General features: G+C 63.8%; 58 protein-coding genes (1 of these 58 only partly in view). 22 read left to right on the forward strand and 36 right to left on the reverse strand.

Annotated elements, in window-relative coordinates; all coding sequences use genetic code 11:
• From BFL28_RS04910 to BFL28_RS04950, 9 genes are all read left to right on the forward strand, one after another.
• Positions 1–593: phosphoribosyltransferase-like protein (locus BFL28_RS04910; RefSeq protein ID WP_206599081.1), on the forward strand; the 593-nt coding region annotated here is incomplete at its 5' end.
• Between the two features lie 14 nt (positions 594–607).
• On the forward strand, positions 608–2,470 hold the full coding sequence (locus tag BFL28_RS04915) for an ORC-CDC6 family AAA ATPase (RefSeq protein ID WP_069319502.1): 1,863 nt from the start codon (positions 608–610) through the stop codon (positions 2,468–2,470).
• Positions 2,454–3,410, forward strand: a complete 957-nt coding sequence (locus BFL28_RS04920) for a hypothetical protein (RefSeq protein ID WP_069319503.1) — start codon at positions 2,454–2,456, stop codon at positions 3,408–3,410. The genes BFL28_RS04915 and BFL28_RS04920 overlap by 17 nt, the downstream gene beginning before the upstream one ends.
• Positions 3,410–4,552, forward strand: a complete 1,143-nt coding sequence (locus tag BFL28_RS04925) for a methyltransferase (protein ID WP_069319504.1) — start codon at positions 3,410–3,412, stop codon at positions 4,550–4,552. The genes BFL28_RS04920 and BFL28_RS04925 overlap by 1 nt, the downstream gene beginning before the upstream one ends.
• A 143-nt stretch (positions 4,553–4,695) precedes the next feature.
• The gene (locus BFL28_RS04930) at positions 4,696–5,472 is read left to right on the forward strand and encodes a dCTP deaminase domain-containing protein (RefSeq protein WP_069319505.1); all 777 of its coding nucleotides are present in this window, start codon (positions 4,696–4,698) and stop codon (positions 5,470–5,472) included.
• Positions 5,472–5,825, forward strand: a complete 354-nt coding sequence (locus tag BFL28_RS04935) for a nucleoside triphosphate pyrophosphohydrolase family protein (protein ID WP_069319506.1) — start codon at positions 5,472–5,474, stop codon at positions 5,823–5,825. Before BFL28_RS04930 ends, BFL28_RS04935 begins: the two co-directional genes overlap by 1 nt.
• Positions 5,797–6,792 (forward strand): beta/alpha barrel domain-containing protein, encoded by a 996-nt coding sequence (locus BFL28_RS04940; protein ID WP_119184546.1) that lies wholly within the window; start codon positions 5,797–5,799, stop codon positions 6,790–6,792. The genes BFL28_RS04935 and BFL28_RS04940 overlap by 29 nt, the downstream gene beginning before the upstream one ends.
• A gap of 226 nt (positions 6,793–7,018) precedes the next feature.
• Entirely contained in the window at positions 7,019–7,945 is a 927-nt protein-coding gene (locus BFL28_RS04945) for a HEPN domain-containing protein (RefSeq protein ID WP_069319508.1), read from the forward strand.
• Between the two features lie 48 nt (positions 7,946–7,993).
• Complete coding sequence (locus tag BFL28_RS04950) at positions 7,994–8,404, forward strand: hypothetical protein (RefSeq protein ID WP_069319509.1); 411 nt, start codon at positions 7,994–7,996, stop codon at positions 8,402–8,404.
• Between the two features lie 5 nt (positions 8,405–8,409).
• Here the strand turns inward: BFL28_RS04950 and BFL28_RS04955 are convergent, their stop codons facing one another.
• The 4 genes from BFL28_RS04955 to BFL28_RS04970 are packed head-to-tail and all read right to left on the reverse strand — an operon-like array spanning position 8,410 to position 15,313.
• The gene (locus BFL28_RS04955) at positions 8,410–12,153 is read right to left on the reverse strand and encodes a conjugal transfer protein TraG N-terminal domain-containing protein (protein WP_069319563.1); all 3,744 of its coding nucleotides are present in this window, start codon (positions 12,151–12,153) and stop codon (positions 8,410–8,412) included.
• 10 nt (positions 12,154–12,163) lie between these two features.
• On the reverse strand, positions 12,164–13,585 hold the full coding sequence (locus BFL28_RS04960) for a conjugal transfer protein TraH (protein ID WP_069319510.1): 1,422 nt from the start codon (positions 13,583–13,585) through the stop codon (positions 12,164–12,166).
• Between the two features lie 49 nt (positions 13,586–13,634).
• On the reverse strand, positions 13,635–14,423 hold the full coding sequence (locus BFL28_RS04965) for a hypothetical protein (protein WP_338152238.1): 789 nt from the start codon (positions 14,421–14,423) through the stop codon (positions 13,635–13,637).
• Positions 14,420–15,313 (reverse strand): conjugal transfer protein TraF, encoded by an 894-nt coding sequence (locus tag BFL28_RS04970; RefSeq protein WP_079246941.1) that lies wholly within the window; start codon positions 15,311–15,313, stop codon positions 14,420–14,422. The genes BFL28_RS04965 and BFL28_RS04970 overlap by 4 nt, the downstream gene beginning before the upstream one ends.
• Before the next feature lie 229 nt (positions 15,314–15,542).
• On the opposite strand from BFL28_RS04970, the gene BFL28_RS04975 reads away from it, so the two are divergent.
• Together BFL28_RS04975 and BFL28_RS04980 are read left to right on the forward strand one after the other, a co-directional pair.
• Positions 15,543–15,956: an MbcA/ParS/Xre antitoxin family protein gene (locus BFL28_RS04975; protein WP_069319512.1), complete on the forward strand. Its 414-nt coding sequence runs from the start codon at positions 15,543–15,545 to the stop codon at positions 15,954–15,956.
• Entirely contained in the window at positions 15,953–16,687 is a 735-nt protein-coding gene (locus BFL28_RS04980; protein WP_069319513.1) for an RES family NAD+ phosphorylase, read from the forward strand. The genes BFL28_RS04975 and BFL28_RS04980 overlap by 4 nt, the downstream gene beginning before the upstream one ends.
• A gap of 181 nt (positions 16,688–16,868) precedes the next feature.
• Here the strand turns inward: BFL28_RS04980 and BFL28_RS04985 are convergent, their stop codons facing one another.
• The 9 genes from BFL28_RS04985 to BFL28_RS05025 all read right to left on the reverse strand — a co-directional run bounded on the left by BFL28_RS04985 (position 16,869) and on the right by BFL28_RS05025 (position 25,771).
• Positions 16,869–19,754, reverse strand: coding sequence for a hybrid sensor histidine kinase/response regulator (locus BFL28_RS04985; protein ID WP_079246948.1), 2,886 nt, complete (start codon positions 19,752–19,754; stop codon positions 16,869–16,871).
• Between the two features lie 53 nt (positions 19,755–19,807).
• Positions 19,808–20,965: a PAS domain-containing sensor histidine kinase gene (locus tag BFL28_RS04990; protein ID WP_069319514.1), complete on the reverse strand. Its 1,158-nt coding sequence runs from the start codon at positions 20,963–20,965 to the stop codon at positions 19,808–19,810.
• Positions 20,958–21,743 (reverse strand): alpha/beta fold hydrolase, encoded by a 786-nt coding sequence (locus tag BFL28_RS04995; protein WP_069319515.1) that lies wholly within the window; start codon positions 21,741–21,743, stop codon positions 20,958–20,960. Before BFL28_RS04995 ends, BFL28_RS04990 begins: the two co-directional genes overlap by 8 nt.
• 213 nt (positions 21,744–21,956) lie before the next feature.
• On the reverse strand, positions 21,957–22,703 hold the full coding sequence (gene arsH, locus BFL28_RS05000) for an arsenical resistance protein ArsH (RefSeq protein ID WP_069319516.1): 747 nt from the start codon (positions 22,701–22,703) through the stop codon (positions 21,957–21,959).
• The gene (gene arsB, locus BFL28_RS05005; RefSeq protein WP_069319517.1) at positions 22,700–23,728 is read right to left on the reverse strand and encodes an ACR3 family arsenite efflux transporter; all 1,029 of its coding nucleotides are present in this window, start codon (positions 23,726–23,728) and stop codon (positions 22,700–22,702) included. The genes arsH and arsB overlap by 4 nt, the downstream gene beginning before the upstream one ends.
• Positions 23,728–24,156 carry an arsenate reductase (glutaredoxin) gene (gene arsC / locus BFL28_RS05010; RefSeq protein ID WP_069319518.1) on the reverse strand — a complete coding sequence of 143 codons (429 nt, stop codon included), beginning with the start codon at positions 24,154–24,156 and terminating at the stop codon, positions 23,728–23,730. The genes arsB and arsC overlap by 1 nt, the downstream gene beginning before the upstream one ends.
• A 10-nt stretch (positions 24,157–24,166) precedes the next feature.
• Complete coding sequence (locus tag BFL28_RS05015; protein ID WP_069319519.1) at positions 24,167–24,499, reverse strand: ArsR/SmtB family transcription factor; 333 nt, start codon at positions 24,497–24,499, stop codon at positions 24,167–24,169.
• A gap of 100 nt (positions 24,500–24,599) precedes the next feature.
• On the reverse strand, positions 24,600–25,292 hold the full coding sequence (locus BFL28_RS05020) for an anti-sigma factor family protein (protein WP_069319520.1): 693 nt from the start codon (positions 25,290–25,292) through the stop codon (positions 24,600–24,602).
• Positions 25,289–25,771, reverse strand: a complete 483-nt coding sequence (locus tag BFL28_RS05025; RefSeq protein WP_069319566.1) for an RNA polymerase sigma factor — start codon at positions 25,769–25,771, stop codon at positions 25,289–25,291. Before BFL28_RS05025 ends, BFL28_RS05020 begins: the two co-directional genes overlap by 4 nt.
• Positions 25,772–25,865: 94 nt before the next feature.
• Here BFL28_RS05025 and BFL28_RS05030 point away from each other — a divergent pair, with 94 nt between their 5' ends.
• Together BFL28_RS05030 and BFL28_RS05035 are read left to right on the forward strand one after the other, a co-directional pair.
• Positions 25,866–27,098, forward strand: a complete 1,233-nt coding sequence (locus BFL28_RS05030) for a S8 family serine peptidase (protein ID WP_241527221.1) — start codon at positions 25,866–25,868, stop codon at positions 27,096–27,098.
• Positions 27,099–27,183: 85 nt separating this feature from the next.
• Positions 27,184–28,128, forward strand: a complete 945-nt coding sequence (locus BFL28_RS05035) for a hypothetical protein (RefSeq protein ID WP_069319521.1) — start codon at positions 27,184–27,186, stop codon at positions 28,126–28,128.
• A 176-nt stretch (positions 28,129–28,304) separates the two neighbouring features.
• Here BFL28_RS05035 and BFL28_RS05040 read toward each other — a convergent pair whose 3' ends face one another.
• The gene (locus BFL28_RS05040) at positions 28,305–28,496 is read right to left on the reverse strand and encodes a hypothetical protein (RefSeq protein ID WP_069319522.1); all 192 of its coding nucleotides are present in this window, start codon (positions 28,494–28,496) and stop codon (positions 28,305–28,307) included.
• 315 nt (positions 28,497–28,811) lie between these two features.
• On the opposite strand from BFL28_RS05040, the gene BFL28_RS05045 reads away from it, so the two are divergent.
• On the forward strand, positions 28,812–29,582 hold the full coding sequence (locus BFL28_RS05045) for a hypothetical protein (protein WP_131818603.1): 771 nt from the start codon (positions 28,812–28,814) through the stop codon (positions 29,580–29,582).
• 356 nt (positions 29,583–29,938) lie between these two features.
• On the opposite strand, the gene BFL28_RS05050 is transcribed toward BFL28_RS05045, so the two are convergent.
• The gene (locus BFL28_RS05050) at positions 29,939–30,799 is read right to left on the reverse strand and encodes an endonuclease/exonuclease/phosphatase family protein (RefSeq protein ID WP_119184547.1); all 861 of its coding nucleotides are present in this window, start codon (positions 30,797–30,799) and stop codon (positions 29,939–29,941) included.
• A 212-nt stretch (positions 30,800–31,011) separates the two neighbouring features.
• On the opposite strand from BFL28_RS05050, the gene BFL28_RS05055 reads away from it, so the two are divergent.
• Both BFL28_RS05055 and dinB read left to right on the forward strand, forming a co-directional pair.
• Positions 31,012–31,242: a hypothetical protein gene (locus BFL28_RS05055; protein ID WP_069319525.1), complete on the forward strand. Its 231-nt coding sequence runs from the start codon at positions 31,012–31,014 to the stop codon at positions 31,240–31,242.
• Between the two features lie 80 nt (positions 31,243–31,322).
• Complete coding sequence (gene dinB, locus BFL28_RS05060) at positions 31,323–32,402, forward strand: DNA polymerase IV (RefSeq protein WP_079246942.1); 1,080 nt, start codon at positions 31,323–31,325, stop codon at positions 32,400–32,402.
• Between the two features lie 149 nt (positions 32,403–32,551).
• Here dinB and BFL28_RS05065 read toward each other — a convergent pair whose 3' ends face one another.
• The 21 genes from BFL28_RS05065 to BFL28_RS21060 all read right to left on the reverse strand — a co-directional run bounded on the left by BFL28_RS05065 (position 32,552) and on the right by BFL28_RS21060 (position 52,343).
• Positions 32,552–34,192, reverse strand: coding sequence for an MFS transporter (locus tag BFL28_RS05065; RefSeq protein WP_241527222.1), 1,641 nt, complete (start codon positions 34,190–34,192; stop codon positions 32,552–32,554).
• Positions 34,193–34,606: 414 nt separating this feature from the next.
• Positions 34,607–35,521 carry a nucleotidyl transferase AbiEii/AbiGii toxin family protein gene (locus BFL28_RS05070; RefSeq protein WP_069319527.1) on the reverse strand — a complete coding sequence of 305 codons (915 nt, stop codon included), beginning with the start codon at positions 35,519–35,521 and terminating at the stop codon, positions 34,607–34,609.
• A complete protein-coding gene (locus tag BFL28_RS05075; protein ID WP_206599082.1) occupies positions 35,514–36,491 on the reverse strand; it encodes a type IV toxin-antitoxin system AbiEi family antitoxin domain-containing protein in 978 nt (325 codons plus the stop codon). The genes BFL28_RS05070 and BFL28_RS05075 overlap by 8 nt, the downstream gene beginning before the upstream one ends.
• Before the next feature lie 273 nt (positions 36,492–36,764).
• Positions 36,765–37,370: a S26 family signal peptidase gene (locus BFL28_RS05080; protein ID WP_069319529.1), complete on the reverse strand. Its 606-nt coding sequence runs from the start codon at positions 37,368–37,370 to the stop codon at positions 36,765–36,767.
• Positions 37,342–38,196: a type-F conjugative transfer system pilin assembly protein TrbC gene (locus BFL28_RS05085; protein ID WP_069319530.1), complete on the reverse strand. Its 855-nt coding sequence runs from the start codon at positions 38,194–38,196 to the stop codon at positions 37,342–37,344. The genes BFL28_RS05080 and BFL28_RS05085 overlap by 29 nt, the downstream gene beginning before the upstream one ends.
• Positions 38,168–39,250, reverse strand: a complete 1,083-nt coding sequence (gene traN / locus BFL28_RS05090) for a conjugal transfer protein TraN (protein ID WP_069319569.1) — start codon at positions 39,248–39,250, stop codon at positions 38,168–38,170. Before traN ends, BFL28_RS05085 begins: the two co-directional genes overlap by 29 nt.
• 263 nt (positions 39,251–39,513) lie before the next feature.
• Positions 39,514–41,376 (reverse strand): hypothetical protein, encoded by a 1,863-nt coding sequence (locus tag BFL28_RS05095; RefSeq protein ID WP_069319531.1) that lies wholly within the window; start codon positions 41,374–41,376, stop codon positions 39,514–39,516.
• Positions 41,377–41,624: 248 nt separating this feature from the next.
• The gene (locus tag BFL28_RS05100; protein ID WP_069319532.1) at positions 41,625–42,641 is read right to left on the reverse strand and encodes a TraU family protein; all 1,017 of its coding nucleotides are present in this window, start codon (positions 42,639–42,641) and stop codon (positions 41,625–41,627) included.
• Positions 42,638–43,324 (reverse strand): conjugal transfer protein TraW, encoded by a 687-nt coding sequence (locus BFL28_RS05105; protein ID WP_241527223.1) that lies wholly within the window; start codon positions 43,322–43,324, stop codon positions 42,638–42,640. Before BFL28_RS05105 ends, BFL28_RS05100 begins: the two co-directional genes overlap by 4 nt.
• On the reverse strand, positions 43,314–43,541 hold the full coding sequence (locus BFL28_RS05110; RefSeq protein WP_069319533.1) for a hypothetical protein: 228 nt from the start codon (positions 43,539–43,541) through the stop codon (positions 43,314–43,316). Before BFL28_RS05110 ends, BFL28_RS05105 begins: the two co-directional genes overlap by 11 nt.
• Complete coding sequence (locus tag BFL28_RS05115; protein WP_131818605.1) at positions 43,538–43,876, reverse strand: hypothetical protein; 339 nt, start codon at positions 43,874–43,876, stop codon at positions 43,538–43,540. The genes BFL28_RS05110 and BFL28_RS05115 overlap by 4 nt, the downstream gene beginning before the upstream one ends.
• Positions 43,873–46,386 (reverse strand): TraC family protein, encoded by a 2,514-nt coding sequence (locus BFL28_RS05120; RefSeq protein WP_069319535.1) that lies wholly within the window; start codon positions 46,384–46,386, stop codon positions 43,873–43,875. Before BFL28_RS05120 ends, BFL28_RS05115 begins: the two co-directional genes overlap by 4 nt.
• Positions 46,383–46,976: a TraV family lipoprotein gene (locus BFL28_RS05125; protein WP_069319536.1), complete on the reverse strand. Its 594-nt coding sequence runs from the start codon at positions 46,974–46,976 to the stop codon at positions 46,383–46,385. Before BFL28_RS05125 ends, BFL28_RS05120 begins: the two co-directional genes overlap by 4 nt.
• A 35-nt stretch (positions 46,977–47,011) precedes the next feature.
• Positions 47,012–48,250, reverse strand: a complete 1,239-nt coding sequence (locus tag BFL28_RS05130; protein WP_069319571.1) for a TraB/VirB10 family protein — start codon at positions 48,248–48,250, stop codon at positions 47,012–47,014.
• Positions 48,251–48,291: 41 nt separating this feature from the next.
• Complete coding sequence (locus BFL28_RS05135; RefSeq protein ID WP_069319537.1) at positions 48,292–49,059, reverse strand: type-F conjugative transfer system secretin TraK; 768 nt, start codon at positions 49,057–49,059, stop codon at positions 48,292–48,294.
• Positions 49,043–49,642 carry a TraE/TraK family type IV conjugative transfer system protein gene (locus BFL28_RS05140; RefSeq protein WP_079246949.1) on the reverse strand — a complete coding sequence of 200 codons (600 nt, stop codon included), beginning with the start codon at positions 49,640–49,642 and terminating at the stop codon, positions 49,043–49,045. The genes BFL28_RS05135 and BFL28_RS05140 overlap by 17 nt, the downstream gene beginning before the upstream one ends.
• A gap of 41 nt (positions 49,643–49,683) precedes the next feature.
• Positions 49,684–49,950, reverse strand: coding sequence for a type IV conjugative transfer system protein TraL (locus BFL28_RS05145; protein WP_069319539.1), 267 nt, complete (start codon positions 49,948–49,950; stop codon positions 49,684–49,686).
• A gap of 98 nt (positions 49,951–50,048) precedes the next feature.
• Positions 50,049–50,366: a hypothetical protein gene (locus BFL28_RS05150; protein ID WP_069319540.1), complete on the reverse strand. Its 318-nt coding sequence runs from the start codon at positions 50,364–50,366 to the stop codon at positions 50,049–50,051.
• Positions 50,367–50,576: 210 nt separating this feature from the next.
• Positions 50,577–51,350 (reverse strand): DsbC family protein, encoded by a 774-nt coding sequence (locus BFL28_RS05155; RefSeq protein WP_069319541.1) that lies wholly within the window; start codon positions 51,348–51,350, stop codon positions 50,577–50,579.
• Positions 51,334–51,645 carry a hypothetical protein gene (locus BFL28_RS05160; RefSeq protein ID WP_069319542.1) on the reverse strand — a complete coding sequence of 104 codons (312 nt, stop codon included), beginning with the start codon at positions 51,643–51,645 and terminating at the stop codon, positions 51,334–51,336. The genes BFL28_RS05155 and BFL28_RS05160 overlap by 17 nt, the downstream gene beginning before the upstream one ends.
• A gap of 413 nt (positions 51,646–52,058) precedes the next feature.
• Positions 52,059–52,343, reverse strand: a complete 285-nt coding sequence (locus BFL28_RS21060) for a hypothetical protein (protein ID WP_069319544.1) — start codon at positions 52,341–52,343, stop codon at positions 52,059–52,061.
• Between the two features lie 88 nt (positions 52,344–52,431).
• Between BFL28_RS21060 and BFL28_RS05175 the strand changes: the two genes are divergently transcribed.
• The 6 genes from BFL28_RS05175 to BFL28_RS05195 form a co-directional block, all read left to right on the forward strand.
• Entirely contained in the window at positions 52,432–52,680 is a 249-nt protein-coding gene (locus tag BFL28_RS05175; RefSeq protein ID WP_069319545.1) for a hypothetical protein, read from the forward strand.
• Positions 52,677–53,111 (forward strand): type II toxin-antitoxin system VapC family toxin, encoded by a 435-nt coding sequence (locus BFL28_RS05180; RefSeq protein WP_069319546.1) that lies wholly within the window; start codon positions 52,677–52,679, stop codon positions 53,109–53,111. The genes BFL28_RS05175 and BFL28_RS05180 overlap by 4 nt, the downstream gene beginning before the upstream one ends.
• Before the next feature lie 330 nt (positions 53,112–53,441).
• A complete protein-coding gene (locus BFL28_RS05185; RefSeq protein WP_079246943.1) occupies positions 53,442–53,852 on the forward strand; it encodes a helix-turn-helix domain-containing protein in 411 nt (136 codons plus the stop codon).
• Position 53,853: 1 nt separating this feature from the next.
• Positions 53,854–54,480 (forward strand): GntR family transcriptional regulator, encoded by a 627-nt coding sequence (locus BFL28_RS05190; RefSeq protein WP_069319547.1) that lies wholly within the window; start codon positions 53,854–53,856, stop codon positions 54,478–54,480.
• A gap of 150 nt (positions 54,481–54,630) precedes the next feature.
• Complete coding sequence (locus BFL28_RS20445; protein WP_119184548.1) at positions 54,631–54,750, forward strand: benenodin family lasso peptide; 120 nt, start codon at positions 54,631–54,633, stop codon at positions 54,748–54,750.
• 52 nt (positions 54,751–54,802) lie between these two features.
• Positions 54,803–55,380, forward strand: partial view of a lasso peptide biosynthesis B2 protein gene (locus BFL28_RS05195; RefSeq protein WP_069319548.1) — the 5' portion only. The gene runs 67 nt beyond the window's last position; only the first 578 of its 645 coding nucleotides appear in the window; its start codon is at positions 54,803–54,805; its stop codon lies beyond the right edge, outside the window.

The raw sequence follows: 55,380 nt of genomic DNA on the forward strand, positions 1-55,380 counted from the left end.
TCGTACGAGCGCTCGTACGACCAGTCTCAGAACCGAAAACTTCCCGCACCGCCCGCGCCCTCGTCAAAGACGATAAGCATCCCGGCTACGGCCAAACGAGCAAGGCGGCCCTCATGCCACGCTTACTATTCGTCGACGACTTCGTTGGTTCGGGCGAGCAGTTCGTGAGGACTTGGCAGCGCGAATATGATCTTCCTGGCGGAGCTAGGAACTCGTTCGAGGCGCTGGCCGAACTGTCGCCCGCAACCTTCTTCTACTGCAACGCAATGACCACTGATTACGGTCTCAAGCGCATCAACCGTTTCATCCCCGAGGTCACGGTCTCGGCCGGCAACATCATACCGGACCGCTACTCACTGGCCGATCCCGCCTCGCTGCTGTGGCCCAAGGCCATAAGGGCCGACGGCATCGCACTCGTGGAAGCAATCGGCCGCAGGCTTGGATACGGCGCAGACGACGGCAGCGAGCAGGACTGGCGCGGCTTCCACAAGCTCGGGCTCGCGCTCGCATTCCAGCATTCGGTTCCGGACGCTAACCTGCCCATCTTCTTTACCGACCGGAATGGCTGGCGACCGCTGGTGCAGCGCCTGTGACAGAAGATCCCGCCATGATCGATGACGACGAGGCGATCACCGATCCGTTCGGTATCTATCGGGCCGAATGGCTGAAGGACGCGCTGTTCAAGGTCTTCACGAAGCCAACATACTATCCTGAGCTCGAAACCGCACGCCCTTGCGTTCTAGTCGGCGGTCGAGGTTCGGGCAAGACCACCGTACTCCGCTGTCTCTCATATGATGGGAAGTTCGAACTCGAGAAGCACGACGCGTCGACGATCTCTACATGGCCTTACTACGGCTTCTACTATCGGGTGAACACGAACCGCACGACGGCCTTTCGGGGGGACGAACTCAGCGCGCGCCAGTGGGAGCGCGTGTTCGCGCACTATCTCAACCTCGTATTCTGCGGCCAGGTGGTAGAATTCCTCAACTGGCATGCTGCGCATGCGGCCGATCCAGCAGCGCTCCCGATGGACGTCTGTCGGGACACCGCGGACGCGCTTTACCTCGATCCCGCCAGCGACCAGACCGAACTTCTGCAGAGCATGAGCAGGGGCCGCCGCCGGTTCGAGGCCTTCCTCAACAACCTCGATCCGAACGCTCTGCCGCCGCTGTCTCTTCAAGGTCAGGCGATCGACGACTTGTGCCAGGCATTACTCGAGCTGCCTCAGTTCGTTGGCAAGAACCTGTTCTTCATCGTGGACGAGTTCGAGAACCTGCTCGATTATCAGCAGGTGGTGCTTAACACGCTGATCAAGCACTGCGGACCGCATTACACCTTCAAGGTCGGTGTGAGGGACCTCGGCTGGCGTAAGCGCAGCACGCTCAACGAGAACGAGCAGCTCGTCAGCCCAGCGGACTATGAGCGAATCGACATCGAGCAGCGGCTTGAAGGCGAGCAGTTCGTCACCTTCGCCACCGAGGTCTGCAACCTCCGCGCCCATGCGTCCAAGGGCTTTCCGTCAGGGCTAGACTTCCCGCGCATACTCCCCGGCCTGTCGGCCGAGGAGGAGGCCGAACTGCTGGGCGTTCGGGATCATGCCGCGCGCATCCTGAACGACGTCGCCGCCCAATGTCCGGAATGGCTGGACGAGGCGAGGGCGATGTCGCCCCTCGATCTGTCCGTTGTCGACTTCTGGGCTCGCTCGCAGCAGAGTCCGATCGGAGACGTTTTCGCGGATCGCGCGCGCGAACCGAAGTCGTGGGATGACCGGCTCGGCAACTACCGGTTTGCGGTACTGTTCACCCTCAGGCGTCGACGGCCGGGCATTCGGAAGTATTACGCCGGCTGGCGAACCTACACGCTCATGGCGGGCAGCAACATCCGTTACCTCCTGGAGCTTGTCGGCCAGGCCCTCCTCCTGCAGCGGCGTGACGAGGGCAGCGTGATTGGTGACCCGATACGCCCGGAGCTGCAGACGCAGGCCGCCACTCAGGTCGGGCGCAAGAACCTATCCGAATTGGAAGGGCTTTCAGTCCACGGGGCGCAGCTGACCAAGCTGCTGCTTGGCCTGGGGCGAGTGTTCGAAGTACTTGCCAGCGAACCCGAGGGGCACACCCCCGAAGTCACGCAGTTTTCGCTGCCCGATGACGCCCCGCTAGGCGATGCGGAACAGCTCCTTTCGGCAGCGGTCATGCACCTCGCCCTCGTCCGGAGCGTGGCTAACAAGCGCATGGAGCTGGATCTCAAGGGTTACGACTATTCCGTCCACCCAATCTATTCGGCGTTCTTCGTCTTCAGCTATCGCCGGAAACGCAAGCTCAAGCTCACGCCCAATCAGCTGATGGCGCTGGTCCGCGAACCAAAGATCGGCATCAGGCAGATCCTCCGTCAGAACAATCGCGGTGAGGGCGACTATCCCCTGCCAGACCAGCTCCGGCTTTTCGAAGGCTTCTATGAAGCCGATCGGTGAGCGCCCTCTCTTCACGCGTGACTATGCCGATCCGGCGCGGTTCGAACCCGCGCCGGGGTCGAGCTACATCTATGGCGTCACGTCCGAGCCCCGCAGCGAGTTCGCGCTGTCACTACCGCGTCGCTTTGGAAGCGTGAGGTTCGTCGAAGTCAGGGAGGGCGAGCCCGGAACCTTCGAGACCAATGTGGTCGGGCACGAACGAGTCCCGACGCGACGCCGCGTGCCGCTCGAGAAGTTCGTGGGCGCGCTAGGCGATGGCATGGTCTATCTCGACATCACGGGACTGGGGCACGCGACTTGGGCACCGATCGTCAGGGTTTGTATTGAGATCGGCCGGCCGCTGCGGGTCATATATTTGGAGCCTGACACCTACAGCGAGTCGCCCGCGCCGGACGCCGGCCAGATCTTCGACCTCAGCGAGCGCATCGACGGCATCGCACCGATTCCGCTTTTCGCGTCGCTCGACGACCGGGTAGAGGACGAATTTTGCTTCGTGCCGCTGCTCGGTTTCGAGGGGGTGCGGCTTTCGCACATGCTCAACGAGGTGCAGCCGCTGGCGAAGAAGGTGTATCCTGTAATCGGGGTGCCAGGATTCCGGCCGCACTATCCGCTGGATGCCTATCTAGGGAACGCTACGCCCCTCGAGAAATACAAGGCCGCGCGAAACCTGCGGTTCGCCCGGTCGAACTGTCCCTTCAGCCTGTTCTACGCGCTGGAGGACATCCGCGAGCGACATCCCGGGCAGCAGATCAAGGTCGGGCTTATCGGGACGAAACCCCATGCGTTGGGCGCCATCCTTTTCGCCCTGGCGCACGCGGACGAGGTGGAAATCGTATATGACAACGTGAAGCGGAAGGTGGGCCGAACCGCAGGCACCGCCCGATGCCTCGTTTACGGAGTGTCGGACTTCCTCCAGCCCGTTAGGAAGGCGGCCGCCTGATGGATGCGATTTACACCCCGCCAGACCTAGCGGACTATCTGACGGCTTCGGCTTCGCTGACCAATCCGGCATCGGTCGCGGATTTCGCCGCAGGCGATGGCGCATTGCTTCGAGCGGCAGCGGCGCGGTGGCCGGCAGCGAGCCTGTTCGGATCGGACGTTGACCAGGAAGCGGTGGCCGCGATTTCGTCGCTGCTGCCTGGCTGTGACAGTGTGCAGCACGACTTCCTTGTTAATCAGGACGAGGATGGACCATTCTGCGGCCACACGTACGACCTCATCCTGTTGAACCCGCCATTCTCCTGCCGCGGTAACACGCGCTACCCCGTGGACATCGAGGGGGTGACCCATCACGCCAGTAAGGCGCTGGCGTTCGTGGCGCGGGCGATCCGCTTTCTTGCGCCGGGCGGCGAGATCATCGCAATCGTGCCCGCGTCGGTGCTGGTTGCCGAGCGGGACGCATCGCTGCTGGCGGCGCTTGAAGCTTGGGGAACGGTCGAGCAGGTCGGAGAAGTGCGGGCTGCGGAATTCAAGTCCCACGCTGTTGCCGTGGCCGTTCTTCGGATTGCGCAACGGCTTGGCGCCGTAACTCCGAAGGAAAAGCCGCTTCTTGTCTCGCTCCGGCCATTCTCGGTCGAGATTTCCCGCGGGTCAGTGTCTATGCACGAGTTCGTTCCAAGTCCTGCCGGTTTGGATTTTGTCCACACGACCGACATGAGACAGGGCCATATTTGGCCTTCCGATCGAAAAGCTTCGCCGGAGCTGCGGCGCGTTCGCGGGCCAGCGGTGCTCGTTCCGCGCGTTGGACGCCCAATGCAGGAGAAGATCGTCGTGCTAGGCGACAAGGAAGTCGTGCTTTCCGACTGCGTGATGGCACTTCGCACTTCGCCTCCCGGCAACGAGCAGGCTCTGGCTGCCCTGCTCACGGAAAACTGGTCCACGTTATCTTCAGCATACGGCGGAAGCTGCGCGCCCTACACCACTCTGAGGCGGCTGGCGAATACACTTTTTCGGCTCGGCGTCGCCAATTCAATTATCCGAGCCGATCGCCCTGCGGAAGCCGTTCGCCCCACGGTTGAAGTCCGGCGCCCCGGCGACCGTGCTTCCAGGCGAGCCAAGCCGCGCCGCCGCGTGGTCGGTTGAAGTTACTGCTCAAAGCAAATGGACTATCGATCGCGCTTCACACGGCGATGAATAGGTTCATGAACCACAGAACCATGTAGAACTTCAACGGCAGTGAGGCTGCACCCAATTGCGAGACTGCGACCCCAAAGTTGAGAGGCGCCATGACAGTTCTGAATGACAATGACATCGAAGCCGAAATCGTAGCGGGACGGTTAGTCAAAAACGCTGACCTCAAACGCTTAAACGGTGCCTGCTACGAGCTTAGGCTAGGCGATATTTACTACGATCTTACGGAAGATGGCGCGCGCATCGAGCTTCAGCCAGGGCAGCGTGCTTTAATTAAGCCAGGGCACCGGGTCGTGCTGATCACTACTGAAGAGCTCGAGACCCCGGACAATGTCTCGGTTCGGATTGTGAGCAAGGGGTCTCTCTTCAGTGTGGGCCTAAGCGCGGTGGCGACCTATGCTGACCCGGGATTTAGCGGTAACCTCGGAATCGTCACCCAGAATATCAGCGACAAATACATTGAGCTACCGCAAGGTGAGCCAATCGCTAAGGCGGAGTTTTCGGTCATAAGCGGCGCGGCAACGCGGCTCTACTCAGGGCAGCATGGCTTTCAGCTGGGTATCTGGCCGATCAAAACGCATCTTCAGAAAACTCATGCACAGGTCGCGGACGATGCACGCGTGCAGTCTGAGAAAGACGAGAGCCTGGCGCTGTTGCCCGAAGCAACCCGATCCGTCATCCGGCGCCTCGAGATCAATCAACAATGGACCAACATCGGTCTCGTGATCGCTATCATCATCAACTCGCTGGCGATCTTCCTTGTGCAAAATAAGCTGATCGAGGGTCTTACTGGTGTCGCTACCAGTCTCGTCGCAGCAGCCATCATCGCGATAGGATCGTTGATTTTAAATTTCGTGAGGAGGAACGGGTAGTGGAACTCTCCACCATAGTGAAACGACAGATCACAGCCGATGAGCGGCGAGGCTTTAGCGTTCGCTTCTCATCCGATGCTGAGCGCCATGATCAGCTGTCGCGGGAACTGGTCGGCTTGGTTGGCGAAATTGGCGAGTTTGCTAATGAGCTGAAGAAGGTGGGGTTAGGTTTTACCAATCCGCGGTACAACGGCCCTCGGCTGGACGAGGTCGAGTCTCATCTGCGTGAAGAATTGGCCGACGTTGCCATCTATCTATTCCGCCTCTCCACCATCCTCGGCGGAGACCTGGAGCAGGACATCTTAGCCAAGATGGCCCAGAACGATGAGCGGTATGGCGACCTTGAGCGATAAGCTGATCTTCTTTCTGGGGGTCAACACCGGCTTTGTGGCCAACGGCGAACCTGATCGCCGCTTTCTCGATTTCTACAGGGAGCGAAGTTCGCCCGCTCTTCACTGCGCCATTGTCGGTAACGTTGTTGTGCCCGGTGGATACGGTAGCAATTCATCCAGCCCGACGATCAGCAGCAGCCAAGTCTGGAGGCACTTAGCCGCTGCAATCTGCGATGCCGGGTCAATTCCGGGTGTGCAGCTGGCTACCGCCTGGAAGGGCTATGAGGGCGCACGCAAGTTCTTGGCTGCCGATGGAGATATAGTCCTCGAGCAGGCTCGGCAACTGATCCAGCAATATAGCCGTGCCGACCTAGCCCGTCTCATGGGGGCGTTCCGCAAAGGCGCAGCCATGGCAATCGGGCACGGGTTCCGCCACGTCCAAACGCATGCCGCTCATGGCTACCTGCTCAGCTTGCTGGTCGATGATCGGCTCTATCCGCTCGCCGCATACGTGCGTGATGAATTAAATAGCTTGGCTGACTGGTTGAGAACCCAGAGCATCGAGAGCTCGCTTCGCATCTCGCTGCGGACAGGCAACAACGCATTCGACGAAGAGGGCGCCGAGCGCGCGCAGGATTTTCTGTGCCAACTGGCCTTCGACTTCATCGACTTGTCCTCCGGTTTCTATAATATCAACAAGCGCCTCATCTATCCTGCCAGGCCTGACATCCTTGTCGCGAGGCACCAGGAGAGCTTAGCAGTCGCTCTCCGCCATCCGCAGCGGTGCTTCATCGTATCAGGCCGGGTTAGCCCCAAGGCCGCGCATCATCCTGCAAACTCCCACATTGGCATCTGCCGCGACCTTATCGCCAACCCCGCCTTCCTTGCTCAACCACATGACGGTTGCCGCAACGCCAATAAATGCCACTATTACTCACGTGGCGAAGATCATATCTCTTGCGTTAGGTGGTCGGGTCAGACCAGCTGATGCTCAAGCGTGTTCTCAGGCCTGATGCGCGTCTCATTTGAGGGCCAGCCTTTCTAAAAGCCGACCGTCTGCAGTCGGCCCAGGTCCGGAAATAGCGCTGTCGTTCCTAATTCTGCCGTGACCGGCTCAGTTCGAACGGAGGGGAGGAGGCGCGCTGCCGTAGAACCGGTCGATATTGCCGCAGTTTTGCTGGGCAATTGCCTGGCCAGGTTGTTAGGAGGAGACGATGCGCAGCGATCTCGATCATCTTCCTCCCGCCAAACAACGCGATCTCGATCGGGTGCTACGGATCCTGTTCGAGGAATTCGATGACGCCCGCGGCAATCCCACTGGCGAGAAGAAGCTCGGGCGAATTTTGAAGGTCATTCTTTACGGCAGCTATGCGCGCGGCGGTTGGGTTGATGAACCGCATACGGCGAAGGGATATCAATCCGATTTCGACCTGCTGGTGATCGTCAATCAGAAGGAACTGACTGACCGGGTGGCCTACTGGCAGCGCGCCGACGAGCGGCTGATACGAGAGCTGTCGATCACGAAAACCATTCGTACGCCAGTGAACTTCATCGTGCATTCGCTCCAAGAGGTGAATGATGGCCTGGCGCATGGACGGTACTTCTTCATGGACATCGCCCGCGACGGTATCGCGCTCTACGAGAGCGAGGATAGCGAGTTGCATCAGCCCAAGCCCAAGACGGCAGCGCAAGCCCTGGAGCTTGCGCGAGAGTATTTCGAGGAGTGGTTTCCAGCTGCTGCAGGCGTTCTGGAGACAGCAAAGTTCAGCGCCGAAAAGGGACGTCTGAGGGACGCGGCTTTTCTGATGCATCAAGCGACGGAACGTCTCTACCATTGCGTTCTATTGGTGCTTACCTTCTACACCCCGCACGTCCACAATCTGGGCTTCTTGCGCTCGCAAGCAGAGCGGCTGGATCGAAGACTATATGGCATCTGGCCTTCATCTAATCGGCGAGAGCGTGCGATGTTCGAGAAGCTCAAGGATGCTTATGTGAAGGCGCGGTACTCAAAGCATTATCGGATAAGCTCGGAAGAGCTGGACTGGCTTGCGGCACAGATCGAGGAACTGGGGCGGGTCGTCCACAGAGTTTGCGGCGACCGCATCGCGGAACTCGATGGCGCGGACGTTGCTACCAATTAGCGACGGTTGGCCGTTTGATCTTCACGGGAAAGGGATGGAGATGATGACATGGACCCCGCTCCGAACTCAGATCCTTCGATCAAGGTGAAGCCGCTTCCCCCATTGGCCCCGCCGTTGCGGGCCGGTGACTATCTTTGGCGTCCTTGGTACGCAAAAGCGTGGTGGATCGCCATCCCGCTGTACTGGCTCCCTGCGGGTACGTCACTAGGGCCGATGCTCGAACCATACTACAAGAGTGGATACGGTGCAGTGACCAACATCCTCTTCATGCCGCTCACAGCCGCAGTCATTCTCGGCGTCGGATATGTACGTACGGCGTTGGCCCGTGGGGAGGTGGTTACCTACTGGTACAATGAGGAATTAGATGCCTACCGACTGGGGAAGTTGCCACGGTCAACGAACGAGACCGACCCAAAGTCAGAGTATTTCTGGATGAACAGGCGCAATCACGATTGGTGAGGTCGCTAATCCTTGCGCGTCCGATATTTCGGATCGCCGTCTTCCGAGCTTCGATCAAGGTCAGTCGTATGCCGGCCGTTGCTCAAGATCGAGGATTGCTCCCACGAGGTCATGGGCGAAGTGTAATCCCATGTTCCTCGGCCAGACGCCGCGTTTTCCAGATAGCGATTGCGTAATCCATCCGTTCCAAGAATCTGGCGCGATAATTCCCGCGAAAAGCTCAGTGCCGGGTTGCTTGACCTGGCTGCCGATGCTTCAGCGGCCGCGATTGCAGTGCGAACGTCATAGTTCCCGATGTCGAGAGAAGAACTTGCGTTCGAAGAGCTTGAACCAGTTTCCCTACTATCGAACGCCATCTGGCCTCCCGCGAGTCCGCGCGCTGCTTTCGGGTGGCGCGGACGGTGTGCTGCACGCCGGGCAGTCGCATCGGCGCTTTCACTAGCCGTAGCCCCGCCACCCATGCTCACGCCGAACCCGGTGCTCATCGAGGAACGCTCCTCCGCACCGCGCGTGAGCGACCGCTGCCAGCCGGTTTGTGCGATGATAGCGCCGATATCGCGCTGAAGTGTGTCTGAGACCTGCGGGGTGAGGCGCCATTCGCCCTTGCGGTCCATTTCGAACCCGCCCTTGAGCCAATTGGCCATGGCAGCTTGCCCGGCTTCGCCGTTGCCGAGGAAATGCTCGATCGTGTCGGGACCGGCCTGCTTGCCGGCCTCGAACCTCGTGCTGGTGTCGTTGCGGGCGGACTGCTGGAACGATGTGCCTGTCGAGACGAGCAGGTCGTTATTGGCGAGGCTGAAACGCGCCTGTCCCCCTTGAGCGATCGCGCCATACTGGCTGTCGTTGATGAGGCCGGCGCGGTGGAGCTGCTCGGCCTGTTGTGGGCTGAGGTTGAGGCTGAGGTCGCCATTCTGGCCGAGGGCGAGGTCGCGCTTGGACATGGCAATGCCATTGGCACGCAGCAGGCCCTGCATGCGGCTGAGGCGCTCGCTCTCGACGATCTTGGTGGTGCGGTCGTTGCGGGCCCGATCGGCAATGCCGGCTGCACCGCCCGAGGCCATATCGACCTGGTTGCCGGCGGTCTGGCTGAGCGTCCTGATGAAACTGTCGAGGCGAGCAGCTTCTCTGGTCGATGTGCCTGCGGCGGCGGCGCCATCCGCGAACCCGAAATTGTCCGCTTGGCGGCGTTGTTCGCCGATGCGCGCGGCGGCTCTGGTGCCCTCTGTGCCGACCTCGCGCTGCGCATCCAGCTTGCCCGAGCGTTCGGCGAAATCGTAACCGGCGGCTTCTCGGGTTCTTGCATAGACGCTGGTGCCTTCTCTGCCGGCTTCCGCGGTCGCGCCATCCGCCGTTCCGAGACTGGTTGCGGCGTTGAAGGTCTCGATCGCTCTCAAGACCTGACTCTCGTTGCGGCCAGTGGCGCGGGAGAGCTGGGAGATGGCGGTCGAGCGGGCTTCGCCGGAGAGGGCATTGATGAAGCCGATGCGGCGGGCGGTCTCCTGCGGGGTGATGCCGAGTTGCGCGGCCGCTTCGCGCTGGCCTTGGTTGGTGCCGGTGCGGGTCGCTTGTTCGGTCGCGACATTGGCGCGTTCGATCTGGGCGACCTGGTCGCCGGCGAAGTCGCGGCGGCCTTCCATTGCGCCAACCTGTACCTGGGCCTGGGTCAGGTCGTTTCTGAGCATCTGCTCCTGGTCGTAGCCATTGGCGATCAGCTTGGCGAAGGTCGGGTCGCTCTGCGCCTCGCCGATTACCTCTGACGCCTTGAGCGCGGCATCCTTGGGGCTGTAGCCCTGCCGTTCGAAGTGCCGCTGCGCGCCTTGCAGCATCATGTCATACGCGCGCTGGTCGCCGAAGGCGCGCCATTGGACGAGGTTCTGTGAGAAGGCGGCGAAGGCGCGCTCGCCGGTGTGGCCGCCGCCGAAATAGCTGGTTCCCAGATTCCGCAACGCGTCCTTCTCGGCGAACTGGTGGATCGCAGTGGTGGCGGCATTGGCCTGGACCTCGCGCGCGACCTGCGGGTCGGCGAGGTCGCGGCCCTTGAGCGCCGGGGCGAGCGCGCCCATCTGGCGCGAGGCTTCGATGCCACCGAGCGCGAATGCAGTGCCGCCAAGCGTGCCGGGGCGCTCACCGATGATGTGGCCGGCCTCGCCATAGCTGCGGTTGGCGCTGAAACTGCTGCGCTCCCCGAAATCGCCGAAGCTCGACGCGGCGGCCGCGCGGCTGCGCGTGCCCATGGCCGTCGCCTGGCTCTCGAGCGCGGAGGCATAGCCTTCGCTGGTCGCGATCGGCGCGGCGGCGACGCTGGCTTGGCTGGTGATGCCTTGCGCACTGCCAGTGAAGGAGCTGAACACATTGCCGCTGAACCGGAACACGGTGAACACGAATGCACCGGCGAGGCCGGCGGCGGCGGTGCGGAAGCTGCCGAACACGGCGAGCGCCTTGGTCGCCGAGGACGGTGCGAGCAGCCAGCTATTGGCGGCAACGCCGTTCGACTGCAGCTCGGCCATGACCGCTGCGGCGCGGCCGAGGGTGAGCTGATAGATGCCCGCGTCTATCACCCCCCACAGCGCCACGAACACGAACAGGCCGAGCGCGAAGCTCGCGACGCGCAGGTTGAGCGGGGTGAGGATGAACAGCAACGCGACCGGCACCATGAACAGCATGATCGCGAACACGGTGGCGCGGATCGTCGGGACCCATTCATTGGCGACCGACATGGTGGCGAGGCCGTTGGAGACGACCGCGCGGTTGGCCATCACCCGCGCGGCGCTTGCCGGGCTGTCCTCGAACAATACGTCGCCCACGGTCTGGCCGAGCAGGATGTGGGTCATGAGGCTATGGGCGCTGAGCGGGCGGCCGACCATCACCTGGCCCATCGCGCCGAGCTGCTCGCGGCAGCGCGCGAGCTGCGGCGCGCTCTCGATATTGAAGCCGCTCTGGCGGCAGACCTGGCGGCTGTAGCTTTCAAAGAGGTTCGGGTCGGAAAGCCGGCCTGCGATATGCGTCCAGGCTTCCTCGCAGCTCACTGTGGTGCCGCCTTTGTCGGTCTGGGTGAAGACGGTCGAGAAAGTGGCGGGCCCAGCCATGGCGGCGAAGGCCGCGGGCAGGTCGGTGGCGGTACGGAACAGCTTGTCGTCGTCGATGCCATAGGCCGGCGAGACGCGCGCGACCGGGTAGCATTGCCGGACATAATCCTTGATCGTCGCGTCGAGGAAGCTGTCGGTCATCGGCGCGCGCGGGGAGGTGGCGTTGAGGAACAGGTCGAACGCATGGCCGCCGCCGCCGAACGAGAATTTGGTGGTCGGATCGGCGCTGTTGTCGTCGATCGTCTCGACCATCGCGCGTTCGATCATATTGGTGGTGCCGGCGACCAGCACGAGCAGCACGGGGACGTCGCCCACCGCCTTGTAGGCGTTCTTGACGCGGTCATAGACATGGACCGTGCCGGTCGTTGCGACGAGGCCGACGAGCAGCCCGACCCCGACCAGGATCTGGAACCCGAACGCGATGAGGCCGATGCCGGAGCCCCGCGCGCTCGCGAGCAGCGCGCCAAGGCCGATACCGACCGTCGCGATGATCAGCACCAGCGTCTCGTAGCGCGGGTCCGCGAAGATCAGCGAGACCATGCGGAACGCGTCCACCGTCTCCTGGAAGCCGTTATAGGTGTGGAAGCTCGTATCGAACGCCAGCGCCGGGGAGGCGGCGAGCAGGGAGGGGAGGGCGGCGAGCGCCCGCACGGCGTGACGCATGGCGTGTTCCTCAGCGCTGGCTTGCCGCGGCGGCGCCGGCGGCATTGCGCGCATCGCGGTCACGCTCGCGCAGCAGTCCGGCGAACGAGGTCGAGAGGTTCGCGGTGCCGAGCGCGGCGAGATAGGATTGACGCATCTGCGCGCGCTGGCGCAGCACCTCCTCACGCAGGTCGCGCAGCTGTTCGATTCCCTTGGCGAGAATGCGGGTCTGGCAGACATTCTTGTTCGCGCCGTCCGCCGCCCCGGCCGCACTCGCACCGCGCTCGGCATTGCCGACCGCGAAGTCGATCGTTCGCGTGAGATCGTTGAGCATCTGATAGGCGAGGCTCAGCGCCACCAGTTCGTCGGTGTCGCCGATGACCGAGTCTACCATGCCCTGGCGTACGCCCCATTCGAGCATGCGGTAGACGGGCAGGGTACGCACATTGGCGACGAACTGCCGCTCCTCTGGACTGAGCGCGACACGCGTGCGGATCTTGGTGGCGATCGACTGCATCCGCTCGCGCGTCAGCACCAGCGCGCCGCGGCCATTGCCGTCCTGCGTGCAATCCGCCCCGCTTGGCGGGATCGAAAGGCCGCGCCGCTGGACGCGACCGGTCAGGAAATCATGCGGGCTCTCGCTATCCTGTGCCGAGCATGCGGGGATCGCCGAGAAGAGCGGCACCTTGTCGGCCGCGTTCCAGCGCATGTAGACGTCGCCGACCCTGGCGCGCATGACGGAGGCCCAGCTGCTCGCCCCGACCCGCGCCGCGGCGTTGGCGAGCAGCGAGCCGGTGCGGAAGATCTCGGTCACTTCGGGCGGGCAGTTCTCGAGCGCCTCCTTGAGATCCTCGGTCGGATTGTTGTTGTTGGCCTCGATCTTCTCGCGCGACTGCTGGAAGCTCTTGGCGAAGCCCTGCTTGACCGAGCGGTAGCCGGTCATCTCCTCGATGATGCCCGACATGTTCTCGTCGCCCTTGACGATCTGAACCATGCGGTTGCCGAGGCGGCAGTCATTCACCTGGATCGAATTGAGGAAGTTGGTCGCGGCTTCCATCTTCGAGATGATGTTGCCCATCTTCTCGTCGAGCGTCTCGAGCAGATACTGGAAGGCCACTGCAGGCGCGGCCTGCAGGATGCTCTCGAGCTTCTGCACAAGATAATCGGGGTCGAGGAATGACATGCCGCCCAGAAACATGTCGATGCCGCCGCAGCCGGCCCGCACCTTGGGCAGCGTCACCGATATGGGATAATCGTTATGGACATCGACCCGGCCCGACATGCCGCCGGCTGTCACATAGCCGCGCGTCTGGTCCTCGAAGCTGCCCGGGTTGGTGTAGGTGACATTGTCGAACCAGCTCTCGGCCCAGCTCTGTGCCTGCGCTGGCGACGCGCTCAGCAGCGCGGCTGGGGCGATGCCGAGCGCGAGGGACGAGCGGATGGCGAGGCGCATGGCGGGTTCCTTTGGCCAGAGAGGTCGAGGCGCGCCGAGCCCGCCATGCTCAGCGCTTGCGGCTTGCCGGCGCCGGCGCGCCGACGATCCCGGTGAATTTGGACATGGCGCGTACTGCGACCGCCGGGCGCACACCGGTCAGCATCTTGGCCGCGAGATAGAGGTTGCGCGTGAGATTGGGCGCATGATCGGTGCCGATCGCGATCGGGATCATCCGATCTGGATCCCCGCGCGGCCGCAGCCAGGCGACGGGATGACCGACCCATGGCAGGCCAAGCTTTCCCGAACGAAGCAGCGCGTCCTGGTCTGAGATCGTTCGCAGCTCGATGCCGAAGCGCGCGCGCAGTTGTTGCAGCCGCGCCCAAAGGTCGGCGCACGGCACGCAGCCGGGCGCGGTCGTCATTTCGATCAGGTAGAGCGTCGCCTGCGAACGCAAGGTGGCATCAAGATCCGGTGGAAAATCGCGAGTCCGCGGCACGCGGCCCAGCCAGTGATGCATCGCGGCGGAATCCGGGACCGGGTGAATTGCGGCTGCCAGGGCGCGGCCGCGCGAGACCGGCTGGGCATCTGCCTTGAAGGTGACGCACAGGATCGCCGCGCCGCTGGCCAATGCGCCAAGCGCGGCGGCAAAGCGCGATGTGCGCCCGCCGGGGCGGTAGGCGCCGGACGAAGCTCGTTCCAGCCCGGGTTGCGGCTGCCAGTCATCGGCGGGATACCCAGGTCCGGTAACCTGCCAGCTTGGCTGCGGGAGTTCATCGGCTGGCTCCACCAGCATGCGGGCGAGTTGGCGGAGCCGCATCGGGTGCGTGGGCGGCAAGGGTGGCGGGATATTGCTCATGGCCGCGGCTCCAGCGCTGAGCCGACCAAGTCGCCGCCCAGAGCGCGCGGATCGGTCGCTGAAACCGGGCCGTTAGCGAGCGCGTCGAAGAAGCCGTCTTCCTCGCCCGGGCCGGTCATGAACTGCTCGGGCCGGATGTCGCCGCTGAGCAGCCGGGTCGCCTGGTACGCCATCTGGGCGAGATTGGGGTAGGTCTCCACGCCGCTGGCGATCACCATGCGCTGCGCGCTGTTGCGCCGGATGAGCATCGTGGTCGGCGTGATCTCGACGCCGTAGCGAACTGCAAGTTCGGGCCGCCGGTCGATATCCATCAGCGTGACCTGCCAGCCCATCTCTTCCTGGAAACGCTGCAGGATCGGCCACTGGACGCGGCAATAGCCGCAGGTCGAGCGGGAGAACATGACCAGCGCGAACTCGCCGGATTTGGCGCGGAGATATCCGCGCCGCAGCCCGTCCTTCTGGGCGTTGAGTTCGGCTCGAGCGTCGCCAACCATCGGGTTGGCGGATTTGGAGTTGAGTTCGGGATGCTGGAGCATGGCGAGCTGGGTGACGCCGGCGAACGCCCGGGCTTTGCGCCGCGCGAAGTCCTGCAGGCGCCAGAAGTCGGCAACCGCCTCGACAGTGAGCACCGTTGCCGCATAGTCGCGTTGCTGCTCGATCAGCTTGCGAATGCGCGGTGGCGTCCAGGTGGCGAGTTGCGCCATCGGCGGGATGGCTGGTTTGACGAGCTCGTCCGCGGGTTCAAGCGGCTTGGGCGGCGGCGGGATCTCGTACCACCAATAGCCATGCTTGAGCTGCGCTGCGGCGGCATTTTGCGTGGGCTGCGCCTGCCCCGCGATTGGCGCGAGCATCAAGGTCGTCGAGACAAGTCTAGCGATCGCCCGCCGCATCTTGTGGCCACTTCCATCGTGGCGCATTGCTGCGGCCTTTCGGATTTTATCGGACGGGGGCAGGGTGGTAGGCACCAGTTGGATGTCTGGCAGTCCGGATACGCAAGCAACGGTCGGGGCATTAAGCTGCCGCGAAGGCGCGTCGCTGCCGCACCGGCGATTAGCGGCAATTCAATAGCGTTGCCAGATGGCAGCTTGTATGCTACGTAATGCCATATGGAGAACTGCCATGTTGTCGCTGCGCCCAATTGAGACGGCTCCACAGGCGTTTCGGCCCGACCCCGTCACGCAGGAGGAAGCGGCTGCCATGTTCCGCGCCGCCCTCAACCTGTTCGGTCGATGGGAACTGACCGACGAACAGGCGGCGACGCTGCTCGACATGCCAGTGCGCTCCTATCGCCGCTGGAAGGCCGAAGGGGCAGGGCGGATCTCACGCGACGGACGTGCGCGCCTGTCGAACCTCATGGGCATCCACAAGGCGCTGCGGCTGATCTTCACCGAGCCGCAGCGCGGCTACGTGTGGATCAACGCGGCCAATGACGCCTTCGATGGCGCGAGCGCGCTCACTGTGATGCTTGGGGGCGAGCTAACCGATATCATGCGCGTGCGGCGCTATCTCGACGCCGAGCGCGGCGGCTGGTGATCGCTCACGATCAGATTCCTGTCATACGCGTTGAGTGGAAGAACGCTGTACGGATCATTCGCAGCGCTTTTCCGCCAATCGATCTGTTCGAAGACATTGCCGATCCAGCGGACTGGCCGCTCCTGATCTCAGCCGAGCAAAAGTCGAACCCCCGCATCATGGCGACCATCGGCAATATCGATCTGGTGCCGACTGACCGCAGGGTTGGCGGGAGCGGCGCATCCTATCTGATGGCGCCGTTCACCCATGTCAGTCCGGATCGACCGAGCCGGTTCACCGATGGCAACTTCGGCGTGCTGTATGCCGGTGACACGTTCGAAACCGCGCTGTTCGAGACCATCCATCATCATGCGCGGTTCATGGCCGGCACGGCGCAGGCGCCTGGCTGGACGTCGCAGTTCCGGGAAGTCGTCCTCTCGGTGATGGCAGACCTTCACGATCTGCGGGGTGCCGAACCAAGTCTTGATCCGGTTCTCGATTGCGATAGCCACAACGCCTCCCAGAAAATGGCAATGGCTTTGAAGGCAAGCGGGTCGGACGGCGTGGTCTATCCCAGCGTGCGGCACGCTGGCGGCGAATGCGTCGCACTCTTCTATCCGGATTGCGCATCCGATCCGGTTCAGGGTCGCCATCTAGACTATCATTGGGACGGCGTTCGGGTCGATCTGATTCGCGACGCAGGATCGGGCAAGGTCTTCCGTGTCGTTGAAACGCCGGCACGCGGTGAATGAGGCGGGACCTTGCGAAGGACATCGAATGGCGGCTGTCCGCAGAGCGCCCTAATGTTGCTCATTGAAACAGAATTCCAGGGCTCCCAGAAGCGGACGCACTTCCAGGTGAGATAGGCGCTGCAGATCGCCGTCACTCGATTTCAAAGATATGGCGATCGACTGAAACCTTGCCAGGCTCCCCTTAGTCTTCGATCAATCCGCGGATGCGGGTCGCCAGCACGTCCATTGCAAAAGGCTTGGTGAGAACATGCATGCCTGGATCGAGATGGCCATGACTCAAAACGGCATTCTCCGCATAGCCCGTAATAAAGAGTACCTTCAGGTCAGGCCTGACACTTCGCGCGGCATCTGCCACCTGTCGGCCGTTCATCCCGCCGGGTAGGCCGACGTCGGTAACCAGCAGGTCGATGCGGACATCCGCGTTGATGATCGCCAAGCCTGCGGCACCATCAGCCGCCTCGAGTGCGGTGTAGCCGAGGTCGGTCAGCACTTCCGTCACGAGCATTCGCACGGTGGGCTCGTCATCCACCACCAGCACGGTCTCGCCGACTTCGGCTCGGGGGACATGTCGGCCTGCCTCATCCGCCTGCTCGATCTCGGTCTCGCCAAGATAGCGGGGGAGGTAGATGCATACCATCGTACCTTCCCCCACCTCGGAGTAGATCGCGACCGATCCCCCCGACTGCTTGGCGAAGCCGTAGATCATCGACAGCCCGAGCCCAGTGCCCTCGCCGATCGGCTTGGTCGTGAAAAAGGGATCGAATGCCTTTTCTATCACGGCGGCACTCATGCCGGTTCCGGTGTCGGAGACGCAGAGCGATATGTACTGCCCTGGCTCCAGTCTGCGCTGCTTGGCAGAACGCTCATCCATCCAGCGATTGCCGGATTCGATCGTGATCTTTCCACCGTCCGGCATCGCGTCGCGCGCGTTTATACACAAGTTCAGGATCGCGTTCTCGAGTTGGCTCGGATCGATCAGACTCGGCCAGAGGCCTGCGGCATTCACGGTCTCTATTCCGATGGCCGGGCCAACGGTCCGCCCGATCAGATCCTCCATCCCGGCCACAAGTTGCTTGATGTCCGTCGGCTTGGGGGTGAGCGTCTGCCGGCGTGAGAATGCGAGTAGCCGGTGGGTCAGCGCTGCGGCCCGCCTCGACGCACCCTGGGCGGCGCTCACATAACGTTCGACGTCAGCGATACGCCCCTGGGCGATGCGGATCTGCATCATCTCCAGGCTGCCCGATATGCCGGTCAACAGATTGTTGAAGTCATGCGCGAGTCCGCCGGTGAGCTGCCCGACCGCCTCCATCTTCTGCGATTGCCGGAGCGCGTCCTGCGCCGCCATCAGTTCAGCGGTGCGCTCCGCCACACGAGCTTCGAGGGTTTCGTTGGCTTCGCGCAGCGCCGCCTCCGCGCGTTTGCGCTCGGTCAGGTCGAGCATGGCGCCGATCATGCGCACCGCGCGTCCGTTCTCGTCGCGAAAGACGTGGCCTCGATCGAACACGTCGGCGAACGTGCCGTCGGCGCGGTGGAACCGGTATTCCGAGGCCCACTGATCGCCTTCGCCATCGATCACGGCATGGATGGCGCCATCCACTCGGTCGCGGTCGTCGGGGTGGATGTTCGAGATCCACCACTCTCCGGTCGGCACGACTTGATCAAGGTCATATCCGAACAGAACGCTTACCGCCTCGTTCCATTCGACATGGTTGGTGGCCAGATCCCAATCCCAGATCGCGTCGTTGGTTGCTTTTGCCGCCAGCCGGTATCGCTGCTCAGTCTCGCGCAGCGCCGACTCCGCTGCCCGGCGTTCGGTCTCGTCGCGAGCGATCTTGATGAAGCCTGCGATGACGCCCCGGGCGTCGTGCAGTGGACGGACCGATCCGTTGGCGAAGATGCGCGTGCCATCTCGTCGTATGTGCCATCGCTCGTCATTGGCGCATCCTTCGGCGCTCGCGATCACCAGCTCCTGAACCGGCACCCCTGCGGCGCGGTCTTCTTCCGTAAACAGCACGTCACTGGATCGACCGATGATTTCACTCGCCGTCCAGCCGAACACGGATTGTGCGCCGGGTGTCCAATCCACGACCATTCCATCCCGATCCGTCGTGAAGATAGCGTGGTCCCTCACGCCCTCCACGATGCGGCGGCCGCGCTCCTCGCTCTCGCGCAGCTCGGCCTGTGCCCGATGTCCCTCAGTGACGTCATGCCCTTCCACGAAGATGCCGGTGACCTCGCCGCCTTCGTTCAGGATGGGCTCGTAGATGAAGTCGAGATAGCGCTGCTCCGACTGACCATTCGCGCGGTCGAGGCTGATTGGCGTGTCATGAGCGACGAAGCGCTTGCCGCTGCGATAGACTTGATCGAGCAACTCGAAGAAGCCTTGGCCCGCGACCTCGGGGAGCGCGTCACGTGCGGTCCTTCCGACATAGTCCCGTTCCCCTGCCAGGTGGCGATAGGCCGCGTTCGCAAACTCGAAGACGTGATCGGGGCCATTGAGAATGGCGATGAAACCGGGCGCCTGCTCGAAGAGCCTGCGCTGACGCTCCATGTCCGCCAGTCGTCGCCGCTCTGCAAGCACCTGCTCGGTGATCTCGACGCACGGGCACAGGAACCCGGCGACCAGCCCGGCCTCGTCCCGCACCGGCGTGTAGGAGAATGCGAAATGCGTCTCCTCGAGATAGCCCTTTCGCTGCATCAGGAGCTCGATATCGTCCATCTGCACCGGCGTGCCAGCGTAAGCCTGGTCAACGATCGGGATAAGGTCGGCCTTGATCTCTGACCAGACTTCCAGAAAGTCGCGGCCTATCGCGGCGGGATGCTTGCTCGCGAGGATCTCGGCATAGCCGTCATTGTAGAGCAAGGTACGCTGCGAGCCCCACACGACGAACATCGCCTGATTGGCGGTGAGCAATACGCCCACCAACGTCCTCAATGGCTGAGGCCAGCGCTCCGGCGTGCCCAGCGGCGAACCAGACCAGTCATGACTGCGCAGGAGCGCCCCGGTCGCGCCACCATCTCTGAGAAAGTAGGGCGGCTCGTTTTGATCGTCGGAATTGAGAAACATCGAGGCGAAACGCACGTCCCTTGAAAAGGGACCATACTTGATCCGGAACGCGATCAGCCCGCCGCGAAGGGTTCGGAGGCTTCAGGATCACGCTGCGCTGATCCTGACAGCGGCATCGTAAAGGTAAACCGGGTTGCTTCGTCCGTCGAGCTGACCTTCATCTCGCCGCCATGTGCCTTCGCGATTTCGTTTACAATGAACAGTCCAAGGCCCAGCCCCTGTTGGCTACGCCTAACCGCGCCCCTGAAAAATGGCTGGAACAGCCGAGCCTGTGCATCAAGTGGGATCGCCACGCCGCCATTTGTCACTGACAATGTCAGCTGACCGTCGCAGCATTCCGCCTCGACGTCGATCGGCATGCCCGCGGCGCCATGGGTCACCGCGTTCGAGATCAGGTTCGACGCGAGCTGAGCCATGCGACCGCGATCACAATTCACGGGTCGATCGAGCGCGAAGCGCGTGATGATCTGCCGGTCGGGAACGACCGCTCTGATTTCATTGACGACCTGCTCGAGTACCGGAGCGAGCGGCTCATCAGCATCACGGACAAGCGTCAGGCCCTCGCCGAGGCGGCCTCGCGCGAAATCGAGCACATTTTCGATCAACGCGGTCGCGCGAGATATGCTTGCGCCCATCTCCTTGGCGATGATCTGACCCCGGTCGGAAAATGTCTCCTTACTGCGTAGCATGCTTAGACCCGCAGCAAGCGCGGCCAGCGGGTTGCGAAGGTCATGGCCCAGAACGGCGATGAACTGCTCGCGAAGCATGGAGATGTCGTGCTCGGCGTTGGCTGTGGCTTGGGCCCGATCCCGCGCCTCGACCAGCTCTCTTTCATAGGCCCGCCGATCGACAGCTTTAAAAATTGTCATGCGCGTGAAGAGGTGCGCGTCATCCGGTCCTCGCTTCTCGGCCGCATTGACGATCACTGGTACTTTGCCGCCGTTTGCACCGACGAGATCCAGGGCGAGTTCGTTAACGGTGCCTTGGAGCCGCAGGGTCGGAGCGAGGTGTGTCTCGAAAGCGATCCGCCCTCCGAACGAGAGCAAGGCGTGGACCGATTGTCCCACCAGCGCATGGGCAGATGTGTCGAGCCAAACAGCCAGCGTCGTGTTCAGCTTCACGATGCGGCCGGCAGGCGATAGCGACAAATAGCCGCAAGGCGCGTTCTCGTAGAGGTCCTGCAGATCCTCCGTGGGCGCGGCTTCAGACAAAGGCGCGGATCGCCGCCGTCACTTCCGCCGGCGCGCTGAGATTCGGGCAGTGTCCGGTGGCATTCAGCAAGCGATATTCGCTGTTCGGGATCTGCTGGTGAACATATTCGCCGACGCAGGTCGGCGCGATGATGTCCTCGCTACATTGCAGAACGAGCGTTCGAGCCTCGATCCGCGAGAGATCGGCACGATTGTCCGAGAAGAAGGTTACGCGGGCAAACTGGCGGGCAATCTCCGGATCGGTTGCGCAAAAGCTGTCGGCGAGCGTCTCGCCGAGTTCCGGACGATCCGCATTGCCCATGATCGCCGGCGCCATTGCAGCCGACCATCCCAGATGGTTGGCCGCCAGGAACTCGAGTAGCTCGTCCACTTGCCCATGCGAGAAGCCACCTACGTAATCGCCGTCGTCGACATAACGCGGCGAGGGGCCGACCATCACCAGCTCGGAGAACATGTCCGGCGCCTTGAGGCTGGCCAATGCGCCGATCATCGCGCTCACCGAATGCCCGACGAACACGGCGTTCGACAGCTGCAATGCACGGCCGATTTCGACTACATCATCGGCGTAGCCGCCCAGGCTGGAATATTTCTCGGGATCGTAAGCATTTAAATCCGACCGGCCGGCGCCGACATGATCGAACAGGACGACGCGGAAGTCGGCTTCAAACTCTTTCGCCACCAGCCCCCACATATGCTGATCGCAGCCGAAGCCATGCGAGAACATCATGGTGCGGGAGCCCGCGCCAGAGACTTTCACATTGTTTCGTGCCTGGTTCATGCGCGCGACACTATCAGCTTCCAGTAGGCGGCGCCACGGAGCTGTCCTCGCGATTCAGCTCAGCGGCGCCACGTCAGCTATACGCCGCATTTTCGGTCGTACCGCCAAGCCGTCGGATACCCAAATGCTGCCGTTGAATCAGGCTATTGTCGGACGATTGCCATTGGTGCGCAGCTACGTGCCTGCTCGATGGAACATCCTGTGGTTCACACGTCAGGCGCGCGCGACAGCAATGGCCGAATGGTCGGCGGTCGGCTCAGCCGCCAAGCAGGCGGCCTTGCGTTCCGAGTAGCGATCGACCAGCTGCACGGCGTGCGGCCGTAACAGGATCGTTAGACGCACCAACTCCTCCATCACATCGACGATGCGATCGTAATAGCTCGATGGCTTCATCCGGCCTACTTCGTCGAACTCCTTGTAGGCCATCGCGACTGACGACTGGTTCGGGATCGTGAACATGCGCATCCAGCGGCCGAGCAGGAGAAGCGTGTTGACGGCGTTGAACGACTGCGAGCCGCCAGACACCTGCATCACGGCCAGCGTGCGTCCCTGTGTCGGGCGGCGGCCCTTCAGTTCGAGCGGAAGGTGGTCAATCTGCGCCTTCATGATGCCAGTGATCTGGCCGTGCCGCTCTGGACTGCACCAGACCATGCCTTCCGACCAGAAGGCCAGCTCTCGCAGTTCATGCACCGCCGGATGATCGTCGCCCGCAACTTGATCCGGCAATGGCAGGTCGGATGGATCAAATATCCGTGTATCGGCACCGAAGAACTGCAGCAAGCGCGCCGCCTCTTCGACCGCCAGACGCGAGAACGAGCGCTCGCGTAGCGACCCATAAAGCAGCAAGATGCGGGGCGGCGGTTGATCGTCGCCCAGCCCCATCGCTGGCCGGCGAATGGCATAGGCTGCGTCCAGGGCGGGCAAGCTCAACGGATCGGACAGGACACGGACGCGGCTCATGCTGTTCTACCTTCATACCACCCGCGCGTTCGCTTCACGACCGCGACGACCGAAAGCATGACGGGGACTTCGACAAGAACGCCAACGACGGTTGCCAGCGCCGCTCCGCTTTTCAAACCAAACAGCGAAATGGCGGCTGCCACGGCAAGCTCGAAGAAGTTGGAAGCGCCGATCAATGCTGACGGCGCGGCAACGCACCATGCCACGCCGAGCTTGCGCGATAGCCAGTATGCAATGCCGGCGTTGAAATAGACCTGGATGAGGATAGGCACCGCGATCAGCGCGATGACAATCGGCTGCGCGATGATCTGCTCGCCTTGGAAGCCGAATAGCAGCACCAGCGTTGCGAGCAGCGCCATGAGCGACACCGGCCCAATCAGTGCGAGCACGCGATCGAGCTCGGCAGGTCCGCCGGATGAAATCAGCGCGCGCCGTATCAACTGAGCCGCGATCACCGGCATCAAGATGTAGAGCACTACGGAAAGCAGCAGCGTGTCCCAGGGCACTGTGATCGATGCGACGCCAAGCAGAAGCGCAACCAGCGGTGCGAACAGAAACACCATCAGCACGTCGTTTAGCGCGACCTGGCTGAGCGTGAAGGTCGGCTCGCCTTCGCAAAGGTTCGACCAGACGAACACCATGGCCGTGCATGGCGCAGCCGCGAGCAAGATCAGCCCGGCGATGTAGGACTGAATCTCGGCAGCTGGCAGAAGCGGCGCGAACAGCCAGCCCAGGAAGAACGTGCCCAGCGCCGCCATTGAGAAGGGCTTCACGGCCCAATTGACGAATAGGGTGACGCCGACACCTTTCCAGTGCTGGCGGACCGAGCCGAGCGCACTCAGATCGATCTTCAACAGCATGGGGATGATCATCAGCCAAATCAGCGCGGCGACGACGAGGTTGACCTTCGCAATCTCAGCGGAAGCGATGATCGCAAAGAAGCCGGGCACCGCGTACCCAAGCGCAATGCCGACCACAATGCACAGTGCGACCCAGATCGACAGATAGCGTTCGAACCGGCTCATCAGCCGATCCGCCTGCCGGCGCTATCGATCACCTGCTCGCCGTCCTCTTTGGCGAAAGCGCCTTTCTGGCTGTCCGGTAGAATGTCGAGCACCGCCTCTGACGGGCGGCAAAGCTTAACGCCCAGCGGCGACACGACCAGCGGGCGATTGATCAGGATCGGGTGCGCCACCATCGCATCGAGCAACGCGTCGTCGACGAGCGACATGTCATCTAGTCCAAGCTCAGCGTAGGGCGTGCCCTTCTCGCGCAACAAATCGCGCGGGGTAATGGCGGCGCGATCGACAAGCTCGACGAGCAACGCGCGTGAAGGCGGGGTCTTCACATACTCGACCACGTGCGGCTCAATGCCAGCATTGCGGATCAATCCCAAGACGTTGCGAGACGTCCCGCACTCGGGGTTGTGATAGATGACGATATCGAAAGCCACGGCGATCCTCTCAGCAACAGGGAGCAAGTTCGGCGACAAGGGGCGCGCACAACTCAGCGCTGCCCGCACAGCAATCCTTGACGAGGAACAGTGTCAGCGCTCGCAAACCGTCCAGGTCAGCGCGATAAATGATCGAGCGGCTTTTGCGCTCGGCGCGAACCAGCCTGGCTCGGTACAGAATGCCAAGATGCGCTGACATCGTATTCTGCGGAACATCAAGTTGCCGAGCAATCTCGCCTGCTGCCATGCCGGTCGGTTCATGCCGAACCAGCAGGCGGAACACATCGAGCCGAGTTGCTTGTGCGAGCGCGCCGAGCGCGCCGATGGCCGAATCACTTTCCATATATCCAGCATAGCGGATATATCACGGTAGACTAGTTCGTCGTGCTTCCCGCATTGCATCACCCGGGATGATGGGCAGGCGTCCCAGCCGGCCTTGGCAGCTAACGCAACCGCTCGGCAATGGCGGCCGCTTCGTCGGTCGTATTGAGCGCTTCACCCGACATTATGGCCTGCGCATGCGCCATCAATTGCGCGGCTGGGGACCCGGCCTGTCGATATTCGGCACCCGGTGCCGCCATGCCGCCATAAAGCCGCTCGACCTGCCATTGCTTGCCTGATGCACACGCAATCCCGCCGGTCTCGGCGTGCTCGAAGCTGCGGCAAAGGCGCTGGTTGCGGTCGCGGAAGGTGACGCCGATGCGGGTTGCGGCATCGTCGGCCTGGGTCGAGGCAAGCTGCGTATCGAGTGCGCGGGCGAGGTCGCCGCGAGCCAGCGTGCGGCCATTCTCAATCGCCAGATCGCCACGGGGCATGACGAGCGGCGCCGCGAAAAGGCCGGCGACGAGGCTCGCGGCGACCGCGCCGATCCAGAACGGGCGCTCGCTGCGAGCTGGCCGGGACATGAGCGGCACGACCTTGGCTGACTCACGCAACATCGCTTCGACACCGTCCGGAAGGGGCGCACGTTCAACCGGGGCGAACGCATCGCGCAGCGAGGCGGCAACCGCACGATGACGCTGGACCTGGTCGGCCAGCGCCGGATCGGCGGCGATGGCCTGCTCGACGCGCTTGGCCTCGATCGGGCCAAGCTCGCCATCGGCATAGGCCATCAGCTGTTCGGGATCGATCGTCATGCCGCTTCTCCTAGCCGGGCCATCAGCGCCTCGCGCCCGCGCACCAGCCGCGAGGTGAGCGTTCCCATCGGAATGTCGAGGATTTCCGCAGCTTCCTTGTAGCCAAACCCTTCGATCACGACGAGCGCCACCGCCTCGCGCTGCTGGGGCGGCAGCTGGCGCAGCGCGACGCCAACCTTGCCTAGTTCGACCACCGCTTCCTGATTGCCCGCCGTGCCGAGCAATTCGCCCGCGTCGGGCGGCACGAAGGTCTCGCCGCGCCTCGTCTCGGCGCGAACGGTGTCGATCCACAGATTGCGCATCAGGCGATACATCCAGCTGTCCAGTCGCGTGCCCGGCTCCCATTGCTCGCGCCGAAGCAGCGCCCGCTCGACCGATGCCTGCAGCAGGTCGTCCGCATCCGCCGCATTGCGCGCCAGCGCATGAGCGAAACGGCGTAGCCGCGGCAGGTGATCGAGCAGTTGCTCTTGGAAGCGCAACCAACGGGTTCCTTCAAGTTCGCGGATGAAACGGACGCGGCGATCCGTTTCATCCAGCATGACGCAGAATTTTTCCAGCGCTAGGATCGCGCGCATGAAGTGGACAGGCTTGATCGCTGCGGCGCTGTGCGCGGTTGGACCAGCGCAGGGGCAATTGCTGCCGCAACTGCCGCGCGTGGGCGGCGTGGTCGATCGCGTAACCGACGTTCTGCCCGATGTCAGCCACACGCTGGGCGACGCGCAGGCGTTGGTGCGCGCGCAGGCTCAGCGCGCTCGCGACCTGGTGCGGCGGCATCCCGACCGGATCGTGCTGGACCGTGATGGCAATGCCGTGCGCGCCGGCGAACTGATCATGGTCGATGCCGATGACGCCGTCGCACAGGCGGCGGCGGCCCGTGGTTTTCGCCTGATCGAGCGTGTCGAGCTGGACGGGCTGGGCGTCGGCTATGCGCGTTTCGCGACGCCGCGCGGGATCACGCTGTCGCGTGCGATAAAACAGCTCGAGGCGCTGGCCGGCGGGCGAGAAGTCAGCGCCGATCCGCTCTATTTCCCCAGCGGAACGATCGGCCCGGTCGCCCCCGCCGGCCCCGCGGTGCAGCGGCGGGGCGGCAAGGCTGGCCGCATCGGGATCATCGACGGCGGCGTGCCGGTGGGCACGCCGGGGCTCTCGCGGCAGCTGGGGTTCGCGCAAGGAAGCCCGCGCGCGAGCGATCATGCCAGCGGGATCGCCTCGCTGCTGACCGGCGGCGGCGGCGTGCGCGCCAGCGCGCCGGGCGCGCAGCTGGTGGTGGCTGACGTCTATGGCAGCGATCCAGCGGGCGGCAACGCCGCCGCGATCGGCCAGGCGCTGGCCTGGATGGCGCGCGAGCGTGTGCCAGTGGTGGTGGTGAGCCTGACCGGGCCGAGCAATCCGCTGCTCGCCCGCATCGTGACGGCGGCGCGGCGGCTTGGCACGGTGGTCGTCGCCGCGGTCGGCAATGATGGCCCCGCGGCCAGGCCGGCCTATCCCGCCTCTTATCGCGAGGCGATCGCCGTGACGGGCGTCGACGCGCGCGGGCGCGTGCTGATCGAGGCCGGCCGCGCAACGAAGCTGGACTATGCAGCGCCGGGCGCTGACCTGCTGGCGGTCGGTACGGACGGCAGAGCGCGCCAGGTGCGCGGCACATCCTTTGCCGTGCCGTTCGTCGCCGCCCGGCTGTCGGCGCATCTTGGCGAGGGCGGTGTCGATGCGGCGTTGGTGGCGCTCGACCGGGAGGCGCAGGGGCGCGGCAGGCGCGGGCTGGGCCGCGGACTGGTTTGCGCTGATTGCGCCACTCGATCGCGCTGAACTTTTTTCGGATTAAAGCGCGCGCGGCATCCGTTCCCCTCCTGACACCGCCGCGTGACGCGGCGCCTGACCAAGGAGGATGACGATGAAGACGCTGTTCCTTTCCGCTGCCGCCATTGCGGCGCTGACGATCGCCGCGCCGGCTGCGGCGCAGTTGCTGGGCGGTAGCGGCCTTGGCGGTCAGCTTGGTGGCGGGCTTGGCGGCCAGCTCGGCGGCACGCTGGGCGGCGGACGCCTGGGCGGATCGCTCGATCGGCCGATCGGCCGCACGATCGAGCGGACTCGCGAGCCCATCACCACCACGACGCGTGCGAGCAAGTCGGCGCACGGCGTGGTCGAAGCTGACAAGCGCGTCGATCGTCGCAGCGGCCGTGTCGATGCTAGCGGCAGTGCCGATGGCGGCATTGCGGGCGCAGTCGACAATGGCACGAGCGCGCTGGGCCGCAGTGTAGGCACGTCGGGCAGCGGCAGTGCGTCCGGCCGTGCCTCGGGCAGCGCCTCGGCTGATCTGATCGGCACCGACGATGTGCGCAGCACCGTGCAGGGCGCGCGCGAGCGCACCAGTGGCGCGGTGGATCGTGTGCGTGGCGTCACTGGCGCGGCGCGAGATCGGGCGACCGACGCCACGGGCCAGGCCGTGGGCCGCGCGCAGGGCGTCGCCGGCGGCCTGGGCGGGACGCTCGGCGCATCGGGCTCGGGTAGCGGTTCGGCGAGTGGATCGGCCGGGAACGGTGGCGCGTCCGGCTCGGCCTCCGGCACTGGCGAGGGCATGCTCGCTTTGAGTGGCGGCTCGACGCCTGCGATCAACCCCGGCATGCGGATCGAGGACGCCCGTGGGCGGCTCGTCGGCCGGGTTCAAGAGGTAAACCGCAACGCGCGCGGCCGGATCGAATCGCTGGCGGTGCGCGTCGGCGACCGTGTCGCGACGCTGCCCGCCGGCAACTTCAGTGCCGATGGCGACGTGCTCGTCTCGGCGATGGGCAAGGGAGAGGTGAAGAACACCGCCAAGTCCCAGGAGTCGGCGGATTGAACTATAGACGCGAGCGCTCCCCAGCGAACTGGGGAGCGTTCAAGCACTGAACCGCGCTGGATTTGCCGGAGGCTCTAAGTCCAGAGAAGGCGGAGCCTGTAAGGGCCGACGACGAATAAGTTTGCGCCGGAGGTGCGCGAACATGCGATGCGGATGGTGGCCAGTCACAAGCGCGATTAGCGGCCTTCGAAAACGCTGCTGTCGCGTCCTCCATGGGCGCGAACTCGTGGGCTGTCCTTGGGCGACTGCGCATGGAGCGACGCACTGCTGTCGCTCGGCCATGACAAAAATGCCATCGTGATGTTGTTCACGATCGCGTCGAACTGGCGCGAGGCCTCATCGAGCGGCTTCGCCGTCTCTGTGTTCATCGCAACTTTTCCCCCAGCTACGGCAACGCCGCGGCACCCAACACTACGCGGGTCAGTTCGAACGGTTCAGAACGATCTCGTTCCGGCACCGTTTGCCCGGCGAGGGAGCAATGCATTTGCCCCCGGACACGCTGAAGCAGGCAACAGATGATTCTATTTCGAGCACACGCTTCATTGACTGCGCCGGCAACGATGAGTGCCGGTTACCGGCGCAACGTTGAACCTTACCCCATCGAAACGCGTTGAGCCTGTCTAACCGTGATCCCCAGTGAACTTTCACTGTTGATCATGTCCCGAGCGTGCAGGAGAGCAGATATGAGCGATAACAACAAAGGCGCTTTTGGCTTCGACGACCCTAATCGTGGGCCGCTGGATCGGGCACAGAACGCACTTGAAGGACGCGACGATCCTAATCGCGGTCCAATAGATCGGATGGAGAACGCGTTGGGAGGCCAAGATGACCCCAACCGTGGCCCGCTTGATCGCGCCGCGAATGCAGTCATGGGCGGCACGGGAGGTGTATCGGCCGCCATGGGCGGAGAGGCCAGCATGAGTCACTCTGGCGGTGGCGTGATTTCCGCAGTCTTCGACAGCAACGACGAGGCGCAACGTGCCGTTTCCGAACTGCGCCGCGCTGGTGTCAACGACAGTTCACTTTCGCTCATTGCTCAGTCCAAGGGAACGATGACCACGCGCGAGGGTGGCGGCGAGATCACCGACGAAGAACATACCAACATGCTTCGCGGGATTCTCGGCGGCGGTGCACTTGGTGCAGGGCTGGGCGTTGCCGCGCTCGCAATACCTGGTGTCGGCCCACTGGCAGCGCTCGGCGCAATCGCTGCCTCGGTGGTCCCCGAAGCGATGGCGATCGGCGCGGTTGCCGGCGCTGCCGCAGGTAGTTTCAACGAAGCGCTGAAAAAGCATGGCGTCAGCGACGAAGATGCGAGCTACTACGGAGATCAACTCAAGCGCGGCGGCGTCCTGGTGACTGTCCACGCCTCGGGTGTCGATGCTGACGAGGCACGTGAAATCCTCTACCGCAATGGCGGTCATTCGTCCTCCCGCGCCAGGGCAGCCGCTATCTAACGATGAGAAGCTCCGCGCGATCGGGGACTTTGAGTATCAATCCATGCCTCGCTTCGGGAGTGCCGAAGCGAGGCAGCTACGCCACCGGGCTGCGGGCGACGATGTGCACGTCTGGTCAGAAGAGCTTACTCTTCGCAACAGCTTCCAGCATCTTTAGGCTTGCAACACCCTGCTGGGCAGCTTCGCACGGGTGCAACAGCGGCGTCGCTAGAGCGATTAACATTGGTGTGCCCGGCCGGACGGCTGCTATTCAATCACCGCGATCTGAAACCTACCAGTCAGCAACCAGTCCAGTTCACGCCGTTCCGCACGGGACATTGTCGGCGAGCCTCCGCGAAAGGCGCAGCGAGATGTTCTCACGGCCAGCCGAGCCTTACTGACACCGGGCAATGGTCGGAAGGGTGCTCAGCCTCCTGTACGTCGCCGTACCGATACTCCTCGAATGAATTCGGGACGAGCCGCTGAGCGGCGCGGGCGCCGAGTACAATATGATCGATGAACTCGCGATAGCGCGCCTTGCAGCCGGCTTGACGATCGCCAGCTGCAAGCGCCAGGTCGGCATCGCCCGGATCGGCGTCATCAATCTCGGCATAGAAGGTGTCGCCGCGGGCGGCGAGCCGCCGGTTCCAGTCGCCGAGCACCGCGAACGTCTCACCAGCTGCAGCACGCGCATCGATCCATCGCTCGAGCACCGGGAGCTGGCTGAACAGCACCGGGCAATCCGCGTCGGTCGACGTCCGACCGGAATTGCAGCCGGACTTGAGATGCAATGCGAGCAGCCGCATCGGCCGAGCGCCCTGAACGGTGATGTCGACGCCCCAACGCAGGTCGGGATTGCCGACCGCGAGGGCGGCCAGATCCGGATTGCGCGTCCAGCGCACGCCCCTGCGAATCGCGAAGCCAACGGCCTGGTGGCCGATGGTCTGGCCGGGATTGCCATAGCAGCTGCCACCCCGACCGCTCGCTGGGCGTCCGGAGATCAGCACATCGTAACGCGTAGGATCGAAGACGCGCTGCGCCGCGGCGCGGCTCTCGACCTCCTGGAAAGCAATGACATCGGCGTCGAGCGCCGACACATGCCGGCGGAGCGCGGCATAGTCGGCCTCGCTGCGCGGGCGGCAACCCACGCCACCACGCTCGGCGAGATGTTCGAGGTTCCAGCTGGCGAGCTTCAGCGATCCCGGCGTCTTGGCCGCGACCGGTGCGGGCGCGTTCATGCAGCTGCTCGTCAATGACGTGGCGAGGAGGAGGACTGTGAAGCGAGCAAGCATCGCCGGTCAGTATCGCGGGCCGACACCGCTGGGAATGGCGTTCGGCAGCCGAGCCGCGCGTATCTTCAGCCTGCCCGACCTGCCGTTAGGCCAGGGAAGGGCGCGTCCTGAAATCGTCGCTCTTGCGATGCAGCCCTGTCCAATGCAGAGCGTCGGCCATGACGGCGAGCCAGCTTCAGGATCTTCTTGTCAAACAGCTCATGCGCAAGGCCGGCGGCAGCCAGCGGCGGTGGCGCGCCGTTATCGGACCGATCAAGGTGCACGACGCCGCCACACATGCGCATTGTAACTGGTCGGTCGCGCCCTCAGGCACCTCGCGCGAGATCGGGGAAGTCGAGCGCCTGCTGGACACGGTGCGGCTCGAGCGGCCGATCGTCGCTGCCGGTTAGGAGCAGGTCGGGCAGGGGCGCTCGATCGGTCGTGATCGCGGCGAGTTCACATTTTGTTCGAGCCTTGCTATGTGGCTCATGTGAGCGATGCACCTGTCCGGAAGATCATTCACATCGACATGGATGCGTTCTTCGCGTCGGTGGAGCAGCGCGACGATCCTGTGCTTCGCGGCCGCCCAGTGGCGGTCGGCTATGGCGGGCGGCGCGGTGTCGTTGCGGCAGCAAGCTATGAGGCGCGGGCCTTCGGCGTGCGCTCAGCCTTGCCATCGGTCACGGCGCTGCGCCGCTGCGCCGAGCTTGTCTTCGTGCCGCCCCGGTTCGACGTCTATCGTTCGGTGTCTGCCCAGATCCACGCGATCTTTGCCGACTACACTGAACTCATCCAGCCGCTATCGCTCGACGAGGCTTATCTCGACGTCACGGACAATCGCCGCGGCATCGCGACCGCATGGGCGACCGCAAAGGAAATCCGGGCGCGCATCCTTGAGGAGACTGGTATCACCGCCTCAGCCGGCATCTCCTACAACAAGTTCCTGGCGAAGCTCGCCTCGGATCACCGCAAGCCCAATGGGCAGTTTGCGGTAACACCTGACATGGGTGCCGCCTGGGTCGAGGACCTGCCGGTCACTAAATTTCATGGCATTGGACCGGTGACCGCGGCGAAGATGAAACGGCTCGGCATCGAGACCGGCGGCGATCTGAGGGCGCAATCGCGCGAGTTCCTGGTCGCCAATTTCGGGAGCTCAGCCGAATGGTATTTCGGCATCGCTCGCGGGATCGACGACCGGCCCGTCAACCCCAACCGCGAGCGCAAGTCGTCAGGTTCCGAGACGACTTTCGAGCGTGATCTGGTCGACCCAGCGGAGATCGAGGCCGGCGTGCTGCGCATGGCCGACGATGTCGCGGCCTGGTGCGCCGATCGCGGCATGTTCGGGCGCACCGTGACGGTCAAAGCCAAGTTCGCTGACTTCCGGCAGGTCACGCGCAGCCGGACTGCCGCGCGTCCAGTGCGTGATCCGGGCGACTTGCGGCGCACCAGCGTCGAACTCATCCGTACGCTCTACCCGCCGACGATGGGCATTCGGCTGGTCGGTGTGACGGTCTCCAACTTCGAGCGTGAGGCCTCCGAACCGCTGCCGCTGCTCGATCTCAAAGGCTGATCACTCCGGTTGCTGGTCGTCTCTCGGCGGAGATCAAGTCCGATCACCAGCTTGCCGTCCGGTTGCGACAGTCACCTCTCCTATGGCATCGGCAATCAGATCGGGGAGAAAAAAGCCAGGTCCTTCCGAGTGCCAGAGTGCCACACTCGCTACGCGCCACCTCCGGCGCCAGTTATGAAGGTCGCGGGCAGGCCACGGTCGCGAGCTTCCGCTTTCCATCGCACCGATCCGAACGGTCGCTCGAGCATACGCCGGATGCGAACAGGCTCACCGCCGATCTGAAACGCGCTGGCCTGGTCCTCCAGCGAGCGCTCGCCCGCCGTGGGCCGGTTACGCATGCGCAGGAAGTCGATCCAGGTCGGAAAATGAAAGCGTTCGACCCACAGCTCGGGCTCGGCCAGGTCACGCGCGATTGACCAGGCGTAGGCGCCATTGCGCTGCCGGCTGAGCTGGACCTGCTGCATGATGCGGTAGAAGGGACGCGCGTCGTCAAGCGCAACGCGATATTCCAGCTCGATCACGACGGGTCCGCTGCGATGCGTCACGGCCAGCTTTACCGTCGGATCGGGCAAATCCGGCGATGCACTCGCGCCGTCGCTTCGAGCCTCCTCCATCTTCCAGCGCAGTCCGAACAGGATCGAGGCGAGAATGCCTGCCGCCGAGATCAGCAGCGCCGTCTGGACATCGGTTGAATCGGCGACCGCGCCCCAACCCAGGCTTCCGATGGCAATGCCCCCGGCAATGCTCGCCTGGAAGGTTGCGAGCGCGCGTCCCGCGACCCAACGCGGCACCGGCAGCTGCACTGCGATATTAAGCGCCGTCGTCGCGAGCATCCAGCCGCCGCCTGCCACCGCAAGCGCAACGCAGGTCAGGAATTCGCTCCGGCTGAACGCGATCGTGCAGGTCGCGGCGCTCAGAATGATCGTGGCGACGCGGACGACACCTTCGGAGCCAAGCCTAAGCTTGAGGCGCGCGACGCTGAACGCGCCAGCGACCGCGCCCACGCCATAGGAGCCGAGCAGCACGCCAAAGGTGCTCGCCTGCGCATTGAGAAGGTCTCGGGCAACCAGCGGCATCAGCGCGGTTACGGAGCCCGCCAGCAAGCCGAGCAGCAGCGCTCGGCCGATGACGATGCGAATGGCCGGCGAGTGCAGGATGTAGCGAATGCCGGAGATCAGGGCGCGATTGAGCCGTTCGGGGGGCAGGCGGGATGGCTCATGCGTCTTGCTCGAGGCAAGAAGCACACCCAGCATCGGCAGATACAGCAGCGCACTCGCGCCAAAGGACGCCACCGCGCCGGCAGCGGCGACGATGACGCCGCCCAGGGCAGGGCCGAAGCTTCGCGCGATGTTGAAGCTGATACTGTTCAGCGCCACGGCAGCGGCCAGGCTCTCGACCGGCACCTGCTCGCCAGCTGACGACTGCCATGCTGGCCAGAACAAGGCCATGCCGCAGCCGATGGCGAAGCAGAACGCCAGGATGGCGATCGCCGACACCTCGCCCAGCAGTGACAGGATGAAGAGCAGGCTCACCGCCGTAAGCGAGATCAACAGCGCAACGATCGAAACCGTACGGCGATCGTACATGTCGGCAATCGCCCCGGCCGGGATAGCGATCAGGAGTACCGGGAGCATCGTGGCCGTCTGCACCAGCGCCACGAGCGTCGCGCTGCTGCTCAATTCGGTCATTGCCCAAGCAGCGCCGACGCCCTGGATCAGCAATCCGAGGTTGGAGAGCAGGCTTGCCAGCCAGATGTTGCGGAAGCGGGCATAGCGCAATGGCGCGATCATGCTGCCTGGTCTGGGCTGTCCGAGCGACGTCATGAGCGGTTCTGCACTTGCTAAAGCCCTCCCGACGCCTTGATCCGGCCCGTACTTGGCACGCCGGCTCTTGCCAATCGCATTGAGCCTCTAAAGATTTTTCATTGACCGGGTGTGGTGGAAACGCGGGCGAGCGCGCGCACAGTTGGTCAAGTAGCCGCCACATCCGTTGCCAGTCCGCGAGCGGCACAAGCCGATATAGCGGCCGTCAAATCCGCGTGGATGCCGGCAACTGTAAATAGGCGATGATATCCCGGCCGCGCGTGCTTTTGAGAAAGTCGCACACACCACTCGCATGGGTAAGCGACCTTGCCCCGGTTCTGACGCTCGTCAATCTTGCGTAAGGATGGCTGAGCGGGTAGCCCTGCTCTCAGGCGTGAGCAGCTATTGGCCTTCAAGCTCCCAAGGCAGCGCCAGATACAGGTCGCGGACGAGAGCGAAGCGCGGAGCGAATACGGGCAAATCTGCGATTTCGAGCTTGAGCGTATTCCATTCGCGCTCGGCCCGTTCCGCGACTTCAGGATCGTTGATGGAGTTGCTGTCCGGCGTGATATTACGAGTCCGGCATTTTTCACGCAAGGTGGCGAGGATCTGCTCACGCGCTTCCGCACTTGGCGGATTGGCTTCGATCAAAAAGGCGATATCGTAGACGTCTTGACGCCGATTGCGGTTGCGGATCGGTTGTTGCAGCAATGCGCGGAGCTTTTCTGCAATCAGTTCCTCTGCGGTGAAGGCTTGCACTGCCACGTCGGCGCGGCCGAGGTTGAGTTCCTGAAAGGCATAGACTTGGTCGCGAAAACTGACCTCGACAATGAGGATCCGCCCGGCACGACCTTCCGCAAGCGCCGTTTCCTGTTTCGTACCGCGCTCGGCCGAGGCAATTCGCAATTCGAGTGCTGGGAAGTCGGCACCTTCGAACAGCTCGGGCTTGGGGCGCCGCTTGAGCCCTTGCACGCGGCAGATCAAGTCGAGATATCCCAGTCTGATTGCCGCGGTAGGCAATTTGGCGTCGAGTTCGGCGCGTAGCAATTCAGCAAACCCGTCGGGTTCCACTGTTGCCGAGAAGTCGACGTCGCCTGTTCCGCGCCGCGATCCGAAGGCGATCGCCATTAAGGTGCCGCCCTTGAGGACCAAGCTCTCCTTTAGTGAGGGTGACAGGCCGATCGCAGCAAGTACGATCTCGGTGACCTGGCGATCACGGTAGAGTTGTGGATCGGCGCGCGCGCGTTCCACCCAGGCGCGAATATCGACATCGACAGTATCGACCGGGGCGTCGGAGGGCAGGACGGGCTCAGACATTCAGTGCGATCATCCATTTTTCGGAGTAGGTATTGCCATATGCCGCCTGGGGATCGAGCTTCCGTGAACCGCCGCGCTGCGCACACGCGGTCCAGCGCGCGATACGCGGATCGGTGAGACTGAGCATTTCGTCTAGAATGTAGCCAGCGCGAACTTTGACGATCGGGCTATCGACGGCATCAACCGCTGCCACGATATCGGGCAGCCAGTCTTCGCTATGGCGTTCGAAGCAATCCAGCACGTGCTGGATGCCGCCGCACAAGGCCGGCTGGTCGAGCATGTCGACAAAAACCCGGCCGATCGGCGCAATCTTGGCAATGGTGCCGGCAATTGGGGTGGGATCTGCAGGGTGTTTGGATTCGTGCATCACGACAGACCGGCGGCGGACCTGCGATTTGACGCCGATACGGATCAGCGGCGGCAAATTGACCATGTCGAACTCTTCTTCATAATCATCTTCCATCCGCGCGTCGCGCAATTGCGTCCATAACGGCCGCGCTGGGGTGGTCATGTGCAATGCCTCAGGGGCGCGGTCGGTAAGGCCGTAACGCTGCATTGCCGAGAGATGCGAGATGTAGGCGAAGGGGTCGACCATCACGATCGCTTCTTCTGCGGTCGGGGCGTTAGACGCCTGGATGACACGCCAGACGCCGGCCTTGAAATCATCGTCCGATGCGAGGATCCGCTTCTTCTCGAGCGTACGGATCATAGCGCGCAGCTGCGTATGCTTCCAGTAGCTGGGGAGACGGATGATTGCCTCGCCGGCATAACTACCTTGCACCAGTATCGGGCGCACGCGCTGATAAAGGCTATACTCGGTAACCAGCGGCAGATTGTCGTCGGTCAGCAGTCGAATAATTGCCTGACTAAGATACATCGACATCAGTATCGAACTCCATACGTCCTTAGGACGTATGGAGTTCGATACAGGAATCGTCAAGTAGTTTGTGCGAGTTGCGGCCTGCTGCAAAGTGGTTGCAACGCAGTATCAGATGTCCTATGTCCTTAGGACATAGGACATCTGATACGTGTCTTTGTTCCCGTTAAGCGACGGCTATGGCCTGCGTTGAAACCCTCCCGTTCCTCAGCGATGCCACGACGCAAAATCTAACGGGCGAAACGGGACACCTTGAACAGGCCGTGCTTGGTGCGCTCGCTCTTGCCAATTGCGTTGCGGCTCTATCGCAATTTCAGTTGGCAGGATGTGGTGGAAATCTCGGCGACCACGCGCGCAGGCAGATCGTCAAAGAAGCCGCCGCATCCGCTGCAATGCCGTGAGCGGCACCAAGCCGACATAGCGGCTGTCAAATCCGCGAGGGTGCCTGGAACCGACATAGACATATCCCGGGGGAATGACGCCGTGCCAGCGCGCATGTTCGAGCCGCAAGCCTCTAGGGCCCACCGGGAAGCTTACGCCGAGGAGAGAGCCATTGCAGTAGAAATGGCCGGTACGGCGGTTCGCCGGAAAGGGGGCGGGCTGCTCGACCAGGGTGAGCCGTTCGCCAGGCAGGCAGAGCGCATATTTGGTCGCGCTGACAGGTTGGGGTCCCACCGCTGGATGCGAGAGCATGAACTGGACGAGATCCCCCTTGTGGATCGTACCGGGGGCCGGGCTGACGATCCAGGCATCGACCGACGGACTCATCACCAGCGTAATCCGGGGCAGTACCCAGGCGCCGCCGAGGGACACCGGCAGGGTCGTGGCGAGCGCGAGGAGCAGCCGGCGGGGCCGAGCGGGCTGGTCTGCTTGCTCCCCGCCGAGCGCAACCGCCGCCTGCCGCGGTAGGCGGGCGAGCGCCCGAGCCAGTGCGAAGATCAGGCTAAGCGCCGCCCAGCAGAGCCTGAACATTCTTGACCTCGACTTCACCGCCGATGCGGCGATACTCCTCAATCAGGCCCGAAAGCGCGGCATCGCCATAAACGATATGGGCTGCGCGCGGGCTATCCGCCTCGCGCTCGCAATAGGGCTGCGCTGGATCGCTGGGGATCATGGCAAGCGCGGGCACACGGGCAATGCCATGCTGGCGGAAGACGAGCGGATCGATGATGATCTGCACGTTGCGCATCGCACAGGCCGGACCCTCGCAGCCAGGGTCGATCCGAAGGATCTGCGTACTGAGCTTGGCCATTGGCCCCATCTTGCGCATGCCGCCCGGCATGCCGCGAAATGCCAGCACGCCCTTGGCTCGTTCGAGCTGCTGAGCATAGGCGCGCAGGACCGGCAAAGGCATCGAGGAGGAGACGAACAGCACCGGCACCCAGCTCGATGGCGGTCGCGTGACCGCCTTGGCGACGGCATCCATCTCGGCCGGCTGAAGACCCAGCGCTTCGCGCAAGCGCTCGGCCATATGCTCGCGTTGCGCCGCAAACTGCGTTTCGGCCGCGGCCCGCGCGGCGCGTGCGCGTTGGTCGATTTCGGGCGAGATGCGATGCTTGCGCAACCCTTCAAAGGCGCGCTGGCGCGAGTGGGGGTCGGGTCGTGCGGACAGGTTGGGGCCGCGGGTTGTGGACTCCTGCAGCTTCGCCTTGCCGACGGCCTTCTCGAGCCGCTGCATCGCGGTGCCGCCTTCGCGCTCGATCCGGCTCTTCGCCGTGTCCTGAGCAAGCGCCGCTCCGCCAACCAGCGTGAGCGCGAGCCCAAACGCGCTACTCGCCGATGGCCTTGAGATAGGCATCGATCTTGTCCTTCATCTGGATCTGAATTTGGTCCTGCGCGCGCGACTCGATCTCGGAATAATATTGGCTAAGATCCATCTTGCTGAAGTCGAGCGCCTGGAATTCCTCGGGTGTGAAGCCGCGGCAAAGCGGCTTTTTGGGCGTGCCCCAGCCGACGCCGTTGAACGATTTGAGTTGCGGACGGCCCTGCTCCTGGATGATGCGGCCAAGCTTGGTGTTGAAGCAGCAATGGCCGCGAGCCTTTTGCAGACAGATGCCGAGGAAGCTCGAGGTGCAATAGCTGCCGACCTCATGGCACATGCCAGAGCTGCGCAGCATGGCCGTTTCCATATCTTGGCTGTCACAGCCGTTGAACAGGAACTCGATCATGAAGTTGATCGCCAGGCTGATCGCGAGCGAGGTTGGGTCGAACCCGGCGATCAACGCGCTCGCGCCGGCGTTGGCCGCCTGACTGGCGGTCGCACCCGCCTTGAACGCTGCGAACGCGGCACTCATCCCGTTGAACACCCCCTTGGCGACCGCGATCTTGGTGCTCAGCGAGGTCAGCTGTGAGCCCATGCCATCCTTGATGATCTTGCCCTTGTCACGGCAACAGCTGGCGAAGGTCACGCTGAGACCGGGCGGTCGACAGCGCATCGCGCGCCCGCTGAAGATCTCGATCCGGCCCATGCAGTTGCCATCGGCATCGATGCCGCCGTCAGCCGGGGTGCCTGGATCGTCGATCGGCGGTACTTCTTCGATCGGGGTGACGCTGGGGTCGGCGCACTGGTTTGGCGAACAGGTCGGCGTGGATCCGCCGATCGGCACCGCGCAACCATGTTGGGGTCCGAGCGGGCAGGCATATTGGCCTTGGACGTCGGTGACGCAGGCCGTCTGCTGGAGCGGGCATTGCCAGCCCGAGGGCAAGGTAGCGATGCATGATGCGACCTCGCCGGCATCGGCCGCATCGCCATTCCCGTTGAGGTCAGCGGCGCAGATCTGGCTTGCTCCGCCAGACGATAGTTGAGGTCCAAGGGCAGGGCTTGGGGCGGGCGCAGAGTAAGACTTGGGCATTGGGGCCGTCGCAGGCGGCGGCTCCGGCTGTGAATCTGGATCGGGGTTCCATAGGGCGGGCAGCACCGGCGCTTTCGGACCGCTCTGGCCGGTTTCCGTCGGGAGCCTCGGATTGACCTGGAGCGCGAACGAGCTTGGCCGCGATGACAACGCGCCTGTGTCAGCGCTGGCTGCTGCCCAAGCGGTCTGGGTCATGACGATGAACGCCATCAACGCCAGCAGGAGCAGGGCAACGCGGGTTGGCGTGAACCAGTGCCGCTCCATCATTGCGGCGCCGCGGTGCAGGTAAGATCGGCGCCGGCGAGGCGCACGGTCTGCATCATCACTACCGCCTCGGGAAAATCATTGAGGCAGCCACAGGCGGAGACCAGTTCCTCGCCGGGTCCGAGCGGGCATCGATTATCGTCTCCGCAACTATGGTAGAACGTGTCGAACGACGCCGGGTCGTTCTGGCGGCTGCCAACCACACCTTGTGGCGCGGCGGCGGTGTTGATCGTCGGTGCCCGGGTCTTGCAGATGGGTTCGCAGGCCGGGACTGGGCCTCGCGCGGGCAGGCTGAAGGGCCTGATGCTCTCTTGCGTGCCGCCATCTGCGGTCCGCACGCGATCGGCGAGCAGTGCCTCGGTCGAGCGGTCGAGGATATAGGTGCCACGGCTAAGATCAGGTGCCGGCAGTGCGCTGCTGTCAATTTCGCAGGTATAAACGCGGTCGCGCTGGAAGAAATCTCGCTGCAGCTCGACCGGGCAGGCCGAGGTGCCGAACTGCCGCCGCTGCGGCAGCGGATGGAGGCCCGTCTTCACGCCGTTGCGAAATGTCTGCACGCTATCGACATGCTCGCTGTCGAGGCGGCACTTGCGATCGCTGGCAATCGCAGTGCAGCGGTCGACGAGCCGTTCGCCGAACTTGCAGCTGTCGTCGAGCTCGAGCTGGATGCGCGCCATGGCCTCACCGCCATCGGCGACCGCGACGCGCAGCCAGACCTCATGATCGCCCTTGCTGAGCCAAGGCTTCAGATCAACATTGGGGGCTGCATGGAAGGCGCCGTTGCGCTCGCATTTTGCGGGCGGGTGGCCTTCGCTGGTCCAAGGGCTTGGTCCTGAGGCGATGAGTTGGCCATCGATCCGCACTTGCGCCCAGTCATCGCCAAAATATTCGATGAGCCGTGCAGAGGTGATGCGTTCGGGCTGTTCGACGCGCAGCGTCATGCGAAAGTCGAACAGGCTGCAGTTGCCGCCCTCGAGCGAATTGTTGGCGGGCGACCCCATCAGGAACTCGACCGACTTGCCATAGCGGTTGGTGGCATAGCCGCCGGAAACGCGCTGCACGATAACGTCGATGCTTGCACCGGTGACGCTGACTTGCCGCTCGATCGTGCATTGCCGCAGCTGCTGTGCTTTCCCAAGTCCAGCGGGCGAACCGGAGAGTGCCTGAAACACCGAGCTGCTCGCCGAGACCGCCTGCGCATCGCCGGCAATGGTCGTGGGCGTGGCGCGATAGGCGAGCTGGGACAAGGCGGGACTGTTCGTGCAGGCCGTCGCCTGCGCCCCGACATAGCGGATCATCGCGCCTTCGATCAGCGCTTGCGCGACACCGATTCGCGGATCGGCGGTGGTCAGCGCGCCGATCATGCCGCCGCCCAGGTCGCGCAGCACGCCGGGCATATTGCTCCAGGCGAGGTTCGCGCCGCAGCTGGCGTTGATGCAGTAGCAGCCGGCGAGTTCGGGCATGGCGGCCTCGGCGAGCTTTAGGTTCCGTGCGCTGTCCACGTCCCAGCGATAGGTGCGGCAGCCGCTCCAGCTGCCGGGCTGGCACGAGATGATGCCGTTGGCGCACAAGCCCGAGACCGGCACCGGCAGGGTCGAGCGGCTGTCGATCGTGCCGTCGAGATCCACGTCGCGCGCAACCTGCACCGCGCCGAGGTCGCCGGTCGGCGAGGGCTGGACCAGAATTTCTAGCAGGCTCGCGGTCTTCTGGCAGGCGAGGTTGGTCTCGAAGCTGCGCTTGGCATCGACCGTGCTGATCGGCTGCCCGGCAAGGCCCGGCGTCACATAGTTGCGCTGGATCGCATCGCTATCGCTCGACCTTGCCCGCGAGGCTGCCGCGGCCGCGCGCGCTCGGTCTTCCATGCTCTGGGCGAGTGCGACGTCTGAAACTGCAAGAAGGACCAGCGCGGCCGCCGAAACGGCGCAGGCCGGGGAGGCGAGCCTTGGCCGTCGGAGGAAAGGTGCGGCCGCGCTGGCCAGGGGTGGAGCGACGCCGCCGGGGGGAAGCGGCGCCGCTCCTGTCCCGCATGCGCGCCAGCGGCCGTCCAGGCCTTGGCGGGCAGACCGTACGTTACCGGCTGCGCACACGAGACGTCGGGGAAGCAACCTGCTCATGGCACCGGAATTCCGGCGCAGCAGATCACCTTTTCGAACAACATGAATTGAGCATTGTCTTCACCGGGCGCGTGCTTGCCGCTCGTCCAGAGCGCGCCCGGCCGCCCGATATTGACGCATTTGCCGGCCTTGACCGGCTCCATCAGCTGAAGTTTGTAACGGGACTTGGTCCAGATCGGGCTCGGCGTGAACGAGCAGCCATCGGGCGAGCTGATCGTCAGCGCGCCGAGCCGTCCCATCATGAAGGTGCCACGCGCGGCCAGGCCTGCCCAAGCCTCGACGCTGTCGCCAAAATGGATGTCGCCGGCGATCGGGTAGGTAGAGCCCCAACTGCCCATGCACCAGAAGAGCGGATCGATGACCTTGCCCGCTGCCGCGGCGGCGCTGTCCGCCATGCAGGCAAGGCCAGCTGCAGGATTGCCGAACAGGATCGCCTCGGGCTGGATGATCGCGCCGAGCGTCGCCGATTGCCAGGTCGGCAGTACTTCAGTGATCAGCGCGACGTCGAACCCGTCATTCTCGAGGCACGGCAGATCCGTGAACATGTCGAGCATCGCCCAGACCGGCGAGATATAATAATGCAGCTGCGCGAACATCTTGCGCGTGTTCGTTCCGTCAGAAATTGAGGACTGGCTCCCCTGGAGCTTGCCGCCGGTGGCCATCAGATCGGCGCCAAGCGCCATCATGCAGCCGGGCTCGGTGACGACATCGATCATGCGATTGGGCGACCAGTAGGAGACTTTCACTCCGAACCAGACTTCGAGTCCCTTGCGACACGCGCAAAGCGGCTTGGACGCTGATTGCGCGTCGAGCGCCTTGTCGAGCTTGTCGTGCGTGCCGACCCGCACGCCGCCGATCGAGATCGGAAAGATGCAGTTCCAGCGCACTTTGGTGATCGGGTTGAACATCGTCCCCGCCTTGCACTTGGAAGCTTGCGCCTCGCCGGGAAGTGCAAACGGCGCGGCAATGCCAAGTGCAAGCGCCGCCAGCAGCGCACGAGTTCGAGCGATCATTTCGCTGCCTCCCGCTGCGGGGTGGCGATGCCGGCCGAGCGGCTTTTCGGGCCGATCTCGGTCAGGATGAGCTTGTGACCTGATTGAGCGACGATCACTGGCGCGACCGTCAAGCCAAGCCGTTCCTTCACCCGCTCCTCGAGCAAATATATGGCGCGTCCGGTGCGCTCTCCGAGTTCGATTGCGTCCCCCGCGGTGACGATCACGAAGTCCGATGTGCGCGCGGTGCGCAGCGCCCAGGGCAGATCCCGCGGGTGGACGACCACCAGCCGCTGCGGCAGCTTCACATAGCTGAGCGGGTTGAAGCTGTAGCCCTTGGGATAGATGAGCCGACCATCGGGCAACTTGATGTCGAATTCGAGCGTGTGGAAGGGCACGACGGCGCGGGTACGATCGACCGACGCGACGCCGAGCGACGCGGCGCGTAGCGCCGACCAATTGGCGCGCGGACCGAACTGCCGGCTCATGTCCTTTGGCAGGGTGGCGACCTTCGCCTCGATCTCCGCCAGGGCATCAGGCTCGGCGATCGGCCAGACGCGCCCGATGGTGGAGGTTCCGGTTTTAGCAGGTTGGGGGGTATTTGCCGCCACGCCGGTGATCCCGATCACGGCGGCCCCCGCGAGCAAAGCCGCCACGGTCAGGCCCTGGAGGATGGCGAGGCGCAGGCTCGGTTCAGCGATCATCGCCGCCTCCGAAATCCTCGGCGGTCGGCAGCCCGCACAGCGCGACCAGGAACGATGCGCCGGACACAAAGGTCACCAGCCAGATGATCCAGCGCAGGTCGAGCGCCAGATCGGGGCGAAGCATCACGAGGTACAGCTCGATGAACAGCAGCACATAGCTGCCGATCATCAGCCGCAGCGCGGCGGGCGACGGATCGGGCGAAGCCAGGCCGTTCACTTGCTCCTCCACTGTCGGATGCGATCGACGAGCCGAGCAATGCCGGCCGTCAGACCAAGCGCGAGCATGCCCGCAGCGAAACAGGCGGCACCAGCAAGCGTCGCGGCGCGGACGATCGTCTCGCTGGGCTGACGAGCGGCAAGCGCGAGCCCGGCGACGAGCCCAGCCAGCAGCAGCGATTCAATCGATATGATCCGGAGCCGCCAGAGAAACGCATCGGCTTCGAGGCGCTCGGCGGCGCGCTGCTCGACCAGCCGATCGAGATCGGCCCGGGAGTCAAAGCGGAGCGGCAGCTGGTCGGGATGGACGATCGATTTCTGGCGCATGACGCTCACGCTTCCCGCGCCGAGCCGGCGAAATGGCCAGCGCCAAGGATAGTCGCCGGATCGACTCCGGCCAGGCGGCAGACGGATTCGAGCGGTGACAGTCCCTGCCGGATCAGCGCATCGAACGCGGCGACCTCTTCGGGCGCCGAGGTGTTGATCCAGTAGGAGAAGGGATCGACGACCAAGCGCGCGATGCCGAGCCCCAAGGGCGAGTCGACGAACACCTCGCTGTAATTGGGCTTTGAGTTGCGGACCGATTTCAGCAGGTCGAGGACGAACCCGGAATAATCGAGGATCTTGTTGTCGACCGCCTTGTCGTAGGTCGAGCCCTGCAGCAGGAACCGGGTCGCGGCATTTTCGAGGATCACTTGCCCCGTGCCGCCGAACAGCTGGAGATCGTTCATCGACTGCAGCACGATTCCGAACGAGCCGCGATATTTGCGCGCGCGCCGATAGCCCTGGCCGAACGCCTCGGCGAGCCGCGAGAGATCCTGGCCTTCGGTGCGGGTCATGAACTGCGCGGCCTCGTCGCACAGCACGAAGCGCGGACGGTCGCGGGCGGACAGATACAGCTCCTGCGTGACCGCGTTGACCACCACCATCACGATGACGTTGAACAGGTCGGGCATCGACTTGAGGCGTTCGAGCTCGAGCACGACGAACTCGTCGTTGCGGATGTCGAAGGTCGACGGACCGTTGAAATAATGGCCGTAGGCGCCGTCCGACCCGAAATCGCGCAGGTTGAAGGCGAGCTCGCGCGCCATCGGTACGAGATGATCGACGCGATCGAGATCGCTGTGGGTCTGGGCGGGGTAGGTGCCGAGCCATTCGCGCACGGCATCGACGCCGCGATCGGCGCGACCGCTGTCGATCGCCCATTGCACGGCCGATTTGAGCAGATTCCACTGCGAGGTGGTCACGCCCGTGCGCGTCGAAGCGTTCGCCATCTCAGCGACGATCGCCACCGCCATGGTGATCGCCGACTGCTTGTCGTCACCGTCGAGCGCCAGCCCCATGTCGAAGGGGTTGAGCACCATCCGCTCTTCGCCGATGTCGATATAGCGGCCCGAGCACAGCGTGCAGAGCTTGCGGTAGCTGCCCCCGATATCGATGATGCGGATGAGCGCCGAGCAGGCATAATATTGCTGGCACAGATTGTTGAGCAGGAAGCTCTTGCCCGCGCCGCTCTCCGCCGAGACGATGAAATTGTAATTGTTGATTCGCGGGTCGAACAAGTCGAGCGTGACCAGCTGCCCCTTGCGTCCGGTATAGAGCAGTGCCGGGCGGCCGCCGCCGCGAAAATCGGTCTGGATCGGCGACATCAGCACCGCCGCCTTCACCGGCATGCGGAAGTCGCGCTCGAGCATGCGCAGCGTCGTGCGGTCAGCATAAAGCCCGAACGGCAGGCTCATCACGAGCAGCGTCGGGTTGAGATAGCTCTCCTCCTGCATCGAGAAGGGCAGTGGCTCGCTTTCCCATAGCCGCTTGGCGCGGGCGGCGAGCTCGCGGGCATGGTGGCGGTCGCGGCCGAACACCCACAAGGTCGGGATCACGCGGACGAATTTGGAGTTGCCCGCCTCGTCGAGGATCCAGCCAATCTCCTCGATCTGCTTGCCGACCTCGACCGCGAACGATCCGGCCGCCTTCTGAGCGGAAAGGATCTGCGCGCGCTTGTGAATTTCGAACTGCGAATGATCGAACAGGATATTGAGCGTGTAGAGAAACGGACCACCGACCTGGTCGCTATCCTCGGCGCTGCCGCGCATGCCGCCGAGCAGCCGGTTCGCCCGTTCGGCGGTAATGCGCCGCGCCGGCGCCTTGGGCGTGAGGCAGCGCGCGACCTGATTGCCAAGGAACACCTCGGGGCCTTCGAAGCTCAAATCTGGGCCGGCATCGATGATCTGCTTGGCGATCGGCGGCGCGCCTGGCGCTGTGCCGTCGGCGAAAACGCCGGGTGCGGCCTGGCTGATGCCGTTGAAGATGCGACGGTAGAAGGCGACCAGCTCTTCGGGCGCGAGCCGACGGATGCCAAGCTTGGCGAGCTGCTCCTCGACCTGCCGCCGCAGATCCTCATCAAGGCGCCGCCGTGTCTTGATCGAGAGGAAGGTGCGAAAGTTACGCACCGGAATGCCATGCAACGCCTTGAGGCCGTGTCGGCCCTCGCTGAGATAAGCTCGGGTCTGCCGCGCCGAAGCCTGGATCAGCGGGTCGTCGCGGGTCTTGAGGTCGAGAAAGGCGTCGAGCGTCTCGTCGATCAGCGGATCGGCAAAGGTGTGAAGCTGAAGCACTGTCCCGTCCGGGAAATGAATGTTGAGCAGCCCCTGCAGCGCGCTCTGCACATGCGTGAAGAGATAGGCGGTCGGGATGATCTCCCAGGCGTGGCCCCAACAATCGTCCACGCAGAGAAACGCTTCCGCTTCCGCGTCCCACGCGATCAGCGGCAGGAAATCGGAGAAGCTGTCGCGGCGCACATTGTTGCGCAGCCGCGAATAGCTGAGCGTGGAGGCGCGCGCGCTCATCGCCGTAGCTCCGGCGCCGGACGCTCCGCGGCATCGGCAGGCGTTTCCTGCAGCTGTCCAAGCACCGGCGCCTGGGCGGCGCGCGATGGCGCTGATACGAGCGTTCCGCCGACCACCCAGGCGGGCTTGTCCAGGATCGAGTAGATATAACGCGGCATGTACAGCCGGTCGGGTCGCTGGCGGTCGGCATAAGGCAGGATCAGGGTGCGCACGGTCCGCGCCGGCTTGAGCATCGGCGTTACCGGCGCTTCGAGCAGCCCCTTCATCTCGGCATAGAGGCTGTCGCGATAGCTGCCATAAGCCGTGGCCGGCGCCCTGCCGCGTCGCGGCTTCATGTCCGCTCCCACCTGATCGCGGAGGATCGTCCTGTCGTTGGTCACGCGGGGATCGGACTTGGAGATGACGCCGGCGACGGCATCGGCATAGGCTTGCTCAGGATGGACGCACTGGCCGTGATCGTCATTCTTGCAGCTGAACTTCTCGGAGTAAGGTGACATCACCGAGCCGAGCGTGGCGCAGCCCGGCAGCCACAGCATCGTCGCGGCGAGCAGAGTGGCCCGGGCGCAGGCTCGCACTGGCGCGTTGCGCATCTGGTTGCTTCCTGAACTTGGATGATGAGGCGTCATCAAAACTTGCTCCCGATGGTCGGCTTGATCTCGAGGGCGAGACCTTCCTGGATGACGACGACCACGTCCTTCGCGGCGCCGACCTCGACAACGGGCCCGGCCTGGCGCGCGAGATCGAGGTAGAATTCGGTGAGCTTGTCGGATGACTTGGCGAAGCCGCCGGCGACGCCCGCTTTCGCGGCATCTGCGGGATCGAGGCTGCGCACCGATCCGAGTGCTGACGTTGACACGTCGCCCACGCTGCTCTCCACTGTCTGTGCAATGCCGGCGATCGTCCCGGCGATGAAGCTGCGCGCGAGCGTCGCGCCGGCCCGGGTCACCACCTTGCCAGACAGGCCCTTCTTGCCGTCGGCATCGACGAAGAAGCCTTTGATCGGCTGGTCGACGACCGCGCGCTCCTCGAAATCGATGCACGAAATCGAGACGAGCTGCACCTCGACCCGCTCCTTGGCGAGGCTGCCGGTCGCGTTCCCGATCACGAAGCAGCCGGCCAAATTGGCTTTGACGTCATTTGGGAGCACGGCGGGCGCCTGCACACGCGCGATGATCGGCTCGGGATTGCTGGTCGCATCCTTGCTCGCCAGCGCGTCGATCCCGGTCAGCAGCCGCGCCTTCATGAAACCAGGTGGCAAATAGATCGTGCGCAGCTTTTTTTTTGAGCCTTCAGCTCCGGGTGCCGCCGCCGGCGCGCTGGTGGCCGCACCGATCGCGCCGACTTGGCGCTCGACTGGTGGGGCAGGCGGCGCTTCCGGGGCCACGGGCGGCATGGGCGGCGGATTGGCGCCTGCCGATGCGTCGGGCGGGGCTGGCGGATAATCTGGCACGTCACCCGGCAGAGCAGGGGGAAGATCCTCTCCCGAAGGGCTCGGCGTGCCTGGTTGGGCCAAGGGCGCGACCTTGCCTTCCTCGATCGCCGTGACGCGGTCGCCGAGCAGGTTCTGGCCGTCGAGGATCTTCTGCAGGTCGCCGCGCAGTTTGACCTCGAGACTGTCGCCGCGAAGCCCGGCGCCCATGTCGAGCTTGGTCGCCTCAGGCGGTGGCGTTGCGTCGTCGTTATTGCCTGAGCTTGCGGTGTAGAGGCCCACCCCGACGACGCCGATCACCGCAGCGACGCTGAACTGCTTGGCGCGCAGCTTCTGGTCAGAGGTCAGCCGCTGCCATTGCGAGCGCAGGTCGAGCAGTGCCGGCCGCTCGGCAACGGTCTCATGATCGACCTCGGACCGGGACGAGCCGCGCATCGCGCGAGGCGGCTCATTCGAAGGCGTTTCCAGGTTTTCCGTCACGACGCATTGCTCCGGCGGATGACGATCAGCCGAGCGGCGTCGCCAGCCGAAAGGGTCAGGCGGTCGAGGGTGACCGCGAAGATGTCGGCGCCAAGCGCTCCGTCGAGAAAGTTGCGCTCGTCGAGCGTGACGGCGACGGGGCTGGTCACGAGATATTCGCTTGCCGACAGTCCAGCGCCTTCGATCGCCAGACGCCGCCGTTCGCGGATCACCGTGCCGGGGAGGTCAGCGACGGTCAGCGCTGACTGGTTCGGCGCCACCTCGCTGAACGAGCCGGGTACCCGGTCCTGCAGCAGCGACAGCGCGATCGACACGGCGCGTTCCTCCTCGACCAACGGGCCGAGCAGCGCCTCGTTGACCCGCCCGCGCTGGGTCGTGCCGGGCACGAGCGTCACGGTCTGCGCAGCGATGTCCGCAGGCTCGGCATAGAGCGGGTAGATGGCGCCGTTGCAGGCGACGTAGAATTCCGCCGGCACGGTGACGAAGCTGCGCGTCTTGAGTCCGGCCTCGTCGATCTCCTTGACCAGGAACTTGATCCACGCGTCCGAGCCGCCACGCTCGACCGCGATGCCTTTTTCGGCCGAGAATTTCACGTCCTCGATCTCGCCTCCGACGCAGACGATGTGATTGACGTCCCGGTTGGACAATCGGATGCGGCTCGTCTGGTCGGGCAGCGCCGCGATCGACTGCGCCAGCACGGGGGAGGCGGCGCACAGCGCGGCCAGGCTCGAGGCAAGCCTCGAGCGCTTACCGAGGATCGGCATTGAAATTCTCCTCTTGGAGGGCGGTCAGCCAGAAACGGCCATTGTCGATCACGTACCGGACGCGCAGCATGCCCTGGAACTTGCGGATCACGCCGCCGATCACGCGCACCTTCTCGACCGGGACGACGATTTCGGTGGTCGTGTAGGTGACCGGCTTGTCGGTCCGGACATAGCTCGCGATCGACAGGGTCGGGTTGCGCGCAAGCTCGTCGAGCAACCCATTCAGGCTGTCGCGTAAATTGTTATAGGATGTCGGGTGGACGAGGCTCAGCAGCTCCTGGAACTGCTGGTCGGCGGAATAAGCGGAATAGGTGCCCGACAGGCTGACGATGTTGCGCGTGATCGTGCGCAGATAGGCTTCGGATGGCTTGTTGCCGGTGACGTAAAGGTCGCCGCCAGCGCCGAACGGGACGATGACCGTCCGCTGGTTGAGGTTCGACGTATAGAGCAGCATGCCGAGCACCGCGGTGATGCCGAACGTGCCGGCAATCGCGAACTTGAGCAGCCGGTTCTCCTCGAACAGGTTCGCCGAGCCGAGCAGATAGCGATGCAGGTGCCAGCTTGGCCGCGTGTCGCCGATCATGTCGGCCGGAGCCTTGCGCTGAAATGGGTGCGCCATCGGAGCTACTCGTAGAAGCGGGTCTGGGTCGGACCCGGATAATGACGGAAGCGAAGCAGGCCCCAGCGCCAGGCCGCGTGCGGGATGAATCCGCGCGGCTTGGTGCGCTTCCAGGGAATGAAGAGGAGAAGAGCGCCGATGAGCGCCCAACCGACCAGCCCGCCGACGATTACGGCGACGAAGATGGTCGACATCACGACGATGAACTCCTGGCTGTCGAACCAGAGGATCTGGACCGGCCGGTGCAGGAATTGTGGAAGACGTTCATCCAACGCCCTTCTCCTTGCTTCGTCACGCGCAAGCGTGAGTTCCAAGAGGCGACCATCGCCCCCAGCTCGTGAGCAGCCGCGTGAGCCGCAGCCACATGCCCTCAGATGATCATGCCGAAGGTCTGCAGGATCGAGTCCGCCTTGATCAGGCAGACCGCAGCCACGATCGTCGGGATGCCGATCATGATGTTCGAGAACAGCCGCGAGACGCCGAACAGGAAGGCGGCGACACCGCCGACAAAGCCGAGCGGGCCCTTGACGCCCTGGTTCACGACGATGTTGTAGATGTCGTAGCCAAGATCGCCGACCTGGGGCTGGGCGAAGGCATGCGCCGCGCCCGCGCCGACGCCCAACGCAAGCATGAGCAGCAGCAAATTGTCGGCGGTACGAAGCCCGCGATGATGGATCAGTTTCAGCATTGATGGTCTCCTGGCGATGAGAGCCGTCCGCATATGCCTGCCGGTTCGACATGAGATCGCTGCCGGCCGGCGGCGCGCTGGACGGCCCCCAAGAGGGGCACGCTCGCCGGCATCCCGGTGCTCCTCCCGCCGCAGCGGCATGACGCCGCGCAGGCTGAGACGAGACCCGCCAATTGAGGTTTTAGTGGCGCTCCGGCCGCGGCTTTGCGATCAGCCGGGTGGCTCGGCGACGCGCTGGCTGGCCTCGAGAAACGCCTCGATCTCGGCCTGCTGAAACCCGGAGATCATCTTGCCGTCGAGAAACAGGGTCGGGGTGCCGGAGATGCCAAGCTTGCGCACGGCCTCGCCCTGCGCCGCGACCTTGCGGGCGCCCTCGGGGCATTTGAGCGGGGTCTTGGGTGCCGTGCCGGCATAGATCGCCTTGAACGCCGCCGCCGGATCGGGCGAGCACAGGATATGCTCCGCCTTCGCCGCCGCCTGCGCGTGGATCCCGCTCACAAAAAAGATCAGCCGGCGGACCTGCTTGCCTTCGGCGGCCTTGGCCGACCAATATCGGTCTAGCGCCTGGCAATAGGGGCAGTCGGGATCGGTGAACTCGATCACTTGACGAGCGCCAGGCGGACCGATCGCCAGAGCCTGGCTGGTATCGATCGCGCCGAACCGCTTTCGCGCGCTCGCATCCTGCGCCAGCGCGGTCACATTGACTCCGTTCCGGTCATAGACCGCGGCGAAGAGAAGATGACCGCTCTCGGGCGCGAAATAGATCATTCTCCCGCCGGCATTGGCTTGATATAGCGGACCCTTCACAGGCGCCGGTCCGAAGTCCTCGAACTGCAGGTTCGTGAAGGTCTGGCGTAGGGCTTGTTGCGCTTCGGCTGCCGCGGCAGCGAACGATTCCGTATCGGCGGCAGGTGCCCCTTGAGCGTTGGCCAGGTTTGGTCCGAGCAGCGCAACGGCGATGGCGACCTCAACGACGCGCAGCATCTTCCGCCTCCGTGTCGGTGTTGCCGGCGGTCACGAAGATCGAGCGGTCCAGCTTGAGCGAGCTTCCGATCGCTACTGCCTGTCGTTCGACCTGCGCCGCGACCCGCGTGGGGACTTGCCGACGTGGCTCGATCGTGAAGCCCTGATCGGTCGATGCGACCGCCAGCGGCGTGCGGGCCGCACAGGGATAGCCTTCCGCGTCCGGACGATAGGTCTGCGCCTGGGACGGGGAGGGGAGAATGAGAATAGTCGGTAGAAGGGCAGGCGAAGCTATGCACCATGACCGGATCGGCATGACGTGTCTCCTCATCGCGCCGCTACGGCGCGCTGATCGAATGGAAGCTCGAGTTGGGCGATCCGTGAGTTCGCGCCCTCTCGATGCACGGCAATGCATGGTCGGTGCGGAACGGCCGCACAATGAGCAGGGCAGTGACCGGCCGAAGCGGTCGCCCAACCACTTGCAATGGCGCAGCCGGGCGCAAAAAGTCGCGGGTGTCGAACAAGCGCTGCTCAGTCGCGTGAGCGGCAATGACGTGCCGCTCGCGCGATTGGGCGGCTCGCCGCGGCGGCACGCGAGCAGTGCCGGGCGTGATCGGTAGGAGACGGACGGCTATGGCGCGCCAGTCACGCACGTTCAAATTGAGGCTATCGCCTTCGGGCATGGATCTGCTGATCGAGGCGCATTGTCACCTGATCTGCAGTACGCGGTCACTGCTCGCTTGGGGCACAACGCTTCAGGTGGCCGTCGAGAATCTGGATCTGGTGCCAGCTGCGGCGGTTGCCCAGCGATTGAAAGAACTGGCGACGGCTGGGCTGAGCGGTCGCGAAGAGCATCACCTGGGCGCGCCGCGCGGGGTGAACGAAACAGCCGCTCGCATCGCGGGGCGTGTCCAGCAACTCACTGGCGGCGATGCGCCCACCATCTTGAGCATCTACATCGCAGCACTTTACCAGGTGCGTCAGGCGGAGCCACTTCTTCTGCGCGACCTCCATGCTCGCGTGAGAGGCGTAAGGTAGGCGCAATGTCATCGTGCCTGCACGCGTACAAGCACGCGCCTATATCAGGCGAAGGAGAAGTGTAATGGTCGCCACTGTCCGCCGCCAGCAACCGCCAATCACGATTCGCTCATCAAAAGCGGTCGAACTGTTGCGCTTGCTCTCGACCTCGGGACGCAGCCAAGCGGAAATAATCGAAGAAGCGCTTGAACATATGGCCGACCGACGACGGTCCCTGGCGGCGGCGCTGCGGCCGTCCGAGCCGGTCCACTTTGATTGGGAGCCGCCTCGCGCCAGCATGTCGAGCCGGGACGAGGCGATCCTCGAGGAATGATTTTACTCGATACCAATGTCGTCTCCGAAAGCCGCAAGCTCGGGAGCGGCCGGGCAGATGCGGGTTTCGTGGCATGGCTGGAAGCGGTCGCCCCGGACACGACGTACCTTTCTGCCATGACCATTTTCGAGCTGGAACATGGAGTGCTCAGGATGGAGCGTCGGGATCCTGTGCAAGGTCCCATGCTCCGCCGTTGGCTGATAAATACGGTGTATCCGACATTTGAAGGGCGGGTGCTTGCGATGTCAGCGGAAATTGCGACGCGTTGCGCGCAGCTTCATGCCCCCGACCCGAAAAGTGAGCGGGATGCATGGATTGCAGCCACTGCACTGGTGCACGGCATGACGCTGGCAACACAGAATGTTTCGGACTTCACGGCGACGGGCGTCCCGATCGTCGATCCGTGGCAAGCTGGCGTCGCCGACAACTGATTCCGCTGTTTGGCTTGGGTTGTCGCGCAAAAAATGCGCCTGCGTTCGCGGGCGTAGTCTCGACATAGACATGCGAGCAACGCTGAACCCGCAATCCCCCACTCCAACTCGCAGAGCGCGTCGACCAAAGAGCGTGATCCATTGCGGTACTTCGGTGGCGGAGCGCTCGTGTGCAGTAAAATCGCTACCCAGGTTGGACCTTCCGCGCAGTCGTAATGCGGCAGCTCTGGAAAAATCTGCGGCAATTCCGTTTGACGCAGGTGTGATGCCCACCATAGCTGGGTGCAGGACGGGCCTTGGCAGGGCGTACTCCACTGAGGAGGCGCGAAGATGTCGTTTAGTCGCGAAGCTTATGATGACGAAGCTCCACTCGATTTCGTGAAGGAACGATCGGGCCGGCGCATTGAAGAGGCGCGCAAGCGCGAAGGGATTACCCAGCGCGAACTCGCCAAGGCGCTCGGCATCGGCGTGCGCTGGCTCCGCGAAATCGAGTCGGGCAACCCTAAGGTGCGGCTCGATGATCATCTGCGCTGCGCCTATCAGCTCGATATCTCGACCGGCCACATCCTGATCCCGCTCATGTTTGCCAGCCAGAAGATGGCGTTCCCGCGGCAGCTTGCGGCCGGCGATCTGCGGGAGTTCGAACGGCTCTGCGTCGAAATCATCGCCAAGCGCCAGCTCGAACAACTGACCGCGGCGCTGACGCCGAAATGGCGGACGCCCTTCGCAGCGTCCGGATGACATGTCGTTCGAGGGCAGCACGCAGGAACGCGTCTACCGCGCGCTCAAGGAAGAATATCTCGATGGGATGTTCCATGCCGGCATGCGCCTGGACCTGCATGCAGTGGCTGATCGGCATCGCGCGAGCACCACGCCGGTGCGGGAGGCCATCCAGCGCATGGTGGGCGAGCAACTCCTCGAAGCCCATCCCGACGGCGGTATCCGCGTCATCTGCCCAGAACTCGACACGCTGGCTGGCCTCTATATCTGGAACGCTCAGCACCTGCTCGGAACATTGCGTTTTGTCGACACGGCCATGCTGCGTGCATCACTGCGCTTCTTTCGGGATCGAATGCCTGGTTCAGCCCCCGGCGACCATGCAGCGTTCACCGCAATCCTGTTCCGCGCGATCGGTGAAGCGACCGGCAATGCGGAGTTCCCCGGTCAGATCCAGCGTATGAGCGAGCGGCTTCATTATTCACGACTCGCCGAGGCCCGCCTGTTCGACGACTCTGACAGGGAGCTTCGTACCTTCCTGCGAAATGGCAATATCGACGTACGGACGAACCTTCGAAGGCGCATCATTGCATATCATCGGCGTCGAATTGACCATGTCGGAACGATATTCAAAGAGCTCAAGCGCCGGTAAGCTGCGTGATGACATAGTGAAGCAGTAATTTACGCCCGGCCGCCGCGTATACTCGGCAGAATTTGCGCGGAATATTCAGCGGGAGCAGCCTTCCGCAGGCTTACACTTGCGATTGCCGACATTCCGTCAGGCAATGCAAGGAGAAGTACCATGCAGAAGGAAGTGTTCGAGCTGGGCATCGCCAGCGAAGAAACGAAGGGCATCCCGGTTGTCGGTGAGCCGGACGAGTTCGGCCTGCAGAAGCTCGAAGCCGGCCTTTCCGACGACTGATCGAGCGGGCGCACGGTGCTAGCCGTGCGCCTCTTTTCCGGAGCGCCCGCTCATGCATCTCACCAGTCCAGATGGTGTCCATTTCTGCTTGCTGGGCGAGCGCTCCATCTTCCTCGACGTCGAGCGTGACCGCTATTTCGCCGCTTCGCCTGAGACGACGCAGGCGCTGGTTCGGGCGATCAACGGAACATCTTTGCTGGGATCCGACGAGGCCAGGCTCCAGCCGCTGCTCAACCAAGGCTTGCTGTGCCTCAGCCAAGATCCTTCACGCCCGCTGGGCGAGACCATCGCCGCCAAGGCGACGCGCGACCTTAGCAAAAAAGGAGTCCCTTCACTGGACCTCATTTGCCTCGCAACGATGCTGCAACTTCGCGCGCAACATCAACTGCGCCGCGGCGGGTTGGCTACGATCATTGCCGCGCGAATGCACACCTGTCCGGGCACCCGGAGTCGAGCGATCGAAGATGTTGCCGCGGCCCATCGAGCCGCTGATCTGATAATCTCCCCGCATCAGCGCTGCCTGATGAAGTCCGTCGGACTGTTCGACCTGCTAATTCGAAGCGGCCACCGCCCAACTTTCATCATGGGTGTCCGCGACTATCCGTTCACGGCGCATGCCTGGGTCCAGCT

The sequence above is a fragment of the Sphingomonas turrisvirgatae genome, assembly GCF_001721295.1.
GTDB lineage: Bacteria > Pseudomonadota > Alphaproteobacteria > Sphingomonadales > Sphingomonadaceae > Sphingomonas > Sphingomonas turrisvirgatae.

What these genes read in the sequence shown, in the direction of transcription:
- BFL28_RS05085 (WP_069319530.1), bottom strand. Translation starts at nt 38,196, where the DNA reads ATGCCTATCTCAAGGCCATCGGCGAGTAGCGCGTTTGGGCTCGCGCTC.
- BFL28_RS05175 (WP_069319545.1), top strand. Translation starts at nt 52,432, where the DNA reads ATGGTCGCCACTGTCCGCCGCCAGCAACCGCCAATCACGATTCGCTCA.
- BFL28_RS05135 (WP_069319537.1), bottom strand. Translation starts at nt 49,059, where the DNA reads ATGCCGATCCTCGGTAAGCGCTCGAGGCTTGCCTCGAGCCTGGCCGCG.
- BFL28_RS05120 (WP_069319535.1), bottom strand. Translation starts at nt 46,386, where the DNA reads ATGAGCGCGCGCGCCTCCACGCTCAGCTATTCGCGGCTGCGCAACAAT.
- BFL28_RS04950 (WP_069319509.1), top strand. Translation starts at nt 7,994, where the DNA reads ATGGACCCCGCTCCGAACTCAGATCCTTCGATCAAGGTGAAGCCGCTT.
- BFL28_RS05150 (WP_069319540.1), bottom strand. Translation starts at nt 50,366, where the DNA reads ATGCTGAAACTGATCCATCATCGCGGGCTTCGTACCGCCGACAATTTG.
- arsH (WP_069319516.1), bottom strand. Translation starts at nt 22,703, where the DNA reads ATGAGCCGCGTCCGTGTCCTGTCCGATCCGTTGAGCTTGCCCGCCCTG.
- BFL28_RS05140 (WP_079246949.1), bottom strand. Translation starts at nt 49,642, where the DNA reads ATGATCGGCGACACGCGGCCAAGCTGGCACCTGCATCGCTATCTGCTC.
- arsB (WP_069319517.1), bottom strand. Translation starts at nt 23,728, where the DNA reads ATGAGCCGGTTCGAACGCTATCTGTCGATCTGGGTCGCACTGTGCATT.
- BFL28_RS05160 (WP_069319542.1), bottom strand. Translation starts at nt 51,645, where the DNA reads ATGCCGATCCGGTCATGGTGCATAGCTTCGCCTGCCCTTCTACCGACT.
- BFL28_RS05035 (WP_069319521.1), top strand. Translation starts at nt 27,184, where the DNA reads ATGAAGACGCTGTTCCTTTCCGCTGCCGCCATTGCGGCGCTGACGATC.
- BFL28_RS05055 (WP_069319525.1), top strand. Translation starts at nt 31,012, where the DNA reads ATGACGGCGAGCCAGCTTCAGGATCTTCTTGTCAAACAGCTCATGCGC.
- BFL28_RS04965 (WP_338152238.1), bottom strand. Translation starts at nt 14,423, where the DNA reads ATGAGCAATATCCCGCCACCCTTGCCGCCCACGCACCCGATGCGGCTC.
- BFL28_RS04975 (WP_069319512.1), top strand. Translation starts at nt 15,543, where the DNA reads ATGTTGTCGCTGCGCCCAATTGAGACGGCTCCACAGGCGTTTCGGCCC.
- BFL28_RS05180 (WP_069319546.1), top strand. Translation starts at nt 52,677, where the DNA reads ATGATTTTACTCGATACCAATGTCGTCTCCGAAAGCCGCAAGCTCGGG.
- BFL28_RS04920 (WP_069319503.1), top strand. Translation starts at nt 2,454, where the DNA reads ATGAAGCCGATCGGTGAGCGCCCTCTCTTCACGCGTGACTATGCCGAT.
- BFL28_RS04985 (WP_079246948.1), bottom strand. Translation starts at nt 19,754, where the DNA reads ATGTTTCTCAATTCCGACGATCAAAACGAGCCGCCCTACTTTCTCAGA.
- BFL28_RS05080 (WP_069319529.1), bottom strand. Translation starts at nt 37,370, where the DNA reads ATGTTCAGGCTCTGCTGGGCGGCGCTTAGCCTGATCTTCGCACTGGCT.
- BFL28_RS05020 (WP_069319520.1), bottom strand. Translation starts at nt 25,292, where the DNA reads ATGACGATCGATCCCGAACAGCTGATGGCCTATGCCGATGGCGAGCTT.
- BFL28_RS04960 (WP_069319510.1), bottom strand. Translation starts at nt 13,585, where the DNA reads ATGCGCCTCGCCATCCGCTCGTCCCTCGCGCTCGGCATCGCCCCAGCC.
- BFL28_RS05105 (WP_241527223.1), bottom strand. Translation starts at nt 43,324, where the DNA reads ATGATCGCTGAACCGAGCCTGCGCCTCGCCATCCTCCAGGGCCTGACC.
- BFL28_RS05130 (WP_069319571.1), bottom strand. Translation starts at nt 48,250, where the DNA reads ATGCGCGGCTCGTCCCGGTCCGAGGTCGATCATGAGACCGTTGCCGAG.
- BFL28_RS04930 (WP_069319505.1), top strand. Translation starts at nt 4,696, where the DNA reads ATGACAGTTCTGAATGACAATGACATCGAAGCCGAAATCGTAGCGGGA.
- BFL28_RS21060 (WP_069319544.1), bottom strand. Translation starts at nt 52,343, where the DNA reads ATGGAGGTCGCGCAGAAGAAGTGGCTCCGCCTGACGCACCTGGTAAAG.
- BFL28_RS05190 (WP_069319547.1), top strand. Translation starts at nt 53,854, where the DNA reads ATGTCGTTCGAGGGCAGCACGCAGGAACGCGTCTACCGCGCGCTCAAG.
- BFL28_RS04955 (WP_069319563.1), bottom strand. Translation starts at nt 12,153, where the DNA reads ATGCGTCACGCCGTGCGGGCGCTCGCCGCCCTCCCCTCCCTGCTCGCC.
- BFL28_RS05045 (WP_131818603.1), top strand. Translation starts at nt 28,812, where the DNA reads ATGAGCGATAACAACAAAGGCGCTTTTGGCTTCGACGACCCTAATCGT.
- BFL28_RS05095 (WP_069319531.1), bottom strand. Translation starts at nt 41,376, where the DNA reads ATGGAAGACCGAGCGCGCGCGGCCGCGGCAGCCTCGCGGGCAAGGTCG.
- BFL28_RS05070 (WP_069319527.1), bottom strand. Translation starts at nt 35,521, where the DNA reads ATGTCTGAGCCCGTCCTGCCCTCCGACGCCCCGGTCGATACTGTCGAT.
- BFL28_RS04940 (WP_119184546.1), top strand. Translation starts at nt 5,797, where the DNA reads ATGAGCGGTATGGCGACCTTGAGCGATAAGCTGATCTTCTTTCTGGGG.
- BFL28_RS04945 (WP_069319508.1), top strand. Translation starts at nt 7,019, where the DNA reads ATGCGCAGCGATCTCGATCATCTTCCTCCCGCCAAACAACGCGATCTC.
- BFL28_RS05015 (WP_069319519.1), bottom strand. Translation starts at nt 24,499, where the DNA reads ATGGAAAGTGATTCGGCCATCGGCGCGCTCGGCGCGCTCGCACAAGCA.
- BFL28_RS04925 (WP_069319504.1), top strand. Translation starts at nt 3,410, where the DNA reads ATGGATGCGATTTACACCCCGCCAGACCTAGCGGACTATCTGACGGCT.
- BFL28_RS05100 (WP_069319532.1), bottom strand. Translation starts at nt 42,641, where the DNA reads ATGATCGCTCGAACTCGTGCGCTGCTGGCGGCGCTTGCACTTGGCATT.
- BFL28_RS05050 (WP_119184547.1), bottom strand. Translation starts at nt 30,799, where the DNA reads ATGAACGCGCCCGCACCGGTCGCGGCCAAGACGCCGGGATCGCTGAAG.
- BFL28_RS05185 (WP_079246943.1), top strand. Translation starts at nt 53,442, where the DNA reads ATGTCGTTTAGTCGCGAAGCTTATGATGACGAAGCTCCACTCGATTTC.
- BFL28_RS05155 (WP_069319541.1), bottom strand. Translation starts at nt 51,350, where the DNA reads ATGCTGCGCGTCGTTGAGGTCGCCATCGCCGTTGCGCTGCTCGGACCA.
- BFL28_RS04970 (WP_079246941.1), bottom strand. Translation starts at nt 15,313, where the DNA reads ATGCGGCGGGCGATCGCTAGACTTGTCTCGACGACCTTGATGCTCGCG.
- BFL28_RS05030 (WP_241527221.1), top strand. Translation starts at nt 25,866, where the DNA reads ATGAAGTGGACAGGCTTGATCGCTGCGGCGCTGTGCGCGGTTGGACCA.
- BFL28_RS05040 (WP_069319522.1), bottom strand. Translation starts at nt 28,496, where the DNA reads ATGAACACAGAGACGGCGAAGCCGCTCGATGAGGCCTCGCGCCAGTTC.
- BFL28_RS04915 (WP_069319502.1), top strand. Translation starts at nt 608, where the DNA reads ATGATCGATGACGACGAGGCGATCACCGATCCGTTCGGTATCTATCGG.
- BFL28_RS05125 (WP_069319536.1), bottom strand. Translation starts at nt 46,976, where the DNA reads ATGCGCAACGCGCCAGTGCGAGCCTGCGCCCGGGCCACTCTGCTCGCC.
- BFL28_RS04995 (WP_069319515.1), bottom strand. Translation starts at nt 21,743, where the DNA reads ATGAACCAGGCACGAAACAATGTGAAAGTCTCTGGCGCGGGCTCCCGC.
- traN (WP_069319569.1), bottom strand. Translation starts at nt 39,250, where the DNA reads ATGCCCAAGTCTTACTCTGCGCCCGCCCCAAGCCCTGCCCTTGGACCT.
- BFL28_RS05065 (WP_241527222.1), bottom strand. Translation starts at nt 34,192, where the DNA reads ATGATCGCGCCATTGCGCTATGCCCGCTTCCGCAACATCTGGCTGGCA.
- BFL28_RS20445 (WP_119184548.1), top strand. Translation starts at nt 54,631, where the DNA reads ATGCAGAAGGAAGTGTTCGAGCTGGGCATCGCCAGCGAAGAAACGAAG.